The 57,671-nt window shown below is 34.0% G+C and carries 13 protein-coding genes (2 of these 13 running past the window's edge); all 13 read right to left on the minus strand.

Annotated features, from left to right (window positions below; all coding sequences use genetic code 11):
* Positions 1 to 1,012, minus strand: the 5' portion of a protein-coding gene (locus tag AB674_RS02050) for a cyclic peptide export ABC transporter (RefSeq protein WP_047773439.1). It extends 626 nt beyond the left edge of the window; 1,012 of the gene's 1,638 nt are visible here — the first part of the coding sequence; the start codon lies at positions 1,010 to 1,012; its stop codon lies off the left edge, out of view.
* Positions 1,013 to 1,038: 26 nt separating this feature from the next.
* Complete coding sequence (locus AB674_RS02055; protein WP_047773441.1) at positions 1,039 to 1,764, minus strand: thioesterase II family protein; 726 nt, start codon at positions 1,762 to 1,764, stop codon at positions 1,039 to 1,041.
* Between the two features lie 54 nt (positions 1,765 to 1,818).
* Positions 1,819 to 4,209 (minus strand): outer membrane beta-barrel family protein, encoded by a 2,391-nt coding sequence (locus tag AB674_RS02060; protein ID WP_053004176.1) that lies wholly within the window; start codon positions 4,207 to 4,209, stop codon positions 1,819 to 1,821.
* Positions 4,210 to 4,267: 58 nt separating this feature from the next.
* Complete coding sequence (locus AB674_RS02065; RefSeq protein ID WP_047773443.1) at positions 4,268 to 7,894, minus strand: beta-ketoacyl synthase N-terminal-like domain-containing protein; 3,627 nt, start codon at positions 7,892 to 7,894, stop codon at positions 4,268 to 4,270.
* A 39-nt stretch (positions 7,895 to 7,933) separates the two neighbouring features.
* Positions 7,934 to 19,036, minus strand: a complete 11,103-nt coding sequence (locus tag AB674_RS02070) for a non-ribosomal peptide synthetase (RefSeq protein WP_047773445.1) — start codon at positions 19,034 to 19,036, stop codon at positions 7,934 to 7,936.
* Positions 19,037 to 19,300: 264 nt separating this feature from the next.
* On the minus strand, positions 19,301 to 25,762 hold the full coding sequence (locus tag AB674_RS02075) for a non-ribosomal peptide synthetase (protein ID WP_047773447.1): 6,462 nt from the start codon (positions 25,760 to 25,762) through the stop codon (positions 19,301 to 19,303).
* A gap of 3 nt (positions 25,763 to 25,765) precedes the next feature.
* A complete protein-coding gene (locus AB674_RS02080; RefSeq protein ID WP_047773448.1) occupies positions 25,766 to 30,136 on the minus strand; it encodes a type I polyketide synthase in 4,371 nt (1,456 codons plus the stop codon).
* A gap of 98 nt (positions 30,137 to 30,234) precedes the next feature.
* Positions 30,235 to 33,627 carry a non-ribosomal peptide synthetase gene (locus AB674_RS02085; RefSeq protein ID WP_047773450.1) on the minus strand — a complete coding sequence of 1,131 codons (3,393 nt, stop codon included), beginning with the start codon at positions 33,625 to 33,627 and terminating at the stop codon, positions 30,235 to 30,237.
* A 9-nt stretch (positions 33,628 to 33,636) separates the two neighbouring features.
* Positions 33,637 to 38,040 carry a type I polyketide synthase gene (locus AB674_RS02090; protein WP_047773451.1) on the minus strand — a complete coding sequence of 1,468 codons (4,404 nt, stop codon included), beginning with the start codon at positions 38,038 to 38,040 and terminating at the stop codon, positions 33,637 to 33,639.
* A 52-nt stretch (positions 38,041 to 38,092) separates the two neighbouring features.
* Complete coding sequence (locus tag AB674_RS02095) at positions 38,093 to 42,565, minus strand: MupA/Atu3671 family FMN-dependent luciferase-like monooxygenase (RefSeq protein ID WP_053004177.1); 4,473 nt, start codon at positions 42,563 to 42,565, stop codon at positions 38,093 to 38,095.
* 1 nt (position 42,566) lies between these two features.
* Positions 42,567 to 45,962, minus strand: a complete 3,396-nt coding sequence (locus tag AB674_RS02100) for a non-ribosomal peptide synthetase (protein WP_047773453.1) — start codon at positions 45,960 to 45,962, stop codon at positions 42,567 to 42,569.
* Positions 45,963 to 45,970: 8 nt separating this feature from the next.
* On the minus strand, positions 45,971 to 52,354 hold the full coding sequence (locus tag AB674_RS02105) for a non-ribosomal peptide synthetase (RefSeq protein WP_047773454.1): 6,384 nt from the start codon (positions 52,352 to 52,354) through the stop codon (positions 45,971 to 45,973).
* A 797-nt stretch (positions 52,355 to 53,151) separates the two neighbouring features.
* Positions 53,152 to 57,671, minus strand: partial view of a non-ribosomal peptide synthetase gene (locus AB674_RS02110; RefSeq protein ID WP_047773455.1) — the 3' portion only. It continues 4,180 nt past the right edge of the window; the window shows 4,520 of its 8,700 coding nt (coding positions 4,181-8,700); its start codon lies beyond the right edge, outside the window — the gene reads right to left on this strand; the stop codon is at positions 53,152 to 53,154.

The following is a 57,671-nucleotide window of genomic DNA, read 5'->3' on the forward strand; positions in this document are numbered from 1 at the left end:
ATGCCGATTCTTCATTTTCATTATGATAAGAAAATGTAATGTCTTTAAAACTTAACGATTGAAAATCCTGTTTTTCCTTGGAATTGGAATTATAGGTATCATCTACAATTTCAAAATCATTAATAAACTTTTTTATTCTTGCGTTGGCTACCATAAATCGGGTATACATTTGTTGCAAGTTGATGATGTTATTGATTGGTCCTGATATGAATAATATGATCACCACATAAGAAATCACGTCTGCTCTTGACAGCAGTCCCATTTCCGGAAGGATAAACAGAATTACGGCTACAACAAAATACAATCCGTATTGGCTTATCAGATTGATGGACAAAAAGATATAATTAATTTTAAAATCCAAGTCCATAGATTGGTTTCTGTTTGGAATCAGAAAATTATTCATAAGGCTTTCTCTTCTGAAAAAACTTAGTTTTAATTCTTTAAATCCTTTCATTACATCGTCTACAAATTTGTAATAATTCTCATTATACCCTCTTAATTGCGCTACTTGTTTTGACATGGATTTCATGACCATAAAATAGCATCCGGCAACCAGCACAATAAGGGCGATCACAATTAAGGCAGAAAGTGTGGAGAGCGTAAACATGTACACCAAACACAACACCAGCATTAATAACGAATTTACCGTATGGGTTACCGTATAAGGCAGAAACGAAAAAGTACGCAAATCTTCAACTGCCGTAAAAAAACGCTGGGAACCCAGTTTTTCAAGCCTTTGCAATGGTGCTTTTAGTATCTGCGAAAAAATATGTTTTTCGTTGTCATAAAGCAGTTTAAAGGAAAATTTATTGAGTTTTTTTTGAAAAATAACATTCAATAAATAACTGTAGACTATTATGGAGACAAAAACGATTCCCATATAATTTTTAAGGAAACGCTCATTTCCAGCCAATATGTTATTAATAATATAGACTATACCAAAGCTTAAAACGGTATTTGGAATGGCATACAGTAGAAGATAAACTATTTCTTTAGGTTTTAATTTTAACATTTTTAAAGTTGTTTTAATCTTAATTATTACATTTTTAACTGCTCACTATTGGCACATTTTAATAGTATGCTTGCTATTTCATCGGGATACTCGTGTATAAAAAAATGGTTTCCCGCTACTATTTGACTTTTAAAGTCGGCATTGGTGTAATTTTTCCAATTGTCAATGAGATGAGCCTTTTTTTCGCTATCCCCCATTATGGCATGTATCGGGCAATCTATTTTAATGTTTTGTTCTATAAATCCACCTTTTTCCAACACTTGAAAGTCTGCTCTGATAATAGGGCCAAAGAAATCGAACAACTCTTTGTTTTCCAGCACTTCCTCAGGAATGCCGCCCAATTCTCTAAGCACCGATTTAAATTCGTCATCCGGCAAGCTGTAGCGGTCTCTTTTTATTTCGACTCCCTCTTCATCAAATACTTTTAATCCCGGTCCGGCATTACCAGTGGCCACAAATTGTAATGGAGCATCATTTTCCTGTTCCATTTCTTTTACGACTGAGAATCCCAATGTGGCTCCCATACTGTGTCCGTAAATGATGTAAGGTTCGTTATTTCTTAATTTTTTTATTTGCTTTACGTAATCCTGTATCGCTTCTTTTTTATTTAATAACAAATCCTCATTATGTCTTTTGCCCCTGCCCGGGAGTTCTAAGGCGTAAACACGGATCTCTTTATCCTTTAATTTTCTTTTCAAAAAATCATAGGAGTAACAATTTCCTCCGGCAAAATGGAGTAAAAATAATTGCATATCGTTATTTTATATAGTTTAAGGAAACAGCTTCCTTGTTTCTAAAAATTAAAATTATCTGGCTCTGTCACTCTCAGACTCTCCTGTTGCTGTATTTTTGTACGTTACTTTTTTAAGTTTTCCAAAATTATAAGACAAGGCAACTCTAACATAACTTGTATTGTACTCTCGATTGTAATAGATCTGAGTTTCACCTACATTATAATCCCCGGAAGCTATGATGGAATGAAATATATCATTGGCAATTAATCGACATCTCAATGCTTTATCAAAAAAGCTTTTTTCTAAACCAATCGTTACATTATATCTGCTTTTATCATAATACAGTCCATAATATTTTTCACCCAAATACCAAGCTAGGACCTCAATATTAAATAAGTTTTGAACTTTAATTGTGTTGTTGCTATATAAATAGATTTGTGGCCTTGGAGACATTATTTGAAAATTAAACTGATCATCGATTAAATTCGTGTAACGAACACTTACATTGTTTGTAGAAGTTAACCATTTGTTACTGATACTTTTAGAAACTGTTAAAAAGTAATTATGTCTTTCTTTTAAATTAATTCCTTTTAAAACATAACTATTAGCGTCGCTACCTCTTAAGGCAGCAGCATCGATTGGATCGGTCGTATAGTCATAACCTATTTTGAAACCGTAACTATTATAATTCGTGCTCATTTCTAAGGAATGAGATTTTTCAGGTACTAAATCCGGATTACCCTGAATAGATGTAAATTGATCTTGGTAAACTATGTTTGGATTAAGTGATCTGTAGGGTACTCTGTTTATTCTTGAAGAATAAGAAGTATTTAAACTGATTTTATCTGATAGTTTTACAGTTAATGAAGCATTTGGGAACACATTCCAATACTTATCTTTTATTAGCTGCTGGCCTTGTTCAGAATCTACTGTTAATGAAAAATCCGTAAATTCTGTTCTTGCTCCTATTCCATAAGAAAATTTATCATTAAACTTCCCTCTATAATTCAAATACGCCGCCGAAATATTTTCTACATATTTGAAGTCATTTGAAAGCGAAGTTTCTGGCGTAAAATCCTGACCGTTATCAGAACTAAAAAAATCTAAAACAGATTTGTTATCCACATAACTGATTTTAGCACCCGCTTCCCATATGCTACCGCTACTGAGTACTTTTGTATAATCTATTTGAGAACTTGAAATGAATATTTTATGATCTATTAAATTTTTAAGAACATTTGACGAATTCGCGTTCCCTTCGCTTTTCGCAAATATAAGATCATCAATGTTGTATTTATAAGCAGAAGATTGTGTACCAATAAAAAGTGAAGATCCTAATGTGTCCAGAACTGAATTATAATTTAGGGATATCGAATTATTATAAGTTGAATTGTTTTTTCTAATATCACTCGTATATAACCCTACACCGGAATTATTTGTAATCTCATTAACACTTTCCTGATTTCCGCCTAATTTTTCAAGATAGCCGCTATACTCTGCAGAAATGTAGTTTTTATCATCAATATCATATTGCATTCCTAATCCATAATTAGAATAGTTGTCGAAGTTCCTGTTCCATTCTGTTGTTAAATCAGAGATCAAAAAGTCTGCCTGAGCATCTCTTTTTCTTGTAGTCTTTAATATTTCACGATCCTTCCCCAACTGGATAGAATAGTTCCCTAATAGAGAAAGTTTACCTGTTTTATAATTTAAGTTAGTGCTTGTAAAAGTGTTGAATCCAGCAAAGTCGGAATAACTAACATTTTGATTAATTAAGCCTTTATAACCAGCATCGGTATTTCTTTTCGTTTTAATATTCACAACAGCATTTCCCTCAGCATCGTATCTGGCAGAAGGATTGGATATAATTTCTATTTTATCTATTTGAGAGACTGCGATAGCAGAAAATTGCTCACTGGTGATTTTTACACCATTTAAATAAATTACGGCCTGACCTCTACCAAAAACGGAAACCCCATTTGTATCTACGATTAGACTTGGAGATTTACTTAATATTTCGTTCAGAGAGTTACTGGCCGCAAGCACCGTATTGGCAACCTTAACTTCCAGTGTTCCGTCAGCTTTTTGTCTCACCAAAGGAACTTTTGAACTTACGGTTACCTCATTTAGCGTAAGAGCGCCGTCTTTTACCTTAATGTTTCCCAATTGAACATTAGCCTTACCTTGATCTTTGACAGTTATAAAAGTATCGACAAACTCAATTGAAGTTAGTTTAATAATTACCTCATCTCTGTTTATGTCCGTTAGTAACAATTTCCCATCTAAGAAACTCCCTCCTTTGATTAAGGTTGAATCAATTGTGGAAAGTACTGCTACATTTCCAAAAACCGGTTCATTTTTTGAATTAACAACTGTACCTGATATCGATTTGATTGCTTGCGAATTTGCGCTTAGTGATAAGAAAAAGAATAGTGTGATTATTGTTCCTTTAAATAAATTCATTTTAAATTTTGCGTTTTATTGTTTATAGTATTGAAATGCTTATTTTTCTATATAATTTTTATAAAATTTTGACTTCAGATACCTGATTTTTGTTTTCATTTTTAAGAGCTCCCCTTAGATAGAATTTAACAATGTTGTCTAAATAATGAGAACGATCATAATTGTTTACAAAAGCGATATTTAGCTTATCAATTAGCTTCATCGTAGCTTTATTTTGAAAATTAAAATTATTCTCCTCTTCCGATTCGTTTTGTCCTATTCTGTATAAATTTAACCCAACGTTCATAGAGTTTTTCTTTATTTGCTCTAGCTTTTGAACCAATTCATGATCTTCAATTTTCTCCAGATACAGGTCATTTTTCAGAAAAGAGGCTATAATATCACCAAATGAAAAACCTTTCTCTAAATTGAGATGATATGTTTTAAGTGAATTGACATTCGTTAGCCCAATCTCTACAATTAAGCCTGCTAAATGATCGACAGGCGTAAAAATAATTCCCGGATACCATTTCAAAATTTCATTGGAGTAATAGCCCATTTCATAAAAATATTTTAGCTTAAGGCTCATTAAATTTTTACTTAAATCAGAAGAGATGAACCCATCTTCATATCGTCCTCCGACGTTTGGAATACGGAACACCTTTGCATTATTTTTAAAATGATCTTTTAGATACTCTTCTGCCAATACTTTTGAAGAAGCGTGAATTAAGCCACTGGTCTCTTGACCGACATTTAAATCCGTTTCATAAAAATTCTTAATTTCTTTTGGCATTGTTTGACCTACTATTCCTATCGTTGAGACCAAATTGAAGTTTTGAACGTTATTAGCATTAGCCCAATCGATACAATTCTTAGTTCCTATGAAATTGATATGATCTTCAGCTTTGTATTGACTTACAAAAGAGGGTGAACCCGCCACATGAAAAACAGTATCAACATTTGTAAGTAACTCCTTTTGCTCAACCCCAAAATTGCTTAACGATAAATCCGCTTTCACAATCTGAATTCTTGCACTTTCTTGAATTTTAAAATTCTGATTCAATAGTGTCCAAAATCTATCCTGCGCTGAATTGTTATCGTCTCCTCTCACTAAGCATACAATTTGTGCATCTGTATTCTTAATTAAATATTCTACCATAAAGGAGCCGACTAAACCTGTAGCACCTGTGACTACTATTTTTTTTGGTATGATTTTGCTGTATTCTTCAGTTTCAATCTTATTAATCAGCAGTTCGTAATCGTTCTTCCTAATTTCATCATTGGCTACATTAACTACCTCTTTCTCTACCGTTTTAGTTAAATCCTCTGCATTTAGTTGATCGAAAACAACTTGAGACAATTCTTTGATGGTGGTGTGATTGTACATATCTTCATAAGAAATCTTACTTCCATTGATTTTACTTTCAACTTCACTCATCATATCTAATGCTGTAAGAGAGCTTCCTCCTAAATCAAAAAAATTATCCTCAACTTCAATTTCTGTGGTTTCCAATACTTCACACCAGACCTCTTTGATAATCTTCGTAATTTGCAATAGGTCGTATTTTGTTATGTCTGCAACAGTATTAGAAATCGTTTTTTCCTGAACTATTTGTTTGGTCTCCGGCCAAAATCTTTTTAAATCAAAATAAGGGAGCTCTGAATCATGAAACAATGGATTAATTTTACTTTTCAGCGCACTAACTCCAGCTAGTACAATTTCACTGTAAAGTTTAAAACGATTCAAATCTGTTAGTGTTCCCTTTATATTTAATACCTCTAACTTTAAATCATCGAATCGGTCAGGATTTTTATTTGAAAAATCCACAACTATTACTTTATCAGAAGAATTGCTTGTTTCTAAATACTTTTTAAATGCTTCTTCATCAAAAAAATGATCACTAGTAATGCATCGTTCAGGGTTATTAATAAGTTCAAGAGGCGTTATTTCTTTATTTATTAACTGTCCGATACTACCTTCTCCTTTCTTGGTAATGAAATTTACTTTTTTATTCAGATTAGCGATCAGATATTTATACAACACAAATTGAAAAAGTACATTAAGCACTTTCTTATTCTCTATCGAATCTATTGAGTAAGGAATATTTTTATCCCACTGCAGACGAATCAATTCATTCTCCTCGAGTATTGAAGTAATTATGTCCTTGTTATATTCCAAGATATCCAAATCAAGAATATAAAAAACAGTCTTTTTATCCGTACTCTTTTCAGCTGCTTTCAAATCGTTCTTCAGTGTATCCAATGAGGAGAAAACATATCCCTGATTGTTATTTTTTAACTGAAACAAACGATTTGTTTTATGGCAAAATGGACCTATTTCTTCTAAATTTAAATTTTCGATCTTTCTTAAAATCTGCTTTTTTAAATTATCGAATCTTTCCTTATTGTCTTCACTGATTTGCAGATAGAAAAATTCTTGCTTATCGGGGTTTCTTGTAATTTCTTTTTGGGAAACAACGAGGTGTACATTGGTTCCTGTCAATCCGAAGCTACTAACACCTCCAATTCGTTCTCCATTTGTACTTTCCCAAATACCAATACTATCCTGAATTTTAACCGGACTATTTTCGGTATTCAAATGCTTGTTTAATTTTCTGAAGTTAGCCTGTATAGGTAAAACCATATTATTTAAGGCGGCTATTAAACGAACTAAACCCGCTAACCCACTTAAGTAATCCAAATGCCCTACCTGTCCTTTAAATGAGCTTATGGAGCAAAGTGCATTGTCTTGATTATCTTCTAAAAAAGCAGCTTTCAATCCTTCAAATTCTATAGGATCGCCCAGAATTGTTCCTGTTCCATGCGCTTCAATAAATTTAATTTGATTGGAAGAAACTTGGGCATTTCGCCATGCTTTTAGAATCACATCTTTCTGTGCATCTGAACTTGGAGCTGTCAAACTTGAAATTCTGGCTCCTCCATGATTGATACCATTTCCTTTAATGATCCCGTAAATTGGGTCTTTATCTCTTTCTGCGTCTGTTAGACGTTTCAGCACGATACAAACTGCTCCCTCCCCGTTCATTAATCCATCTGCCTCTTCATCAAAGGGTTTACAATGTTGTTTTTTGGAAACCACAGTTGATTCATCAGCAGCTTCTTTAGTAATGGCGCTAAATTTTACACCTCCAACTAAAGCCTTGTCACATTCCTTAAAATTTAAACTATGAATCGCATTGTTTACCGCAACCAAAGAAGAAGAACAAGTGGTGTCAATCGCTATAACCGGTCCGCGCAGGTCCAGAAAGTTGGCTAATCGGGTTCCTTCAATTCCAAATAAGGCATCAAATTCATTAAAAGATAATTCGGAATAATTAGAATAGGCAGATCTGGATGCTGTGTAAAAAATCCCTGTATTGGAACTTTTTAAATCTTCTTCTACATATCCGGCATCATAAAATGCTCTTAGCGCATGCAATAGAAATAACCGATGCTCCGGAAACATTTTTACGGCTTCTCGTTCGGTGGTTCCAAAATATTTATTATCAAACTGATCTATATTGGGCAGATACCCCCCTTTTGACATTTCTAAATTCCCAAATCTATTGTGAATATCTTCTAAACGATTAGAGGACAAATGATCTATATATGTTTTACTATCTGTAAGAGACGCTGTTAAATCTTTCCAGGTTTTAATCCCGGGAAATTCAAAAGATACTCCGATTATTGCTACTGGTTCTTGCATAATTTATTGAATTAATAATTTAATATTAGCTGATAAAATCTAAAAACTCATTGTTTTTAGAACTTCCTCTTCCTGATCTGTTTTTAAGGTTTTTTGGAGTATGAACGCTTGTTTTTTAATAGTCACATTATTAAATAATTCAACTATATTAATTAAAGTTTCAAACTCTTTTTGCAACTCATTTTGAAGTTTAACTACCATAATAGAGTTACCACCTATTTCAAAAAAATTATTGTTTATTCCTATTTTGTTAACATGCAGTAAATTTTTCCATATTTCAACCAATTTCTCCTCCACATCATTGCTCGGCGGTTGATAAGTATCGGCAAACAAATCATCTGTATCCGGCAATTTCAATGCGTCCTTATCCAACTTTCCATTAATGGTTAAGGGTAAAGTTTCCGTGCTAAGTAGCAAACTTGGCAACATATATTCCGGAAGATGAGCAGATAAATAATCCATTGTACTTTCCTTACTATATCCTTCTAATGGAACAACAAACGCTACAATTCGTTTATTTTCTTCATCACCAATTGTCAGTACAGCAGCATTTTTAACATACCCGGAATTAAGGATCGCTAATTCAATCTCTTCCAGTTCTATTCTAAATCCTCTTATTTTAACCTGAGAATCACTTCTTCCTAAAAATTCGATGCTACCATCCGGTAACCAACGTCCCAAATCACCGGTTCTGTATAATTTGGTTTCCGGATTATAGGGGTTATCAACAAATTTTTCTGCAGTTAAATCTGCTCTCTTTAAATATCCTAACGACACTCCTTCTCCCCCAATACAAATTTCACCGAATAAACCAATAGGTGTCAAATGGGTAGATTCGGGATAAAAAATATAAATTTGACGATTATCAATTGGTTTCCCAATAGAAATAAAAGTGTTTAAGTCTTTTATTTCATGATAGGTAGCGCAGACGGTAGTTTCGGTAGGACCATACGTATTGTATGTTTTAATTTTGTCCCATATTCTGTCAATATATTTTGGTTTTAAAACATCACCACCACTAATCAAAGCCCTGAATTTGAAATTATAATTATCATATACTTCATTAATGTACTGGATGATAAAAGGGTTTGTACTTAATACGGTGACGTTATGTTTTTCGCATAAATCCAACAGATGATTAATATCTTTCCTTGATTCATTCATTACCAATGAACCTCCACTAATAAGTATTGGAAAAATCTCTTCAATTGAAGTATCAAATGATGTACTTGACTGCTGAACGATACAATCGTCAGAATTAATGTTAAAATAATTTTTAAATGTCAGCACATAATCCGCTAACGATCGGTGTAAAATAGGCACCCCCTTAGGTTTTCCTGTTGAACCGGATGTATAGATAATATAAGCCGTATCATTTGAATCGACGTTGATTTCAAACTCATCCTTATAGTCTGCTTTAAAATCTCTAAAATCCTGAAGAATTTGATCCTGAATAACTACTTTACAATTGCTATCTGCATAAATTAATTCTTTTCTCGAAACAGAATAATCAATGTCTATTGGCAAATAGACACCTCCTGTTTTTAGAATTGCCAGAAAAGAGATAAGCATTGCGCAATCATTATTCAATTCAACTCCTACTACATCTCCATTAGAAATTTCAAATTTATTCTTTAAGAAATTTGCAAATTGATTGCTCTCTTTATCAAGTTGAGCATAGGTAAATGTGGCCTTGCTATCTATAATTGCCTGATTTGATTGGTGCTTGCGGACACTTTCACCGAACAATTCCAATATGGTGTGCTGCGTATATTCTATTGATGGTTTATTAAAAACAGCTAAAATTTCATGTTCTTCTGCACTGGAAATGAGAGCGGTTTTGCTGACTATTTTTTCAGAAGCATCGATATAATTTAAAATAATGCTATCCATAAATTTATGGATTCTTTCTAATGTGAGATCATTCTTAAATTCTCTCTGTAAGGTATAATTTAACACAAACCTGTTTCCTGAGGCATTTACATCTACGTCAAAATAGGTGTTGGTTGATTCATGTGACTTAATATTCAAATAATTTTGAACCTTTTTTGAGTCTTTTTTATCAACTACTTTCGTTTCCAATTCTTCGTAAATGTGAAAATCAACATAATTAAAGAGCACATTAATTAATTGTGATTGATTTCCTGCTGCATTAGCCAGTTTATTAATTTCTAAAAAAGTCAAATCTTCATAACTTTTTAAACTAATTAATTTGTCATCAATACTTCTAAAATATTCTTTCCAACTAATGTGATCACTATCAGCTGCTAGTATGTTTCTAACCGGTATTGTATTCAAAAAGCATCCTAATAACTTATCTCCGTCTTCAAGTGAAGGGCGATTATTACCTACTAAACCAATCATAAAATCGTTTTCTGTAGATAGCAATTTTATAGTGTATACCAATGCACCATAAATTAGCGTTTTTAGTGTAATATTATCTTCCTTGCATTTCTTTTGCAATTTTTCTTTAATATCCAGATCGTAACTCTTTGAAAATTGTTGGTAAGTACTTTTAGTATTAAAAATGTTAAGATTTTGAACACTTTTAATTTCATTCCCCCAAAATTCAATATTTTTTTGACTTTTCTTTTTAAACAACTCGTCAATAACAGCTTCTTTATTAGATATTTTCAGATAATTTATTTCATACTTAAGGTTGTTTGATAATTGCTTATAAATCTGAAACAACTCCGTATAAAGAGAAGCAACACTCCATCCATCTAAAATAGCATGATGGAATTGAAATACCAGCACTTCATTGAACGGTGAAACGGTAAATAAATTAATTCGCCAAAGTGGAGCCGTATTAACATCAAAAGGAACTTTACGTTCTGAGACCATAAAAGCATTAATAAATTCTTCTTGCTCTTTTGAATTTAAAGTTTGAATATCTAATGGCGTGATTTCAAAATCTATTTCTTTTCGGACAATTTGAATTTCTTCACTATAATTGACCAAATCAAAAGAAGTTCTCAAAACGGCATGTTTATCTACTAATTTTGATAGGGATTGCTCCAATAACTGCACATTAACTTTTGGAATTTGGAATACAAACTGATCATGATAAATTCCATTCGTTGGATTAATTGACGACAACAAAACCATCCCTTTTTGAATATCATGCATCGGATAGATGTCTTCAATTAAAGCACTGTTTTCAATTACATTTAGTACCTCGTATTTTAATTTCTCAACTTTCTCAATTATTTGCTCGCTTAAACGATCATCTTCATTCGAAATTCCTTTCGTTTTAGCGATTAAGTTACTTAAAGCTTCTATTGTATTGTTTTCATATAAATCCCCGATTGTAATTTTATGCTTAATCGCTTTATTGATCTTGCTAATCAAGCGTATAGAAACGATAGAATCGCCACCTATACGAAAAAAGTTATCGTGAATACTTACTTTATCTAATTTTAAAACTTCTTCCCAAATAGCAGCCAATTCTGATTCCATCTGATTTCTTGGCGCCTGAAATGATTCTGAAAACAAACCACCTTCGTTGGATTCAGGCAGCAATTTTCTATCCAGTTTACCACTCGATGTTAATGGAAAACTATCCATCTCTATTACCAATCCCGGTAACATGTACTCTGGTAATCGACTTTTTAAATACGTATATAAATCTTCTTGTTGGTATCCTTCTTTTGGGATCACATAAGCAACGAGATACTTCCTTGCAAGCTCTTCTCCCTTTACCAAAACAGCAACGTTATCAACATAACCTGATTCTAATATTCTGGTTTCGATTTCTCCAAGCTCTATTCGATTACCACGAATCTTTACTTGATTGTCGATCCTGCCTATATAGACTATTTCACCATTTGGCAGCCATTTAGCCAAATCTCCTGTGCGATATATTCGTTCTCCTTCATTAAAAGGACTCGCCATAAATTTTTCAGCATTCAACTCAGGTCTGTTCAGATAACCTTGAGAAACCTGCACTCCTTCTATTAGCAATTCACCGGGAACTCCTATCGGTTGCAGTGACATCTGCCTGTCAACGATATATAATTTAGTGTTGGCCACGGGTTTACCTATAGTAACTCCTAGCTCATTTGTGTCTACATCTGTTAAATCAATTGAAGTAACATCAATAGCTGCTTCAGTTGGGCCGTATAGATTATGAATACGAACCCATGGCAATTTCTGTTTAAACTCCTCCACCATAATACTCGGTAAGGCTTCTCCGCTGCAAACCACATGTTTTAAGCTCCTACATTTTTCTGCGTCTAACTCTTCAAGGAAAATCCCTAACATCGAAGGAACAAAGTGCATGATATTTATTTGTGAACGCGCTATCAAATCCTGAAGATAGGAAGGATCTTTATGCCCTTCCGGTTCTGCAAATACCAAGCAGGATCCTGTAATAGCCGGCATCAAAAGTTCCCAGACCGACACGTCGAAAGTATAAGGTGTCTTTTGTAAAATTACATCTTCAGAGCTAATATTAAGGTCATCACGCATCCATAATAATCTGTTGTAAAGCCCGGCGTGATTATTCAGTACCCCTTTTGGATTACCTGTCGAACCTGAGGTGTAAATGGCATAGGCCATATTGCTACCGGAAACACTTATACCCTCAATTGTTTTTTGATAGTTGTCTTTTTCAATTTCAAAAGTTTTCAGGAAATTCTCATCTATGCAGAGTTTATAACCACTGTCTGATTTGATGTACTCCAATCGCTCCTCAGGGTAACTTGTATCTACAGGAACATAAGCCCCGCCTGATTTTAAAATCCCTAATATTGCAACAAGCATATTGGAACTACGCTCCAATTTTATCCCTACTAAATCATTTGATCGAACACCATAAAATGTTCGAAGATAATTTGCTAATTGACTGGTAAGTGTATCTAGTTCATTGTAACTTAATACCGATTTGCTACAAGAAACAGCCGTTTTATTTGGAAATTTAGAAACTGTAACCTTGTACAGGTCTAATAAAGTCATTTCTTTCTCCTCCGGGAAAGTATTTAATTCCCCTCTTTCGTTAGAAAAGTTTTCCTCATTTGTATTCGAAAAAAAGCCCTTTTGGTTTCTTCTAAAATCAGTTTGGGTTGCATTAAATGTATTAAAAACGATTTCTTTTTCATCATCGGTTATGCACGCAATAGCACTTATTGCTTTAGTACCGGAAGCAACAAAATAGTTCATAACATTATAATAATGCGATGACAGTCTTTGCATTAACTCTTCATCAAATTTATTACCATTAAATTTAAATTGAATTTGTAAAGACTCTTTTGACGGTACTATTATAATATTAAAATCATAATTTGTTTGCTCAAATACGCCAACAGATTCAATCGTTATTTTTTCTTCCGTCCCAATATCTGATTTTGAAGCCGATACTGCTGCTTCTAAAGGAAAATTTTCAAAAACCATAATATGATTGATCAAGCTTGAATCTAATTCACTTTGTGACTGAATTTTAGCTAAGCTCACATAATGGTGTGAATTACTATCTATTGCCTTTTTTTGTATTTCCTCCAAAAGTTGAATAGGCGTACTTTCATTTTCATATTTAATCCTGACAGGTATTGTATTAATAAACAATCCTATTATATTTTCAACTCCATTTAAATGTGCAGGACGACCAGAAACTACAGATCCAAAAACAACATCATTATCATTGTTGTATTTTGATAAAAGTACGCCCCAGGCGGTTTGTAAGAATACATTCTGTGTAACCGATATTTTTTTACACAATTCATCTATTTGCTTAAATAGTTTACCGTCTATTTTTAGTGATACTATAGAATCGCTATACTCCTTATTCGTTTTTTGCTTAACGAAAGGAATTGTCGCACTATTACTATAATCTTGAAGCTGGTTTTTCCAGTATGCAAAAGAATCGTTTGTATTTACCTTTCTTAACCACTTAATATAATCAGAATAGGGCTTAGGTTTCGGGATATTAGCTGGAATACCTTGATTTACTGCTTTTAGTATCAGGTTAAAATCGCTGATTAATTTGCTCATACACCATCCATCCATAAGAATATGGTGATGGCTCCATACAAATTCGAATTGGTTATTTCCTAAGCTAAGAACTTTTAGGCGCATCAATGAATCATCCGACAAATTAAACCCCTCTTCTCTATCTTCAACCTTATATTTTTCGATATAATCTTCAAGACTCTCTCCTTTTAAATTAGGATCAACCTCATCAAATTTAAAATTTGCTTTTACTTCTTTACGAACAATTTGCAAAGGAATATCCGCCAAATCATTATTAAAATGAGTTCTCAATACGGAATGACAATCTACTAATTTTTGATAGGCACTGGCAATAGCGTCAATCCCAATCTGACTGATTTTTAGTTTATAAGAAATTTGCTCAAAATACAATGATTTAGAGCTATTTGTTAACCAATGAAAATATATTCCTGTTTGTAAAGGAGATAATTCATATACATCTTCAATAGAACCATCCCAATTTATCAGTTCTAATTCTTTGCTTGTCAAATCAGAAAACGTTAAATCAGAAGGAGTCTTAAAACTATTTTTTTTACTTGAAACGTTTTGGATAAGATCCGTAAGATAGCTTTTATAAGCGGCCATTAAGGATACTATTTCTTCTCTAGAAAAACTGGCAGTATCAAAAGTAACACTCATATATAATTTGCCGGATACAATTGAACCTGATACATCAAGAAGAACGTTATCTGTATTTTCTTTTGAAATATTTTGACCCATTGATTCCGTCGAATAAACAAACTCAGCGTCATTATTATTTGATTTAAAAGAAGTATCAAAATCTCCCAGAAAATTAAACAGAACGGAAGGAGAAAAGGATAAATGGTTGTAGGACTCATTTAGATATTTTAAAATCCCAAAACCAATTCCCTTATTAGGTATTTTTCTTAAATCTTCTTTAACCTTTGTTAAAACGGTAACGGCGTCATCGGTATCTGTCAAATCTAATACTACCGGGTAAAAAGTACTGAACCATCCAACTGTTCTGCTAATATCTATTTTGTCAATGATTTCTTCTCTGCCGTGCCCTTCCATTTTTAAGATGGTTTGACTACAATTGAAGATCTCTTTTATTGCCAAGCCAAGCCCGGTCAACAAAACATCATTAATTTCGGTATTATAAATTTGATGGAAATTGGTTTGCAAGAGTTGAGTGCTTGTTTCGTCTAAACTAAAGTCTATCTTTTCTTTAATTTGCTCTTTTCGATTATCAAAAATCTTTATTGTAGGTATGTTTTTCTCGCAAATTGTTTCCCAATACTTTGCTTCAATCAATAATCTGTCGCTATAAGCATATTCTTTCTGAAGTAGTGCCCAGCGCTGAAAAGAGTCCGTTTTTAAAGGCAACTTAAATGTTTCATTTGCCAGTCCTTGTTTATATAAGGTAAAAAGATCTTCAATTAATATTCTCCATGAAACACCATCTACAATTAAATGATGTATTATAATTGCTATTCGGTCTCCATCGTTTAATTTAAAATGCGCTACTCTAATTAAAGATCCGTTATTAAGATTAAACGAGGATTGGAATTCTTCAGCTATTGTTTTTAATTCATTCAATGCATCATCCGAAGTAGTTAAATCGTATGTAGGAATTTGAAAGTCTATATCTTCGAAGGAACCATTAATTTGCTCCCAATTGTCACTGTTTTTATTAAAAGTCATTCGCAATGCGTCATGCTTTTCTAACATCAGAATCAGACTTTGATGCAACAACGCTACATTGACAGGTTTTTTACTTTTGAGTAAAATGGATTGGTTGAAATGGTGTGGTAACTCAAAAGTTTTAAACAAATAATGTTGGATAGGCGTTAAATCTACTTTTCCAAGAACCTCTGACTGATCAATCTTTAGCACATCAATTTTCAAAAGTGCTGCTAATTCTTTAAAAATTGGTGTCCTTAAAACATCTTCAACTTTTAGCGCATATCCCATTTGTTTTAAACGTGATACGATTTGTATTGACTTTATAGAATCTCCTCCAACATTATAGAAACTATCATTGATACTAATTTTTTCCTTATTTAAAATATCTTTACAGACTTCTATAAGCGCTTTCTCTTCAACACTTTCAGCTCCCACATAAGGAATATTGTTCGTTAACTCTGCTTGATCTAATGCTAATAATTCTTTTTTATTGGCCTTTCCACTAGCGCTCAACGGAATTTGCTCAATTTGTACAAATTGAGAGGGAATCATATAATTAGGCAACTTATCCATCAAAAAGTTTCTTAAATCAGATACGTTTTGATCTTTTTGGGAAACGATGTAGGCCACTAAACTTTTCTCTCCATCTGTGGATTCTTTAGCCAAAACCACAGCTGTATCAATATCTTTTTTAGATTTTAAATGGTATTCTATCTCCCCTAGTTCAATTCTAAAACCTCTTATTTTAACTTGATCGTCAATTCTACCCAGAAAATTAATATTTCCATCCTCTAACCATTCGGCTATGTCTCCGGTATCGTAAATTAGTTCGTTATTTTTAAAAGGATTGTTTACAAATTTTTCTTTAGTTAATTTTTCATTATTCAGATAACCTCTTGCTAAACCGACTCCTGCAATATATAATTTGCCTTTAACTCCTTTTGGAACCATATTCCCATAAGGGTCTAAAATAAAGATTTGTGTGTTATCAATAGGTTTTCCTATTGGTATGATCTGATCGTATTGTTTACTTCCACAATCGTAGTAGGTCACATCTATACTTGCTTCTGTCGGGCCATACAAATTCATTAATGAAACTTCCGGCAGCAAATCAAAAAACAAATCGCTGTCTGTTTTAGAAAGAGCTTCTCCACTTGTAAAAACCTGTTTTAATGATTTTAGTTTGATTATTTCATCAGGAAAATGAACTAAATACTCTAAAAAAGAAGAGAGCATAGAAGGAACAAAGTGCATCACTGTGACTTTATCAGATTCGATAGTGTCAATGATTGCGCTTGGTTCTTTTTCTTTATCCGGCGCTAACAAACACACTTTAGAGCCAAAAATACTCCACCAAAATAATTCCCATACCGAAACATCAAAAGTAAAAGTTGTTTTTTGCAATATCACGTCTGATTCATCCAGACTATAGGCTTTTTGCATCCAAAACAATCTGTTTATTAACGAATGATTTTCTATCATTACCCCTTTAGGATTACCTGTTGTCCCCGAGGTATAAATAGTATATAGCAAAGAATTAGGATTGCACTTTAATTCTAAATTATCTGTAGAATAGCGGTCTGATTCAGTTTCATATTTATTTATAAAACTATCATCAATAACTAGTTTACATTTTGAATTTTCTTCTATATATGATCTTCTTTCAGTTGGATACTTTGGATCTATTGGTACATAGGCCGCCCCTGCTTTTAAGATCCCATATATTGCCAGAATAAGAGTTTCTGATCTTTGTAACGCAACGCCTATAATATCATCCGGAACTACATTATAATTTTCCCTCAAATAAGCACCTAACTGGTTTGATTTTGCATTTAACTCCTCATAGGTAAGGAAAGTGTCTTTTGCAATTACAGCGGTCCCTTTTGGATTTTTTCTAACCTGTTCTTCAAACAATTCAACAACTGTTTTATCTTTTGGGTATGTTACGGTAGTGCTATTAAATTCGTTTAACAATTGAATCTGCTCTGATTCAGACAAAAAAGTAATGTTTTTTAGTTCTATTTTTGGGTTTTCAATTACAACTTCACTTATCTTGATAAAGTGATGCATCAAAGAAGTGATGACTTCTCTGTTATATAAATCAGTATTGTAATTGATATTTAAACTTAAGCTTCCTTGCTCTTCAATGAAAACAATTTCTAAATCCAGTTTTGACTTTGACTCCCCTAAATTTTGTACGCCTTCCTTTTTAACTGTTTCTTTCTTTGTATTATTCTCACTAAAATTCTGATAAACCAATAGTATATCAAATAGCAAACTCCTGCTAGGATCTGATTTAATCTTTAAATCTTCAACCAAACAGTCAAAAGGATAATTTTCATGCTCAAAAACAGACTGCACATTTGCTTTAATACTTTTGTAATTATCTATAAATGCAGCTTCTGGATCTAATTTGGTTCTTAAAACCATCGTATTTATAAAACATCCAATCTGATTTTGTACTTGATGATGACTTCTGCCCGCAATAGGAGTCCCAATTACAATATCCGTTTCATAGGTATATTTATACAATAAAACATTAAAAAGAGCATAGTAGAAATTAAATGGAGTACTGTCATTTTCTTTGCAAAACAGTTGAACTTTATCAGTCAATTCACGAGGCAATAAAACGCTTAAAATAGCACCATTGTACGATTTTATTTTTGGTCTGATTGTAGTACTCGGTAGTTGTATTCTTGGTAAATCTCCTTGCAGATAGGTTTCAAAAAAAGAAATATGCCTGGATTGGTTTTTCTTCAACTCTTCTATTTGCCATAGGGTAAAGTCTTTATATTGAATATCCAATTCAGAAATTTCCAGCAGATTTTCGTTGTTGTATGATTCATAAAATGCCAAGGTATCTTTTATGATGATGCCCTGAGACCATCCATCAGATATTATATGATGCATATTGCAATAAAATATATACTTCGCATCTGAAAGTTTAAATAAAATAGCTTTAAGCAAAGGTCCATTTTCCAAATCGAAAATTATCGAATTTTCAAATTGTACCTTCTTTTTAAATTCCTCTTCAGCATCTTTAGTACTGCTTAAATCAATTAATCCCAATTTAAAGTTACTACTCTCATAAGGCATTACTTTCTGAAAAACTTCCAGGTCATTCTGTATAAAAACGGTTCGTAGTATTTCATGTTTTCTAATAACCGAATCTATGGCTCTCTCAAACTTTTCTATATCTATTTCATTATTCAGATTAAAAGTCATCGGCATAGAATAGGCTAAAGAAGCTTCACTTTGTTGACTTAAAATCCACATCCTTTTCTGAGCATAAGATACCGGATACAAGTCGGCTATATCGGCTTTATAGATTTCAGAGTTCGTTTTTTGACTTTTCGCATTTAAATAATCAATTAAAAATTGTTTGTTCTCACGAATTTTATTTAGCAATTGCTCATTTATAGTAGGATTAGCAGAGAACATTTTTAATTTCCCATCCTTAACTTCAAGCAATATGCCGGCCTCGATAAGTTCATTTACTAGATTATTCATTGCTTTTGAAATTTTTATATATTGTTTTTAGATAAATCATTATTTGAGTCTTTTGTGTTTGGACTTATTCCTTACGCCCAAATTGACTTACAAAGTTTCTTGTGAATTAATTCGTATGATTCTCCACTGCATAACCTTATTCATTTTTAAAGATTTACTTAAATCTTTCGTTGAGGATTAGTCTTTATAGTAGCTATCATGGTGGTCCATAATTATCAATAGTAATTCTTATACTACTATCGCTTTAAGATTTCATAAGTCAGATTATAATTCCATTTCCATTAAATTATTTTTATTGGCTCGTAATTCATTTTCTTTGAGCGCATTCTCAACGACCATGCTTAACTTCTGAATAGTAAGGTTATTAAACAGATCTCCTAAATTGATATTAGTTTCAAAATGTTTGTTTATTTCAGACAGTAATTTGATTGCTTTGATACTGTTCCCTCCCAATTCTAAAAAGTTATCTTTTATACTTATTTGTTCCCGGTTTAATACTTTTATCCAATAGTCCAGCAAACATTCTTCTGTTTTGTTAGTTGGTTTAACTATTTCCGTTTCCTTAGTAAGAAGTAATGATCCTAATAGTTTTGCTTTATCAATTTTACCATTGGGAGTTAATGGTACTTTTTCTATGTTTTGGATTTTAGTTGGAATCATATAGTTGGGAATTTTTTTGGATATAAATTCCTTTAATTCCTCGATATCGATTTGAATAGGAGAATTTACCCATGCCACAATCTGATTATCGTCAGCTGTACTTCCTTCTTTAATTAATACTATCGCTTGATTGACATCCTGATGTAATTCAATTTGCTTTTGAATTTCCTCTAATTCAATTCTATAACCATTAATTTTAACCTGGTCGTCTTTTCTACCCAAAAACTCTAAATCGCCATTTGTCAACCATTTAGCTATATCTCCGGTTTTGTATAAAACTTCTTCTTTATTAAGAGGATTTTTTACAAACTTTTCTGAGGTCAATATTTCTCGGTTGTGGTATCCTTTTGCTACTCCGACTCCTCCTATATACATTTCTCCAAAATGACCATTAGGAGATAATCTCATTTCTTCATCAAAAATGTAAATTTTGCTTCCAATAATTGGTTTTCCTATTGTAGAAAATGCTTTTTCGTTTCTGTCATATTGATGCACTGTACTCCACACACTACACTCAGTTGGTCCATATTCATTAAATAAATTACATTTTTCAAGCGTTTGAGTATCATGAAAATGATCTATTAAGGAAAGCGGACAGGTTTCGCCTGCAACAATAACCGCTTCTAAACTATTCGTTTTATCTGCTAATTCATCCAGTACTAATTTAAAATAAGACGGAATTGACAAAAGGTGAGAAATTTTATTTTGTATGATATAATTTGTGATCCCGACAACACTATCCAGTAAGTTTTTATCGCTTAAATGCAAAGTTCCTCCGCTGCACAAAGTTCCAAATATACCTGCTACAGAACTATCAAAAGCAATTGGTGATGTCAGTAAAAAAGAATTTAAATTACCATACGTTAGAAATCTGGCACTGTTAGAATGTGCCAAATTAGAATGGGTAATCATGACCCCTTTAGGTGCTCCGGTTGATCCCGACGTATAAATCACATAAGCAAGACTTTCAAAATCAATTTGCGTTTCTAATGATTTTTTAGAATAATTATCTACATTATTTTTAAAATCCTCTAATTCTTGCTGACTTATAAGAACTTTACAATTAGCGTCTGATTCAATAAAAGCAATTCTATCTTTTGGATATTCAATATCAATAGGCACATAGGCTGCACCTGCTTTTAATATTCCGAGAATCGTTATAATGGTCCATTCATTTCGCTCCAATTTAATGCCTACAAGATCATTAGACTTAATAGCATGTTTCTGAATTAAAAAATAGGCCAGTTGGTTTGAAATTTCATCTAAATCACTATAAGATAACTTACTATCATTATATACTAAGGCAATTTTAGTTGGATTTAGAATGAGTTGTTCTCTAAATTTATCAACAACAGTTACAATTTTATTCTTATCACGATTGTCCTTAACAATAAATTCATTTATAAGTTTGTATTTTTCATCTTCCAAAAGAAAATCAACTTCTTGTATTTTTTGTTTAGGATTATCACCAATGACTTCCGTCAATTTTATAAAGTGCAACATAAGGCGATCAATCATATTTCTATCATAAATGTCCTTATTGTATTTTATTCTAAACATTAAACGTTCATTCATCTCAAAAAAACCAAGCTCAACATCATATCTGGCATATCGATCTCCCAAACTCATAATTTGATTTTTCCCATTAGAATCCAGATTAATATCTTTTTGATTTTCATTCATTCTTTGATGAACTAGAATAAAATCAAAAACCGGGCTTCGGCTCAAATTCCTTTTAAGATCAAGGTCTTCCACGATCTTATCAAAAGAATACATTTGATTCTCAAAATCATTTAATACTGATTTTTTGATTTTTTGATAGCACTCCATAATTGTGTCAGTAGGGCAAATCTCATTGCGGACGGCAAGATTATTTACAAAACACCCGATCATATTTTCAAATTGTGGGTGATCTCTCCCAGCCAAAGCAGTACCTACTATAATATCATTTTTATTATTGTATCGGTGTATTAACAGGTTCCAAGCTGTCATTAAGGATATAAAAACGCTCCCTCCCATTTTTTTGCTAAAATCCCTTAATTTTTCCGTTTGAACTTTGTCAAAATAGGTATTCAGATATTCGCCATTGTATGTTTTTATACCAGGTCTAACTTTTGAGGCGGGCAATTCCAAAAGGGTTAATTCTCCCGATAATTTGTTCGACCAATATTCTTTCTGCAATTCTAATTTACTGTTTTCTGATTGCTGCCAAACCGAAAAGTCTTTATATTGGATCGAAAGATTTGGTAATCTTTCGCCACTTTTGTTTAGTAATGATTGATAAATGCTAAAGGCATCATTAAATATAATATTCATAGAAAGTCCATCCGTAATGATGTGATGAATGATCATATAAATCAGGTATTTATTTTCTTCAATTTGAAACACACCTACTTTAAAAAGAGGTCCGTTTTCCAGATCAAAGTGAACAAAAAGCTCCTCTTTAAAAATAATCTCGCGCGCTTTTTCTTCAGCATTTTCTACACCTCTAAAATCGTTATACTTTACTTTAACTTTTAAATCGTCTGAAATCCATTGTTTGATTTCGTCATTTTCATCATTTTTAAAAGTTGTCTTTAGTATGTGGTGCCTGTCAATTAGCTGCTGCAAAACTTCTTCTATCAAATCATATTTTTCAATTTCAAAATTTAGAGCAATAGGAATATGATAGGACAATGCACCTTCCGGACGTTGACACATCAGCCAAATAGACTTCTGAGCATCAGACAAAGGATAATATGCTGCCTCTGCTGCCAAAGGAATTTCAGCATATTTTTTATTACTCCCTTTATTGATAAGATTTACGTGTGAAATAGCTGTTGTATTTGTAAAAAGGTCAAGTAAACTAAGCTCTTTCCCAAATTCTTTTTGGTATTCTGAAATAAGCTTAGTTGCTTTTAAACTATGTCCGCCTAAATCAAAAAAGTCATCATTCATGCTAATTTCAGCACCCCCTAAGATTTTTGTCCAAATAGCAATTATTGTTTCTTCCATCTTATTTGATGGCTTTACTTTTATGCTTTCTGAAGCATTCCCATAATTTTCGCGCTGCTTCAAAAGAACCTTATCGATCTTACCACTTGCCTGCAAAGGCATTGAATCCAGAAAAATGAATTTTGAAGGTATCATATACTGAGGCAGATAATTTTTCAAAATGCTTCTTAACTCCTTAATTGTCGTATTTTTTTCTGAAGTGATGTAGGCTACCAATTCTTTCTCGCCTTGTATCTCTTTTAACAATACTACTGCTTGACTAATATTTGGTATTTGTTGGATATGATATTCTATTTCACTTAGCTCTATTCTATACCCTCTAAGTTTTATCTGATCATCTTTACGCCCGAAATAATTAATTGTTCCGTCTTGCTTCCAACTTCCTAAATCGCCGGTTTTGTATATTATTTCACTTTTATTTAATGGATTTTGAATGAATTTTTGATTAGACAAATTTAAGTCTCCTATATATCCCCTTGCTAATCCGGATCCAGCAATATGTATTTCTCCAACTATCCCAATCGGTTGAATTGCGCCATAATCGTTAAGAATATAGACTTTTTCATTTTCTAAGGGGCTGCCGATATTTAGTTTACTACTTGAACCTATCTCCAAAGAAGTACTCCATATAGTGGTTTCTGTAGGCCCATATACATTCACTACGGACAAGTCTTTATTTTCTTTAAAACTCTGGTAATATTCTGCAGGAAATGGTTCGCCTCCTACTATTAGAGAGCGTAATGATTCCGGTTTATTTTCAATTAAATCACTATACAATTGCTTTACTCTTGAAGGTGTCAACTGTAATACTTCAATTTTAGATGCTCTAACTCTCTCCATAAAAAGTTTTACATCTACTATTTCTTTATCATCAAATACAATCAACTGTTTTCCCAGACAGAGCGTTCCTAAAAGCTCAAGAATTGAAATATCAAAAGAGATATTGGTTGTTGCTCCGACAACATCGTACTTATTGTATCCTAACTGAGTGTCTATTTTATCAAAAAAAGAAGCAACATTTCGGTGTTCGATCATCACTCCTTTAGGGTTGCCCGTTGATCCAGAGGTATAAATTACATAGGCTAAATCTTTAGGTGTCGGGTTCTTTCCATTAAAAACAGTATCAAAATTATCGATAGATTTACAAAATTCTTCTAATACTCCTTGATCGATAATAGTCTCACAATTAGAGTTCTCCTGAATATATGCTTTTCTTTGAACTGGAGCATTAAGGTCAAAAGGCAAGTAAGCACAACCGGACTTTAGAACACCCAGAATACAAACCACCAGCCATTCGGTTCTATCAAGCATAATCCCCAGTAATTGTTCAGGATTCACCTTGTATGTTTGATGTAAGAAATTTGCAAACTGATTGGATACTTTATCTAACTCTGAATAGGATAAATAATTTGACTGATAACCAAGAGCAATTTTAGAAGGATGATTTGCCACTTGATCCAAAAATAAATCCACTACCGTTTTATCAGAATGAAAACCTGCATTTCGCAGGCCTAAATTGCTATAGAAGTTTTCTTCTTCATCAGTTAAAAAATTCACTTTTCCAATTGCAGTTTTAGACTCCAACAATGCATCGGATAATAGGATAAAATGAGTCATTAACTTAGTGATCATTTCTTTCTCATAGACATCCGAATTATAAATTAATTGAAAAGACAGGTAATCTCCTTGTTCAAAAAAGTTTATTTCTAAATCTACTTTTGCCATGGCCTTCCCCTTATGCTCAATCGCGTTGACCAAATCTTCTAAATCTAATTTAGCTTCAGATGTTGATTGATTTTGTACGGCAAAAAGTATATCAAAAATGGCATTTCTACTGATATCCCTCTTTAATTTTAATTCTTCTAATAAGAAATCAAATGGACATTGATTGCTTAAAGTTTCAATTGTATTGGACTTAAAATCATTATAATGAGTATCAAAATCGATTTCCGGATTAATTTGATTTCTAAATACGATCGTATTTACATATAGCCCTATTTGATTTTCAAGATCAGCGTTGTCTCTTCCGGCCGTAGGAGTTCCAATTGTTATGTCTTTAAGATTTGTATATCGATAAATCAATATGTTCCAAACTCCTAACAAAGTGGTAAATAAGCTCCCTTTATGTTGGTTTGAAAATTGTTTTAAGCGTTCTGTAAGTGCTTTAGAAATAACCGTTTCAACTAGTTGTCCATTATAGGTTTGAATATTTGGTCTTGTCAAATTAGAAGGCAAATTAATTGTAGGTACCTCATTTGACACTATATCTTTCCAATGACCAATAAGTTTATCCTTTTCTGTGTCATCGAATTTATTTGTTTGCCAATTTGCAAAGTCTTTATATTGAAAAGGTAATTCATCCAGTTCAAGGCTTATACCTGTTTCAGCGCTATTGTAATACTTCAGAACATCCTCACTAAGAACTCTCATAGACCACCCATCACTTATGATATGATGCATATTATAATAGAACGTAAATTCTGTATCCGAAGTTTGTAGTAAAGTGGCTCTTAACAAAGGACCATTTACCAAATCAAAAGGTCTGAAAGAATCTTTTTCAATGTAACTTTTTATGTTCTCTTCCTTATCTTCAATTGATCTGTAATCATGATAATCAACTTTAAAAACAAACTTTTCAGCTGGTATAATCCACTGTCTAATTTCTTCGTCGCTGTCTTTTCTAAACACAGTACGAAGTATTTCATGCCTTTTTATTACCGAAAGTATCGCTTTACTAAAATTTTCGACATTATAATTCCCTTTTAATTCTACAGAGGAAGGCATATTATAAGCAATTGAACCCTTATCTATCTGACTTAAAACCCAAAGCCTCTTTTGAGAATGCGATAAGGCATAACTTTCCTGAGCTTCAATTTTTTTGATTTCTTCAAATTTTTTAGCTGAAGCATATTTTTTAAAGTAAGCTACTAACTCTGCTTTGTGTTCTTTTAATTTTGAAATGATATTCGGGTCCAATTGATCCCCGTCAAAACTGATTTGCAAATCATCACCATCTAAGGTTAAGCTTATTTGATGATCGGTAATTTCTTTTATTAATTCAATTATTTCCATAATTTATATCTTAATCATATTAGTTTTTGCTGTTTGAACATTCAAAATCTTGGTCGCCAAATCGATTTCCATTGCAATCATTTTTACCGTTGCTTTCTGATAAAAATCCTGTAAGTCTAATAGAATACTGTATTGTTTTTCAATTCGTTTTATAAAAATCATGGCCTTTAGGGAATCTCCTCCTAACTCAAAGAAATCATCTGTGATTCCGACTTTTTCATAATTAAAAAAATCTTGTACCATCTCGCACAATTCTGCTTCCAATTTGGTCTCAGGGGCGGTATAGGCAGTCACTACGATTGGACGTTCAATAGTATTTTTAGTAGTTAATACTGGATCTTCGGTTTTCTTAGATTCTGCTATAATATGATTCAGATCACGGTGAGACAGCATTAAACTCGAAATATTTTTAGTCAAAAATGAGTTTTTAAACACCGTAATAATTTCTTCATCGGTTAATTTTCTACCGGTTAAATCATCCAAATAAACCGTGATCCAATGACTCAGTTCATCGCTCTTATGTTCTTTGAATAAGGTGGTATAAATTTCAGATAAAACACCTTGTCTGTATTTTGAGCCTTCTATTATGGAAGAAAGTCTTAGAGGAAACCAAACAAAATCTATATTTATATTTTTAATAGCCGCGTAAAGATTGTCAATAAAACTAGTTTTAGCCCTAACTTCAGTCGCCAAATCAGCTACATGTAATGGCTCCAACTCTACTTGATCGTTCCATAGTTCAGGATTGCATATTATTCCGGAAATACTCCCATGTTCTTTAAGAATGAACTCAATGGTTTCTTTAAATTGTTTTGGACATTCTAAATTGGTCTGATATTTTACTACATTTTCAGCTATTGAGTCCTCATTAGCGGTCGTATTACCGCAAAGCAATAAAACGTTACTATTATTTGATAAAGAGGAGAGATGATCCACAATCGGTTTCACAATACCGGCTGTAGAATGAATTACCAAATAATTTTTCTCTCCTTCAAATTCCGTACTTTTTTTAGTACTGTTTAATTTTATATTTTCAAAAAAGGGTACCCAACGATTGTTGTTTCTATAGGCTACAGTGCTATCTTTTTCGTTAAATATTAGATCATTAACAATATTTTCGATCAGTACCGGATCATCCTGATCCTGGTCTGCGTCTAGTATATAATTCGTAAACAGCCTTTCTTTTCTGTCAAATAAATCCGCCATTTTTATTGCGAAGTCCATTGAAATACTACTTACTTCATTTCCTAAAACTCTAGTATTGAACTTAGATAAGAAAGTTACTTTTATTGAAAATTGATTTACTGATTCATACAAGAACTTTATAGGATTGTAGTTTACATCCTCTTCCTTTGGAGCATCAATCAACCAGTTATATATGACATTTATAACTTTAATTTTCTTTGCTTTTAAATCAGCAAACAGCTCCTGAAAATTAGTACTGTTATTAGGGTCAATGCTATAAATACCTGAATCTGACTTTACAAACGAAGATCCTTTAGTAACCATAACAAGCTCATTACCCAGCGATAGCATTTGATTTTCTATAGCTGTTATGGTTTTTCCACTATTTGAAAAGATCAGATAAACTCCTTTTTCTTCGGATTTTTTTTCTGAGCTCTCGATTAACGATTTTTTCCAATTGTTTATATAATAGGAATTGAAAATGCTTCTTTCTGCATTTTTAAAAGCGCCTCCATTATTCATCAATTGGGTAATCGGACTTACTTTAACCGGTAATGTTGTTTTGTCAAATACGTAAGTAGGAGCCGGTATTTTATAGTGCTTTTGATAATCATAATAGGCTTCCCAGTCTACCTCAATTCCGTGTTCCCAAATACGACCTAGAGACTCGTTAAAAAACTGATAATCATTGACATCATTTTTTATATGCCTAATCGAATGAATAGCTGTTTGATCCGAATTATAATACTGATTTTGTTTCAGAAAAGAAGTCAAAGTATGACCAGGGCCAATTTCTATATAGATTCCATCTCCCTTTTGTAATAAATAATTTATACCGTCAAAGAAGTTCACTGTTCCTCTTAAATGAGCCACCCAATATTTTGCTGAAGTGGCGTCCTCTTTGGTTATTTCTTCACCTGTCAGATTAGATACAAATGGATATTTAGGGGAAGAAAGTGTGACTTTTTTAATAATTTCTTCATACTCTTCCAAAATACTATCCATCATCTCGGAATGAAAAGCATGAGAGGTTTTTAAAGGCACATAACTTATGTTATTTTCACCCAGTATTTCCGTAAACTCTGAAATAGCCTTTTTTGTTCCGGATGCCACAAATGAATTTGCCGTATTTATGGCAGCAATAGACACATTTTTTGGAAGTAAAGGTTTAATCTCAGCTAGATTTACCCCAATACCAATCATATCACCTTCTTCAATTTTTGCCATTAACTCGGCTCTTTTTGTCACTACATACAGAGCGTCTTCAAATGAAAAAACCTCGCTGATACAAGCCGCTACGTATTCTCCTAAACTATGCCCTATCATACTGTCAGGTGTAACACCTAATCTTATATAGAGTTTTGCAAAAGCGTATTCTACTAAAAATAATAATGGCTGTGTATAAAAAGTATTATTAATTAGTTCTTTATTAACGGTTTCACTATCGGTATATCCTAAGATTATACTATAGTCTATTCCGGTTAATTTGGTTATTATTTTAAATCCTTCGTCAATTATTGATTGAAAGAAAGGGTTATTTAAATACACTTCTTTAGCCATCAGAAAATACTGGCTGCCTTGACCGGAAAACATGAAAACAATCTTTTTCTTCCTGTTATTGCTAAGCTCCTTCTCCGGAACTGTATCGAGCTGAATCAATTGATTTATAGCTTCTTCTTTATTTTTACAAACAATATAATTTCTGTATCTGAAATCTTTACGCCCCGTGTTTAGCGTATAGGCCAGAGCAGGAATCTTAATCTCTTCATTCTTTTCTAAAAAATTTCTGAGCGTTTTTTCATAATTTTTAAGAGCTGTTTTTGTTTTAGCAGAAAAAGTAATCAACTGGTACAAGTTTGAATCGAAATTCTCTTTAAACTCCGGAGCTTCTTCCAGAACAACATGGGCATTTGTGCCTCCAATACCGAAACTACTTACTCCGGCATTTAATAATTGGTCCTGATTAGACACCCACTTTTGCAGTTTATCATTTACATAAAAAGGCCCGGATTCAAAGTTAATTTCAGGGTTTGCTTCTTTATAATTTATAGAAGGAGGCAGCATCTTATTTTTAAGTGACAAAGCCGTTTTTATAACCCCGACAATTCCTGCAACCGCATCAAGATGGCCCAGATTTGATTTAACAGAACCAATGGCGCAAGAATGGTTTTTATTATAATTAAATGCTTTGTTTAAAGCTTCTATTTCAACAGGATCTCCTAATTTAGTAGCTGTTCCATGTGCTTCTATATAACTGACATCTTCAGGGGCTATTCCGGCAAAACTATGGGCTAATTTGATACAATCGGCTTGACCAGTAACACTTGGCGCTGTATATCCTACCTTTCTTTTACCATCATTATTTACCGCAGTTGCTCTGATAACGGCATAAATATGGTCCTTATCATTTAGAGCATCTTCCAGTCTTTTTAAAACGACAACACCCACACCCTCTCCAAAAGTAGTACCGGAGGAATCTTTGTCGAATGTTCTACAGTGACCGTCATTTGAAAATATTAAATCATCTTCATACAAGTACCCATACTCCGTTGTCGTATTAATGCTCACCGCGCCAGCCAAAGCAGTTGAACATTCTTTTAATAATAAACTTCTACAAGCAATATGCAATGCTGTTAAGGCACTTGAACATGCTGTATTTATATAAAAACTAGGCCCTTTAAAATTTAGGCTATATGAAATTAAAGTACTGATGAAATTCTTATCTGCGAGTCTCGCTGTCATAAAAGAACCTACAGCATTATTTGGATTTAATAGCGTTTCAGCTCTCCAGTTTAAGTTATCTGATGCAGATAAATACAACCCTATTTTTTCTTTATATTGATCCAGATTATAGCTTGCATCTTCTAATGCCAACCAAACATGTTCGTGCATGATTCTTATTTGGGGATCCATAAGTTCTGCTTCTTCTTTTGTGTATCCAAAAAAAGAATAATCAAAGCTTTCAGAATTGTCAATAAAGGCGCTTGATTTGATATAATTAGGGTTTTTTAACAACTCTTTGCCTATACCCAATTTTTCTAATTCTTCATCGTCATAAAAATGAATCAGTTCCTGCCCCTTTACAAGATTATTCCAAAAAGCTTCAATGTTTTCTGATTTATGAAACTTACCGGACATTCCAATAATTGCAATATCTTTTTTTCTTACACTATTTAATTTACTTTCCATTATTAGAAGAAGGTCTTTATAAAAATTAATTTATCAACAGATAAAATCTACGATGCACGTTTACTATTATTGGTTTGCTTTGACTCGCAAAATTGCTCCTATAGAAAATCTATAATTTCATCTATTTCATCAGAAAAAGAAGCTTTCTCATTCTCCGTTTCATCCTCTGATTGATGGAATACATTCTCCATTAAGTCACTTATATTAGAATATTGAAATAGTAAAACAGGTTTAATAGTGGTATTAAACTGTGTATTAATCTCATTCAAAATCTTTATAAGTTTGATAGAATTTGCTCCGAGGTCAAAGAAGTTATCGTGAATTCCTATTTCCTGATGGCTTCTTTCTAGTTCCTTCGCTAAAATCTGAACTAATTTTTGTTCTGTTTCATTTCTGGCCGCTACATAATTTTCATTTGTAACAACCTTATATTCCTTAGGATCCGGAAGATCTTTATGGCTTATTTTTCCATTTGTAGTTAGAGGAAAACCATCTAATTGAACAAAATAGGAAGGGATCGCATAATCCGGTATTCTGCTGGCAAGGTATTTTCTAAGGTCCGAAGCATTTTGTACTTTACTCGAAACGAAATAGGCAATCAATTCATTTTCAGATTCATTATTTTTATTCACAACGACAGAAACCTCTTCGATATCCTCTTTATCAATTAAATAATGCTCTATTTCTTCTAATTCTATTCGATGCCCTCTAATTTTAACCTGGTTATCTTTTCTACCTAAATAAATTAAATCTCCCGTTTCTACCCATTTAACTAAATCTCCTGTTTTATATAATCTAATGTTACCAATTGATTCTATTTCCTGTGTCACAAACTTTGTATCGGTAAGCGCTTTATTATTAAGATAGGCTCTTGCCAATCCTTCGCCATAAACATGTAATTCTCCAACTACTCCAAAAGGGACTATTTGCTGAAATTTATCTAATACCAAACAGCCTAACGTAGGTATCGGTCGCCCGATATTACTTTCGATTGAAGCAATTTCTTTTTTAGTTATTTCCTTATAAGTGACATGGACGGTTGTTTCTGTGATACCGTACATATTGATTATTTTACAATCAGGGAAATGGTTTTTCCATGTTTTTAAAGAGGATGTTATCAAAGCTTCCCCTCCGAAAATAAGATATCGGGTACTAAAAGATTTATCTGAGCCTAAAACTATTTTTTGAAGATGTTTAAAAGCTGTTGGCGTTTGATTCAATACGGTTACACCTTGCTCAGCCAAAAAGTTAGAAAAAGCATTAAAATCTTTTGTATCCTCTTTTGTCACAACTGCCAGCTTACCACCGAACAATAAGGCTCCAAAAATTTCCCAAACTGAAAAATCAAAATAATAGGAATGAAAAAGACACCAAACGTCATTTTCGTTGAAATCGAACTGAAAGTCTTTGTTGTAAAATAATCGAACTACATTGCGGTGTTCTATTAAAGTACCTTTAGGATTACCTGTTGTTCCTGAGGTGTAAATAACATAGGCTAAGTTATTTGGATTGATTTTTCTACTAAAACCAGTCTTGGTATAGTGGTCTTTCTTGTTTTCGAATTCGGTAACTACGGCAGCATCGATACATAATTTTATACCGCTGTCTTTTTTAATATAATCCAATCGCTCCGTTGGATAATCGATTCCTAAAGGCAGATAGGCAGCACCGGTTTTTAATATCGCCAGTATTGCTATAACCACCCATTGGCTTCGCTCCAGTAACAGACCTACTAAATCTTCTTGCTGAATAGTATTATTGTCAACTAAATACTGCGCAAACTGATTTGATATTTCGTCTAATTCTTTATACGTATAAGAGAAATTCTCATACGTTAAAGCAATTCTCTGCGGATGTTTTAAAGCTTGCTCATTGAATAAATCAATTATTGTTTTTTCATTAGGGAAAGGGGTATCTGTTTTGTCAAAAAGAGTAACTAACAGATTCTTTTCAGATTTGCTCAAATAATTCAATGCCTTTATTGAAACATTTGGTGTCAGGATAGTGTTTTCAGCCAATTGAATAAAATGCATCATTATTCCGGACATAGTGGCTTTACTATAAACATCAGTATTGTAGTTTAGTTTAAAAAGTAACTTATCGCCAATTTCAGCAAAGTTTATTTCCAAATCCATTTTAGATAACTCTTCTCCTTTATCTACAATAACATTAGCCTCAATAGTACGTCCCCCTTTAATTTTATCACCGGTATTCTGAAGCGCCATCATCATATCAAAAATGGCACTTCTACTGATATCTCTTTTAGTATTCAAATCATTTAAAATCTGATCGAATGGGTATTCCTGATGTGAGAAAGCACTTAATACTTGCTCTTTGGTTTTCTTGTAATGGGTTAAGAAATCATCTTCGGGATTAATTTTGTTTCTCAACACCAACGTGTTAACATAAAATCCTATTTGATTTTCCAGATCTATGTGGTTTCTACCAGCCACCGGAGTACCAATAAGAAGGTCCTCATGTCCCGTATATCTGTAAACCAAAGCATTCCAAAGTGCTAACAGACTTATAAATAAACTGCCTTCCTGATCTTTCGTAAAAAGCTTTAGAGAATTAGTTAACTCACTTGATAAATAGACCTCTAAAGTATTTCCTTTTTGAGTTTTTAATGGCGGTCTTGTTTTGCTACTTGGTAAATCTATTATCGGTAACTCTCCCGACAACACCTCTGACCAATATTTTTTATGTCCTTCCTTTTCCGGTTTATTCAATCCTTCCAGTTGACTGGCTGCATAGTCTTTGTACTGAATTGACAGTGGCGATAATTGTACTTTTTCTTTGGTCGTAAATGCTTTATAAAATGACATTACATCGTTTGCTAATACGCCCATAGACCAACCATCACCAATAATATGATGCATATTGTAATGAAAAACGTATTGATCTACGGCAGTCTTAAGTATTGCGGCTCTTAATAAAGGCCCTTTTTCCAGATTAAATAGTTTCAATTTATCTTCTTGGATATAAGAGGACACAGCATTCATTGGCTGTTCTTTACCTGAAAAGTCTTCATACCCAATAAAAAAATCAACCTCATCCCTATTCAAGACCCATTGCGATATTTGCCCTTTACTGTTCTTTTTAAAAACGGTTCTTAAAATTTCATGCCGTTCTATAACTGCAAATACGGCCTCTTGAAAAAGCTTTATGTCATAGTCTCCTTTTAATTCTACCTGCTGCGTTATATTATAAGAGGACAAGCCTTCTTCGAATTGATCTAATACCCAAAGACGCTGTTGTGATGAAGATAACGGATACCCATCAATTGATACCGATACCGGAGCAATTGCCAATGCTACATCACTAGTTGTTTTTTGTTCTTTTAAGTATTGAACTAAAGCTTCTTTATCTTTTTTGATTCTGGAAATAAGCTCTTGCGGTATTTCCTGATGGTTAAATTTTAGTTTTAAATCCTCCCCGTCTAATGAAATATAAATTTCATTTTCTCTTAATTCTTTTAATAAATTTTTCATTGCTTAGCCTCAAATTATCAATTGATTAACCTGTATTTTATCTTCTTGTAACCATTTCTTTTCTTCTATTAACAAGGAAAGGTCGTATACCGTTTTATTTGAAAAGATCTCCGCAATTGTAATTGCGATACCTGTTTCTTTCTTCAAAATATTAATCAGCACCATCGCCTTCAATGAATCCCCTCCTAATGAAAAAAAGTCATCTTGTGTTCCAACTCCTTTTAAACCAAATAAATCCTCAAAGACTTTAACCATTTGAGATTCCTTTTCCGTTTTGGGTTCGGCATAACTGGTTTTAAGCGTTTTCCTGTTTATTTCAGCATTCAGTATCGACTTAACTTCCTTTTTAATGGCACTTACTGGATTATGAATATCTCTTTTGGAGACTATAATTTGTTTTATATCCTCATAAATAAATGAGTTATGAAAAGTTGTCACTACTTCTTTTTGATTGATCCAGGGTTCTTCTTCTTGTACTCTATCCAGATTTATAATAGACCAGTTGGCTTTTGCTTTTTGCAGTACTATACTATCCATTAATGCAGAGGCAGAAGCATATGCGCCATAAGAAATTCCACCTAAAAAAGAAGACAAGCTTGATATCACTTTTACAAAATCTACTTTTCTGTCTCTGGTAATTCTTTCAATATTTAAAAATCCGTTTACTCTTGGTGAAAAATGCTTTTCTATACTATTATCTGTAATCGTATGTACTAATGCAATTTCTGTGATATCAATATTCCTTGCCATATGAACAATCCCATCAATAGTTCCATGTTCACTTTCGATACTTTCAAATGCCAGTAAAAAACTTTCATAATCCGCTATATCAACATGCAGGGAAGTGATGGTCCCTGAATACTCTTTTAGTTTTTCATACAATTGTTTCTGCTTTTTATTCCATTGTTGGGGAAATGCATTAGACAAGATTATTACATTAGCTTGGTACTCTTTTAAGAGGTGAGAGGCCAAAGCATATTCAATATCATCTAACATTCCGATGATCAAATAATTCCCCTTTTCTTTTATGATTGGGGCTCTGTATTTATCCTTTTGCCCTATCTCTAAAGATTCGTAATTCGGTATCCATCTGCGCCCATTTCTAAAGGCTACCTTATAATATTTGGTTTCCATTTCCAACTCGCCGGATACTTCGAAGACTGATTTTTCGAGTTCATCATTTACATCAATATCAATAGAAGTGGCATATATATTGACAAACTCCTGAGTTAAAACGTTTAACATAGTCTCCGTGTGCTGATTGATGTTAGTACTGTCTTCTGCTCCGGTAACTGTATTATTTTTATCATTAATTACAGCTATTTTTTTAGGTTCCGTTATTTCGTCTAACTTAAAAGCTTTAATTATTGTTTGAATAGTATTAAACGTAAGGTTATAGTCCTGATACTTTCTATGTACTTCAGTAGCATTCTTATGAGACAGCTCCCAAGCATAAATAATAAAATCGAACTTGAAATTTGCTGTTCTTAAATGCGAATTAAGTTCCTCATAATCTCCTAACACCTCAGGATTTACAATTATCTTATTAGGATTTTCCGCTTCAAATCCTTCTCCTTTGACAATTTCAATTATGTGTTTGCCATCTGTCTTTAATTTTTTGATCAATTCATTGTTAAATAATGATCCGTCATTAAAAAAAAGATATTTTTCGGCTTTAGAAAATAGAGTTCCTTTGTTTTTACTTCTTGGAATATATTTCCATGAAAGTATGTACACGGATTCTGAAATTTCTTTTTTTCTGGGTTCCAAAGCATCTCTCTTTAGAAAATTTTCATCTATAGTTACTTTAGACGGAACATCATAACGATCAAAATCATAGGTAGGAATTGAGAGTCTGTTCGGTTTTCCTCCCTCATAATAAACTTCCCAATTAATGTCTATTCCATTGCTCCATAACTGCCCTAAAAAATCTGCAAAATACTTGTCGTCCTCTACTGTTTCTTTGTGATGTTTTACGGTAGTTATTACATCGTTTTCCAAATTTGTATTCTGGCTCTTTTTATAAAATGTTGCCAATGTTCTGCCAGGCCCTACTTCTATAAATAAAGAATTATTGAGTGCTATAAGCTCTTTTATTCCTTTTTCAAATTCTACTTTTTCTAATATGTGATTAGACCAATATTTTATTGAAGTGCTTTCTTCATCAGTTATAAATTTTCCGGTTATGTTAGAAATAAATGGTATTTCAGACTTTTGGAGTGTTATGCTTTCTAATTCTTTTTCAAAATCTTCCTGTATTTCGTTCATCATTGTTGAATGAAAAGCATGTGATGTTTTTAATAGTACAAATGGAATTTCTTCCTCCTCTAATTGTTTTTTAACTAAAGCGATACTTGTTTCTGTACCGGAAACAACAAAAGAATCATGAGCATTTATTGCAGCAACAGAAACACCTTCAATTATTTCTTTTTTGATCTGGTTAATTGATATTCCAATGCTTAACATCTCTCCTTTTGGGACTTTTGACATTAACTCAGCTCTTTTAGCGACAATTTTCAAAGCGTCTTTAAAAGTAAAAACCCCACCAATTGTAGCTGCGACATATTCTCCCAGACTATGACCAATCATATAATTGGGTTTAACACCAAAAGAAATCAGCAATTGAGCAAGTGTGTATTCAAACAAAAAGAGAATCGGTTGGGTAAACAACGTTTCGTTTATTCTCGTATCGGCTACTCCATCCGCATTAAATAAGATATTTTTATAATCAAAATCGTTAAATTCCTTTAAATACAGTAACCCTTGGTCTAATGTTTCTTTGAATAAAGGGTAGGTTTGATAAAGATCCTTACCCATATTCACATATTGGCTTCCTTGACCGGAAAACATAAAGATTATATTATTTTTAGGAGAAAGAGCGGTTGCGAACGTATTCTTATCCTTGAGAGCTTGTATCAAATCATCGCCTTCTTTTACGATCAGGTATTTTCTAAAATCAAATTGTTTTCTTCCTATTTGTAAGGTATAGGATAAGTCTTCTATACTTACCTCTTTTTTATGCTCAATAAATTTTAAAAGCTTCTCTTCATAACGCTCCAGAGCACTTTCTGTTTGAGCAGAATATCGAACTAATTTATATTTAGATTTTACTTTTGTATTTTCGTTTAGGGGTGCTTCCTGAAGAATTACATGAATATTTGTTCCGCCAATTCCCAACGAACTAACGCCGGCCGTACGAGCCTTTCCATCCACATTTTCCCATTTTTTAGAAGAATGATTGACATAGAATGGACCTTCATTAAAATTGATCGTTGGATTAGGGCTTTCATAATGTAGACTTGCCGGAATAGTTTTGTGATTTAGTGACAAAGCTGTTTTTATTAATCCTGCAATTCCTGCTGCCTCGTCGGCATGCCCCATATTTGATTTTACCGTACCAATAGCACACTTATGGCTGGTGCTATTATTAAATGCAATATTTAGGGATTCTATTTCGATAGGATCTCCAATTTTAGTACCTGTCCCATGAGCTTCTATATAAGAAATATCTTCCGGCTCAACTCCTGCTATTTTATGAGCCAACTTTATACATTCTATTTGTCCCGCAACGCTGGGCATTGTATATCCGGCTTTGGCATTTCCGTCATTATTCATGGCAGAACCTTTTATAACGGCATAAATATTATCATTGTCCTTAATTGCTTCTTCCAGTCTTTTTAAAACAACTACACCGGCTCCATCAGAACCAATTGTCCCCGATGATTGACTATCAAAACTTCGATTATGTCCGTCGATTGACATGATCGATCCTTCCTGATATTTATAACCGTAATCATTTTCTGAAAGTAATCTTATACCACCTACTACGGCAGTTCCGCATTCACTTAAAAGCAAACTGCGGCAGGCCAGATGCACCGTACTTAAGGATGTTGAGCAAGCGGTATCAATAAAATAACAAGGTCCTTTAAAATTTAATTTATGAGCTATCAGAGAGGCCATAAAATTGGGGTTAGACATCTTACTCTTCGTCAATTCATCAACATTAACATCATTTGTCAAAGACGTATATAAACTCCAATTTAAATCCTTGTTAGCACCTAAAAAGACTCCGATTTTTTTAGTATATCGCTCTATATCACATGCAGCATCTTCTATAGCTTCCCAAACCAAATGATGCATCATCCTTGTTTGAGGATTCATTATTCTTGCTTCGTCCAGTGTATATTTAAAAAAGGGGTAGTCAAAGAAATTTGTATTGGCTACAAATGAGGCCGCTTTTATGTAATTTTTACGGTTCAACACTTTTTTTTCAATACCTTTTTCTTTCAGCTCATCGTCCGTAAAAAAATGGATCAATTCTTTTTCTTCCACCAGATTTTTCCAAAACTCCTCTATATTATCTGATTTTGGAAACCTTCCCGACAATCCAATTATAGCTATATCTTTTTTCATTTCGTACGTAACATTAGATTCTTCAATTAATTCACCACTTCTTTTATTAATCTTACAAATCGTTCATAAAATCCATTAATTCCTCCACATCTTCCATTTCATTTTCTTCTATTTTTACTGTATTGGATAACTTATCCTGATTCAGGTTTTCTCCTAAAGTTCGTATCGTCGGATATTGAAAAAAGGATATGATTTTTAAATCTGTATGCAAAGCGGTGTTCAATATGGCTAGTAGCTGAAAGGCTTTCATTGAATTACCTCCAATTTCAAAAAAGTTATCATCGATACTAATTTGCTCCAGTTTTAAATAGTCACCCCATAATGTTGACAGCTTTTCTTCCATTTCGTTCCTTGGAGCTACATAGTTTTTAGTTGCACTAATTTCTTCGTTCGGAGCAGGCAGTTTTTTATAATCAATTTTGCCGTTTGGTGTTTGCGGAAAGTCATCAAGTGTTATTACATATTGAGGTATCATGTAATGTGGCAAACGCAATCTTAAGAATTCTTTGATGCTGTTTTCTTCTGTATAACTTGCCGTTTTGATATAAGCTACAAGGAACGTTTGTCCTTTGTTTTCAAAAGTTGAGATAGCACTTTGCGTGACCGTTTCGTGCTCAAGAATTACATTTTCTATTTCTTTTAATTCAATTCTGTGCCCTTTAATTTTTACCTGGCTGTCTATTCTTCCTTGATATTCTAACTCTCCATTAGAAATCCAACGAGCTAAATCACCTGTCTTATATATTTTTTGGTTGTATTCAAAAGGGTTGTCTATAAATTGTGACGATGTTAGTTCATCATTGTGTAAATACCCTAAAGATACCCCATCTCCACCTATGCATAATTCTCCTGAAACCCCTACCGGACATAACTGGTTATAGGCATCCAGAATATAAATTTTTGTATTTGCAATAGGCTTTCCTAACGTTACATCGTTGCTTGTTGCTACCGTTTTTACAGAAGACCAAATCGTTGTTTCTGTAGGCCCATACATATTATAAATATCATTCTTGACTTCACTAAGCAGCTTTTCTGCGAGTGCTTTTTTTAATGCTTCTCCACCAACTAAAAGTGTTTTTATTTGCTGTAGTGCTTCTTTTCCTTTGGCATTCAACAAAAACTCTTCGTAGAACGATGGCGTAGATTGCATGTGAGTAACCTTATGCTGCTGAATAAGTGTTGTCACTTCTTCATCCGATGTTAGTTTATTCATGCGATTTACAATAAAGTCATACTGAACTTTAGATCTTCTTACCAACTCTTTTAAGCTAAATAAATGATCCAGATTTTCCAGTACCTTTTTTTCCTCTACTCCAAAATCAATCAAACATGCTATTTCATTAACATTAATATTGTAGGCGCGGTTTATTATTTCCAAACAGGTTTCCGGAGTTCCAAACAAACTACTGCTTTTATAAAATCTTAAAAAACCCATATCTAATAAGGCTTCTTCGTCACTTTTTAAGTCCAGCCCTTGCTCTTCTGCAAGAGGTTTTAGAAGATCCAACGAGTTTCTTAAATAATTTTTAAAGGGCTCTTCGACAATATTCTTTACCTCTTCCGCATTATTTCCAACATAAGTATGTAACATCAACGCTACTTTTCCTTTCTGCGGATCAAATCCGTTCTCTTTAAGTGTTTGTCGGTATACTTCTATTTTTTCTCCTAAATCTTCAATACTCTGGCCTAACAAATGGGTCAGAACATTGGCTCCAATACTTCCCGCATATCTAAACGTCTCTACACTTCCTGCGGCCGTCACCCAAATTGGAAGTTCTTTTTGCACGGGTGTAGGATGTATTTTAAATTCAAAGTCTTTCCCTATTCCGTTTTTACGGGTTAAGGTTTCTCCTCTCCATAACTTTTTTAGCAAGTCTATTTTTTCATGCATCAATTGATGACGATTCTGATAATCATTGGGTGCTAAAACAAAATCGTTTGGATGCCATCCGGAAGCAATAGATAATTCCACTCTCCCTTCAGATAAATTATCGATCATTGACCATTCTTCGGCAACTCTTACAGGATCATGTAGCGGCAATACCACACTTCCTGAGCGAAGTTTTATATTTTTTGTAATGGTTGAAACTGCGGCGGCGGCAATTGACGGATTGGGAAATTGATCTCCAAAATCATGAAAATGTCTTTCCGGAACCCAGATCGCTTCAAATCCGTTTTTATCGGCATATCCGGCTCCTTCGATAAGTAGTTTGTATTTATTGGTTTCCGAACTTGTTCCGGTAGGAAAATAAAACAAACTGAAATCCATTTTAGGTTTAGGCAGAATAGGAACCGGTCTTTCTAAATGAATTACAACCTTGCTTCCGCGAGTTAATGTCCATAACAATTCCAGAATTGAAATATCAAAACTTATACTGGTCATGGCTAACCACACTTCATGCTGAGTTGTCTGATCAAACTTCAGATTCATTCCCTCCATGAAGTTCACTAAATTCCTGTGGGATACTTTTACCCCTTTTGGTTTACCGGTAGAGCCTGAAGTATAAATAACATATGCCAATGACGAACTTTCAATTTCTGGCAGGTAAGACGCTTCTAATGACTCCGCATCCAAGGTAGCTACGGAAATGGTTTTAACGCTTTTAGAAATTATGTCTTGGGTCTCTTGGTCTGTTAAAACAATTTTTGTTTTACTGTGTTCTACGATATAGTCAATACGATCCAATGGGTAAAATGGATCTAATGGCAAATAGGAAGCTCCTGACTTTAGTATTCCAAGAATCGCAATCATCATTTCCATAGAACGTCCCAAGCAAACACCTACTGTAGTATTGGATTGTACATCCTGTTTGTGAAGATAGGACGCCAATCGTGTAGATTTTTCGTCCAGTTCTTTATAAGTCATCTCTTTTCCATCGCATACCAGAGCAATTTTTTCAGGAAACAGCATGGCTTGTTTTTGAAATAAAGAAACAGTTGTTGCTTTCGTATCGTACTGATGCGTCGTAGCATTGAATTTATTTAAGAGCTCTTCTATTTGTTTACTATCCAAATACTTTGTGCTTTTAATATCCAATTGTGGTTCTTTGACACTTTGTGCTATGAAGTTTTCATAATTAACCGCCAGGTCTTCAATGAATTTTTTCTGAAAGAGATCTGTATTGTACTCTATAGATAAGCTCAGATTGCTTTCGTCTTCAAAAAAAGTAAATGTTAAGTCATACTTGCTGACTGTGCTCTCATAATTGGTATAAAAGGAACATTTTAATCCTTCAAAAAACAAATCAGAACTAATTGATTCGTCGTTTTTTTGTTGATGTGCCACCAGAATATCAAACAAAGGAGAGCGGCTTACATCTCTGCTTAAATTAAGTTTATCTACCAAGTCTCCAAATGAATAACCTGAATTTGAATACGCTTCTTCTAAGGTTTGCTTTTGCAGGTTGAATAAATCTAAAAAAGAACTATCTCCCTGAAATTGCATGCGTATTGGCAACGTATTAATATACAAGCCAATTTGGTTTTGAAGTTCCGCATGATTCCTTCCGGAAACTGGAGTCCCTAAAATAATATCCGTTTGAGAAGTATATCGATACAATAATCCATTTACAGCTGCCATCAATGACATAAAAAGAGTTCCTTTGTTTTCGCTTGAAAACACTCTTAAGCTTTTTAAATTTTTCTGACTTATTGTATGTGTGTAACTGGATCCTTTATAGGTTTTTAAAGCTGGTCGGGATTGATAAGTTGGTAAGTTAATTACCGGCAATTCTCCTGAAAATTTTTCTAACCAATATTTTTCTTCACTTTTTACATTTTCTTTATCACTAACCCACTCGGCATAATCTTTAAATTGTATCGGCAGCTCCTGTAAATTAATCGGGTTTTCGGAAACTAAACTATTATAGATTTGTGCTAAGTCAGACATCAAAATTTCTAAAGAGGCCCCGTCAGATATAATATGATGGATATTAATTCCTAAATAATATTCCTTGTCGTTTTTGTGCAATAACAGCGTTTTCAAAAAAGAAGATTCTTTTAGTTCAAACGGTGATTTTATAAAATCGGTTACAATACTTTTAATTTCTTCCTCCGAACAATTATTTCTGACTTCCATTTGAAAATCAGCTTCTTGTGAAACTTTTTGAGCTATTTCGCCATTTTCCTGTAGTACAAAATGTGTTCTTAAAACCTCATGTCGCATCACAAGCGCATTAACCGCTTGTTGTAATTTGGTGGTATTTATATCGCCTTCCAATTTTAAAACAATAGGCAAATTGTAGGCACTATTAATATCCTCCATCTGGCATAAAATCCAAAATCGCAATTGAGAAGAGGTTACCGGGTATAACTCTTTTATAGCTGCTTTAAGAATTTTATTAGAAGAACTAACTAATGTTATTTTCTTTAAGTAATCGAGAATACTTTCTTTATTTTCTTTTACCAGTTCAATGAGCGAGTTATCAATATCTTCTTCCAGAAAAATCAATTCAAGATTTTCCCCGGATAGTTTCACATCTAAACCCTTTAATCTTATTTCTTTTAAAATAGAGGCTGCTTTCATTTTATATAAGAATTTTTTTCTTCTCCGTTAATGTTACTTGATTTTGTAACGACTTTAAATTTTCGATATGTAGCGCTACCGATTCAATAGTCGGATCACTTAAAAACAATTCAAATGTTATTTCAGTAGTTAACTCTGTCTTTATTTGATTTAACATTTTATGCATTCTCAGACTATGCCCGCCTAATTCAAAAAAGTTATCCAGAATTCCTACCTTGTCAATCCCTAATAGTTCTTTCCAGATTTCTGCTAATTGCTTTTCTATCTCCGTTTCAGGGGCTGTATATTGTGTAGTAACTAAAGCACTGTCATCGATCTCAGGCAATGCTTTTTTATTGATTTTCCCGTTAGGTGTAAGCGGGATTTCATCCAAGATAACGATATGAGAAGGTAACATGTAGTCCGGAAGAACCTTGCTTAATTGTTTTTTTAAGTAAAGTCGGTCAATGAGTGCAGTTGGTACAATATAAGCCACTATCAGTTGCTCATTTTCTTTATTCACAACATCAACAAAAGCCTGATTTACATGATCTTGAATCAGAATAACATTTTTAATTTCTTCTAATTCAATTCTATATCCTCTAATTTTTATTTGATTATCATTCCTGCCTAAATAGATGATATTGCCTGTATAATCTTCATAGGCTAAATCTCCTGTTTTGTATAAACGCTCGTCTTTTTCAAACGGATTGGCGATGAATCGCTCGTTAGTCAGGTCAGGTAATTTTAAATAGCCCAGCGCTAAATGTTCCCCTCCAACATAAATCTCACCTATTACTTTTTTAGGTACCGGTTGCTGATCCTTATCTAATAAATATATGGCGGTATTGGCTACAGGTTTTCCTATTGGTACATAAGATACAATCTCGTTTTCCTCCTTACACATTGTATAACTGGTCACTACATGGGTTTCTGAAGGGCCATAATGGTTGTGTAATTTAACTTTTGGGTTTTGTACCAAAAATTCTTGTAAGGTATTATTCGCCATTAATTGCTCCCCGGAAGATATAATGTGTTTAATCTCATGGTTTTTAACAAACGTTTCTTTTGGAAAATCAAAAAAGTTTGTCAAGGCAGAAAATGGAAAACACAACACTTCAATAGCATTGCCAACAATGAAATCTAAAAGTCTCCTGAAATCAATTTTCATTGCTTCGGGAGTTATAAACAGAACCCCTCCACTACTTAACACAAACCAGCAATCCTGTAAGGAGACGTCAAAACTAAAGGAGGTATATTGCAAATGCTTTAATCCTGATTCTATACCCGAGTCATAAATATTCCATTGAATTAAATTGCTGAGCATTCTATGGGTTTGTACCACCCCCTTAGGATGTCCGGTAGAGCCTGAGGTGTAAATAACGAAGGAAGGATCATCTAATTGATTTACGATATTCAGATTACTGTCATCCCATTCAGAAAATGCAAATTGATCTAAATTGATTATAGCTGCCTTTTCTGATAATTCTTCGTCAAATAAATCTATTGTTGAAATTACTGTTTGTATTTCAGCATCTTCCAAGATATACTCTTTACGTTCAATATGATATTTATGATCAATGGGAACATAACATCCACCGGCTTTTATAATGCCTATCATTGCCAGGACATTTAAATGCGAACGTCCCAAAATTACTCCTACATTAGTTTGTGGAGTTACGTTGTATTTTTCTCTTAAGCAATGTGCTAACTGATTGGTGTATTCATTTACTTCTTTATATGTTAATGAAATATCTTCGTATTTAACTGCTACATTTTCCGGCGTGCGTTGTACTTGATTTTCAAAAAATTCTATCACGCATTTTTTTACATATTTTTCCGTTGTAGCTTCTTGTTTAAGTACTCCTTCCTTCTCTGTAAGATAGTTTAGTGCTCCTATTCTTTTTGCAGGTTGCGTCAATAATAGGTGTACTATTTTTTTATAATGCGTTATAAACTGTGTTATGAATTTTTCTTCAAATAAATCGGTATTGTATTCTACTTTAAGGGATAACAGGTCATTTTCAGTCTCTTCTACATACACTAATAAATCAAATTTACTGGTCGTATATTTTTCGACTGTAATTGCTTCTGAAAAAGCCTCATCGTCAAATTGCTCTTCGTTTTTTGCTCCTTCTTTTGGCAAAACCACCAGCATCACATCAAAAAGAGGATTTCTGGAAGCATCCTTTTTTAAATTCAAAGCTTTTACTACTTCTTCAAAAGGATATTGCTGATTGTTATGTGCTTCTAATATGGATTGTTTTACAGCTGTAAAAAAAGTATCAAATGAATCGGATTGTTCTACTTTGTTTCTAATGGCCAAAGTATTGGTATAAAACCCTATTTGATTATGTAAATCTATATGCTCTCTCGCAGCAAAAGGACTTCCTATAATAGTGTCATTATTTCCCGTGTATTTCGCCAACATCACATGCAAAGTGCTTAACATTACCATATACAATGAACCTTCCTGGTTTTTTTGGTAAATGCTCACAGCATTAGAAATGTCGGTATTAAAATAGGTTTTCAGCGTTTGTCCGTTATACGTTTTTACGGGTGGACGTGTACCTGTAATAGGTAATTCTAAAACCGGCGTTTCGGTTGAAAGTTTAGCCAACCAATAATCCTTTTGTTTTAGAAAAGATGCTCCTTCAAGATTATCCAAATTCCATAACGTATAATCTTTATACTGAATTCTTAATTCTTCCAGTGCGGGTACTTTATTCGTCTGTAAAGCCTTATAAGCGGTCAATATTTCGCTCTTTAAAATTGGAATTGACCAGGCGTCACAGATAATATGATGTAAAATACAGGAGAAATAATAGCTGTTGTTGTCATATTTTAATAAAGCAGCTCTTAACAAAGGGCCATTCTCTAAATCAAACGGCACATTTGCTTTTTCCTTGATGTATTCGTTTACTTTGGACAAAGAGTCCGCAGCTTCTGAATAATCCTCGTAATCGAGATTAAAGTTTAATTCCTGTACGGATAGTATCTGTTGTTGTGGTTCTTTTTCTGCATTGAGTCGAAATACGGTACGCAATATTTCATGTCGGTTCAGGATATAAATTATGGCTTCTTCTAAGCTATTTTGATCATAATCACCTTCTAGTTTAACTTCAAAAGGAATGTGATAGGCTATAGAGGCTGTAGTGGACTGTGATTCAAACCAAATTCTAAATTGTGCATTGGAAACAGGATAACTAAGTGCTTCTTTGGCTTTGGGTATTTCTTTAAATTTATTGATCGAAATAGATTGTAAATAACTTATAATCTGTTCTTTATTATTTCTTACTATTTCCACTACCTCATCCTCCACAGTCTCTTTTAACAGAGATACTTCCAGCTGATTCCCGACTAGCTTTACCGCTACTCCTTTTTCTCTTAGTTCTTTAATTAAAAAGATTGTTTCCATGTGTAATTTTATATTAGTATCTTTTTTACAGACCGTTCGTTATCTATTTCTTCCACCCATTTCACATTTTCAATATTCATTGCTAAATTCTGAATGGTAGGACGCAGGAATAATTCCTGAATATTGATCGATACATCAAATTGTTTTTGAAGAACTGATAATAGCTCAGTCGCTTTTAAACTATGTCCGCCCAATTCGAAGAAATCATCTGTTATACCTACCTTTTCCAAACCAAGTATGTCCTGCCATATGGCGGCTATTTTTGCTTCTGTTTCTGAGGTTGGTGCTACATAGTCTGAAGCTTTTATTTTGAAAATTTCCAGTTTTAAAAGTGCCGTTTTATCAACTTTACCATTAGCTGTTAAGGGTATTTCGTCTAACAACAGAGAATAGGTTGGTAACATATAACCCGGCAGTTTTTGTGACAGGCTTTTACGTATTTGCTGCATATCAATATTCTCGCCTTTTAAGTAAGCAACAATTTGTTTTTCTCCGTCATGCTCCTTGGTCAGTACTACTGCATTACTTATGGTTTCTTCTTCTTGTAAAGCATGTTCTATTTCGCCCAGCTCTATACGGTATCCGCGAATTTTTATCTGATCGTCTTTTCGTCCCGCAAAACCTATGTTTTGATCGGGCATCCAATAGCCCAAATCTCCCGTGCGATACATGACAGTTCCGGGATCAAACGGATTTGGTACAAATTTCTCCTTAGTCAGCTCAGGTTGATTCAAATAACCCACCGATAATCCCTTTCCGGAGATACAGATCTCGCCTATTAGTCCTTCTCCTTGTAGTGCTAATTCTTCTGATACGATATAAAAACGGGTGTTAGAAATAGGTTTTCCAATTGGAAGCGAATGTTCCTGCTTTTTCTCAATCCTGTAACAACTGCTATAAGTGGTATCTTCAGACGGACCGTACAGATTTCTTATCTCGATCGGATATTTGATCAGGGCATTGCTCAACGCTATCGGAATAGGTTCTCCCGCCATATTTAATACCGAAACATTTTTTAAAGAAATCTCTCTTTCCAGTAAATTATCCACTACAGAAGGAACTGTGTTTATGAATATTTTTTGGTCGCTGTCTACATAATCGGCAATTGACAATCCGTTGGTAATGATTCTGATTTTTTTTCCGGTGCTCAGTGGATAAAACATTTCAAATACCGATAAATCAAAACAATGTGAAGTTGCTGCATAGAGAATATCAAAATCAGCAGCAGCAAATTCTTCTTTACTCCACTCTAAAAAGGCTACAGCATTATCATGGGTTAACATAACGCCTTTTGGCTTTCCGGTAGACCCTGAAGTATAGATGATATACGCTAATGAATCGGATGTTATTTTAATTTCCGGCAGTTCTGCAACCGGTATGTTTGCCTGTTCAAAATCATGCAATACTTTTTCGGTTATTGTAATTTTACAAGAACTGTCCTGTTCGATATAAGCGATTCGTTCTTCGGGATAATTTAAATCGATAGGAACGTAAGTCGCTCCGGTTTTTAAGACCGCTAGCAGGGCTATAACCAACCATTCATCTCTTTTTACTTTTATACCTACAAAATCTCCCGGACGTACAGCGCATTGCTCCAACAGGTAGTGTGCCAATTGATTTGATTTTTCCGATAACGCTTTGTACGTAATCGTTTTATCTTCACACACAAGCGCAATTGCCTCGGGCGTTTTACACATTTGAGCGTTAACCAAATCTACTATAGTTCTGTTTTCTTGATAGGCTCTATTTGTCGCGTTATAAGTGTGCAGCAAACGTTGTTTTTCTTCACTGGGAACAAAGTCAATTTTGGCAATGCTATCGTTCGGTTTTTCTATCCCTTCAGAAATAAATCTTTCTAAATAATGGATCAGTTTTTGAACAAAACCCTTGGTATATATATCAGTATTGTAATTCAACGTCAGGTTCAGGCTCTCTTTTCCTTCCGCAAAAGAAAAACTCAAATCAAACTGACTTGTGTTCTTTTGTATTTTTTTATAGGGCGCTATTGTTATTTCTTCGAAAGTTTCTTCTTTAGAAAATAAATCTTGCTGATTGTGTAAAACAACCATAACATCAAAAAGTGCCGATCTTGAAAGATCACGTTTTAACCCCAATTCTTCTACCAGTACATCAAAAGGATAAGATTGATTCTCATACCCTTCCAGCAATACCTTCTTTTGTTTTTTTACTAAACTGCCATACGTATCAGTTACTTCAAAACGAGTTCGAATTGCCAGTGTGTTCAGGTATAATCCTATTTGCTCTTCTAAATCCGGATAATCTCGTCCTGCCACCGGAGTCCCGAGAATGACATCGGTTTGTCCGCTGTATCTGTAAAATAAGCCGTTTAATCCTGCCATTACTGCCATGAACAAAGTAGCTTGATGCTGTTGGCAAAAACCTTTTAATTTGGTAATAAAATCTATTGAGAAAGCATGTGAAATACTATCGCCATTATACGTTTTTACTTTTGGACGTGTGGCTGTGGTCAACAATTCCAATACCGGAAGATTACCTGCAAATTGCTCGCGCCAGTAACTTCCTGATTCGGCTAATTTTTCCTGATTTGGCGCACTGTTGTACCAATGCGCGTAATCTTTATATTGAATCGGTAAATCCGGTAACGCAATTCCTGTAGCCTGCTTTAGATGGTTGTATTGGGCTACTATTTCTCTGGATAAAATTTCCATTGACCAGCCATCCCCTACAATATGATGCAGATTAAACAAGAGTAAATGATGCGCATCGTTAAAGCTTATAATTTCTACTTTTAGCAGTGGCGCCTCACCCAAATTAAAAGGATGGTTGACATGACTGGTTATTTTTGCTGATAACGCTTCTTCATTTAATCCATGATGCACGTCTATCGGACAAACAACCGATGCTGCAGGCAGTACATATTGGCTCAACACTCCCGATTCATCTGCTTTAAAAACCGTGCGAAGACTCTCGTGTCGGTCAATGAGTTTATCTACTGATTGTTGAAATAAGGACAGGTCTAATTTGCCTTTCAATTCTAATACATTCGCAATGTTGTAAGCCGCACTGCCTCCCTCAAATTGACTTAGCGTCCATAAACGTCTTTGTGAAGAAGTCACCGGATAGTATTCCTGCTCCGGTATTTTGGTAAATTGTGCGCTCGCAGACAGTTGCAATTTTGCTATAATTCCCAGTATGGTCGGGGATTCAAAAACATCTTTGACTTTTAATTTGTATCCTAATTTTTCTAATTTGTTGATGAGTCTTATCACTTTCAGACTGTGTCCTCCCAAATCAAAAAAACTGGTGGTAATGCCGATCTTGGATATTCCTAAAATCTCTTCCCATAACAAAACCATTTGAGATTCCAGATCGTTTCCGGGGGCAACATATTCGTTATTTTTTACGCCAAGATCTTCAATGGCCAATAACGCTTGTTTGTTTATTTTTCCATTAGAAGTTAAAGGAATTGTTTCCAGTTCTACATAAAACCCGGGAATCATATAATCCGGTAAACTTGTTCTTAAGCCGTTTTTTAAAGCTTCAATATTGATATTTGCACCGACTACGTAGGCCACAAGGACTTGTTCTCCGGCACGTTCTTTGGCTAGTACTACTGCCGTGGTTACGGTTTTATCTTCTTGTAGTGCCTGTTCGATCTCGCCAAGTTCTACACGGTATCCTCTAATTTTTATCTGCTGGTCTTTTCGGCCTATAAAACCGATGTTTCCGTCGGGCATCCAATAACCTAAATCTCCTGTACGGTAGAGCAACGAATCAGAATTAAACGGATTGAAGACAAATTTCTCTCTCGTCAATTCAGGCTGATTCAAGTATCCGGCCGCTATTCCTTTTCCTGAAATACAAAGTTCACCAACAATTCCAACAGGAGTTAATTGAGTAGCACCCGACTCCATAATATATACTTGTCTGTTCACTATTGGTTTACCAATTGGAATGACTGTTTCTTTATTTGTTAGCGGATAATAGGTCGCACAAACAGTACTTTCTGTGGGGCCATAAGTATTAAATACGGCAAGTTTGTCCCATAAATTACTTACATGATCGGCTTGTAAAGTATCTCCGCCACTAATCAGTGTTCTGATCCCAAGATTGTACTGATCGTATGTATCATTCAGGTATTGCAATGCATAAGGATTCGTACTTAAAACCGTTATTTTGTGTTGTTCGCAAAGCTTGAATAACGCATCAAAATCCCCTTTCTCGTCATGAAAAAACAAGGTTCCTCCGCTACTAAGAATCGGAAATATTTCTTCTATAGAGGTGTCAAAAGAAATGCTGGCTTGCTGCACTACACTATCCTGAGCTGTTAATCGAAAATGATTTTTAAACGTTAACACATAATCTACAAAAGATTCATGTGTAATCTGAACCCCTTTCGGATTTCCGGTCGATCCCGAAGTGTAGATCACATAAGCTAAATCTTCTTGAGCAATCGTAGCAACAGGCGTCTCAGCATATTGCTCTACATTATTTTTAAACTCGTCTATGATTTGCGTATTGACAATCAGCTTACATCCGCTGTCTTCTTGTATGTACTTTTTTCGTGCTTCCGGATAGGCAGGATCTATGGGTACGTAGACCGCGCCTGCTTTTAATACGCCCAGAATCGCAATAATCATCCATGGATTTCTTTCCAGTTCAATTCCAACAAAATCACCTTTTTTTATGTTGAATTGTTGTCCAAGACAATTGGCCAGTTTAGTACTGTAGGTTTCTAATTGCGCATAGCTGATTTTCTCTCCCCGATGTACAAGTGCGGTTTGATTTGGGTCGTCCTTAACCTTTGATTGTATAAGATTTACTACCGTTAAAGAAGAATCGTAAGGCGTTAGTGTCGTATTGAACTCGTTAAGAAGTTTATTTTTTTCTACCGGAGATACAATTTCAATAGCATTTATTGCTTGTTCGGGCTTTCTCAAACCCGAACTTACAAAAGCTTCAAAGTGCTGTAACAAATTAGCTATAAAATTCTCCTGATAGATATCTGTATTGTATTCTACGTTTAATGTCAGTCCTTTTTCACTTTCTACAAATACAAAACTAATATCCAGTTGGCTTACACCTCTTTCTATTTCGCTGTATTCAGTAGCTACAATCCCATCTATTTCTTTTTGATCGTTTAGTTCCAAGCCCTGATGATTTTGCAACAACACCATAATATCAAACAATGGTGATCTGCTTTGGTCTTTAGGAAGTGCTAATTGATTGACAAATGCTGTAAAAGGATATTCTTTGTTTTCGTATGCTTTGATAAGCGTCTGCTTTTGTTTCTGCATGAGTTCCAAAAAGCTGTCTTCCTTATCAAATTGTGTTCGAATTGGCAGTGCATTAGAGTATAATCCTATTTGATTCTCAATATCAGAATGTTCTCTTCCTGCCACAGTAGTACCAAGGGTTATGTCGCTCTGACCTGTATATTTGGAAAACAATCCATTAAGACCTCCAACTAAGAGCATAAACAAAGTCATTTGCTGTTCTTTACCAAATGCGTTTAATGCTGCTAAAAACGATTTTGAAAATTCGTGCTGAAGAATATTTCCGTTATACGTTTTCATGACCGGACGTTTTCCCGGAACTAAATTTAATAGAGGGGAATTGGTTTCAAACTGTTGCTTCCAATATTCTAATTTGTTATGATATTCAGGACTTGCAAGTTTCTCATTGAGCCATTCGCTGTAGTCTTTGTATTGTATCGACAGTTCAGCCAATTGTATTTCCTGGTTATGGACTAAACTATTGTAAACCAGCATTACTTCTCTGGTTAGAATTTGCAAGGACCAGCCATCGCCTATGATATGGTGCAACACAAATAACAAAATGTGCTCTTCTTCGTTTCTTTTTAATAAAGTAGCGCTCAGCAAAAGATCTTTTTCCAGATCGAAAGCTTTTTGGTACTCTTTTTTTATTTGATTGTGAAGTTGGACTACAGGGGAATCCTCCGAAATTATGGTTTGAAGCTTAAAATTTGCTTCTTCCTTAGTTCGGATATATTGTTGTATTTCTTCTTTTTGATTTTTTCTAAAAATGGTTCGAAGTGATTCGTGTCGTGCAACTACTTTTTGAAATGCTTGTTCCAGAAGTGTCGCATTGAGTTTTCCACTTAACTTCAATGTCGAAGTGATGTTGTAAGCTTTGTTTCCTCCTAGATATTCATGGGTAAACCACATAAAATATTGCGTGGGAGTCAGCGGGTAACTTTCCATTACCTTAGCTTTAGAAATTGAAATATTCGAAGAGATCAAGCTAATCAAGTAGGCCTTGTGCTCTTTAATCTCTTCCAGCAACTCTTTTGTCAATACTCCCTTTGGAGCATTCACCTTAAGATTTCCGTCAATTATTTTCAACTGAACTCCCAAAGAAAGAAGCTTATTAATCATTTCATTTTTCATAAAAAAAACAGTTTTAATCTAGTCTTGTATTTTATTCTATTTTCCAGATCATTTTCTTTTTTTTTCATTTACCTCATTCTTTAACTACTGCTAAAAAAATAATGGATTAGTTTCTTAATACTTCGCAAGCTTTTTTCTCAACACAAACTTTAACGGATATAAAAACGCCAATCTTTGTAAACTGCACGTGATGCAAAAAATCTAATTTTCAAAAAAAACACACATTTACCATCCTCATTTACAGTTATGTGCCATATAAAAATCCCTTCTAGTATCTACATATAAAATACTTTAATCAAAAATATCAGTAACCAAATAATAAAAATTACGGACTTTTGATATCTAATTTACGGTCTTTTCAGTGAAGCCCCTAAAACATTAAGAATCAAACAAATAAGCGTGTTAATTTTAACTAAAAAAAATTGATTCTTTTGTAAAACATCAAAAACACTGAATTTTTACCTTAGAAAAAACTTACAAAACGCGCAGTACGTTCAATCCATATTGTGTTTTATAAACTATTCTATTTCCTGCAAGGCCTTTTTTTGACCTTGTTAGGTGTAAAGCATAAATTAGGATACCCACAAGGTCAAAAAAAAGACCTTGCAGGAAAACCTCAATAGTAAAAAATCAACAACTTAATATTCAAAATCAGGTTAGTAGGTGTTTTTTAATACGAAGCTTTAGCCAAAACTTTACTCACAAGTTTTTTTCTTAAAGCTTCCAGACTCAAACGCAAATAGCCGCTGGTTAAAACCAACGGCTACTCAAATTTTGATTATTTTTTATTGACGGGTTTACAAAATAATTTCGTCCTGATCCAATTCCTGCAAGACCGTATCATCTTCATTATTCTGAAGTATCGAAAAGTGCAACAAAGCAGATAAATCCTTAATGTTTAAAGTTTCGTAAAGATTAGCGATCGAAAATACCGTATTATAGGTCTTATTTATTTTATTGATTAAAACAACGGCTTGTAAACTGTTGCCTCCTAATTCGAAGAAATTATCTTCGGTTCCTATAATTGGCGCATCAATTTTCAGCACCTCAGCCCAAATCGTGACCAAAGTTTTTTCTATGTCATTTTTCGGCGCTACATAAGGAACGGTTTTTAAATCAGAGACCTCAGGGTTTGGTAATGCTTTTCGTTCTATTTTTCCGGTTCTCGTTAATGGAAATTCTTCCATGGTTATATAGATCGTCGGAATCATATATTTAGGTAATATTTCTCCTAAAAGCATTTTAATTTTTGTTACTTCTAAAGCTTCAGTTACCTTTATATAGGCCGTTATGTGGTTATTTCCATTTAATTCTTTAAGTAAAACCACGGCCTCTTTTATCCACTCAATTTGTTCTAATTGATATTCTATTTCAGACAGCTCTATTCGAAATCCGTTGATTTTTACCTGAGAATCTTTGCGTTGCAGAAACTCAATTTCACCGGTAGGAAGCATCTTTCCGATATCCCCTGATTTATAAATTCTTCCTTCTCCTGTCGCGGGATCTGTTGTAAAAACCTGTGCTGTTAATTCCTCTCTGTTTAGGTAGCCCAATGAAAGGAAGTCGCTTTTGAAAACAATTTCTCCCGTTTGATAAACCCCTCTTCGCTGGTTGTTTTCACCCAATAAAAAGAGCTCCGTTTCCTCAACCGATTTGCCCAGCGGCACATTGCTTCTTGTCAATTGTGAGGCATGTTTTAAGAATTTTTGAGCCACAATAGTAGATTCCGTTGGCCCATAATCGTTTACTAAAAAAGCACCTTCAAGGAAATGTTTTTTAAATAAATCTAAATCGGGCTTATGACATGATTCTCCTCCCAAATCTATTAATCGCACTGTTGGTAAGACTTTGTCCTCTTCCAGTCCCTTTAAAAAATTCCTGTAGATCGTGGGTACCATATGTATAATTGTGATATTCTGCGTAAATAACCAGTCTGAAAGCGGGTCAAGACCATTTTCAACAATATCGTAAATACTCACGGTAGCGCCATTTAAAATCGCACCATAAATATCTTTTACCGAGGCATCAAAAGTATAAGTAGAGAAAACACTTAGGTTGTCTTTTATGGCAATGCGAACATTATTGGTATATACTCTGATAAAATGAAGTACATTTCTTTGCTTTTGCAAAACTCCTTTGGGCATTCCCGTAGAACCGGAAGTATACAAAACATAAGCCTCTGCCGAAGGACTTATACTGTTATTTGGATTTGAAATTTCGGGAAGAGTATAATTTTCAGATATTGTTATAATAGCTAGCTGTGGTACTTCCTGCTCCAACTGTCGGGCTTTCTCTATAGTGGTTGCATTACAGACCAAAAGCGTACAACCTGAATCTTCAATAAGGTACTGAATTCTACTCAAAGGACTGTTCGCATCTATAGGCACATAGGCATAACCAGCTTTTAGCACTCCCAACATTCCTATTACGCAGGTTTCATTATGGTTTAAAAGCAAGGCTACTCGTCGTGTCTGCGGATTGGCTTTTTTATTGATTTCTAATGCCAAATAATTGGCGCAATTATTCAGCGTTTTGTAAGTAAGTACTGTTTGATTCGCAAATACAGCGGAATGATCGGGAAATTTAGCTACCTGTTTTTCAAATCGCTGTGTGATACTTTGTTCAATTTCACTCGCTTCAAAATAATCAAAATCATTGGTCGGTTTTGAATCGTCTTCCTCAAAAATATAGTCTTGAAATATTTCTATCTCATGCAATGTTTTTTTGTCATCGACCACCACCTGATCTATGATTGACAAATAGGCGTCTATCCAATACGTTATGGTTTCTTTTTTAAAGAGTTCCTGATCGTATACGCAGTTGATACTGTATCCGTTTGTAAAACTTTTTATATAACATTCTATATCAAACTTTGGAGTTGCTTCCAATAGTTCGTGATTTGGACTAAAATCGGCTATCCTTTCCAACGGTTTTGTATCAAAATCAACCATATTCAAAAACACGGGACTTAGCGGAAAACCATTGTCATTTTGGGGAGCCTCTATAAGCTCCAATAACTGTTCAAAAGGATAGTTCTGATGTGCCAGAGCGTTTATTAAAGTTTCATTAACGCGTTGCAACCAGGTTTCAAAAGAATCCTTCTCACTTATTTTATCCCGCAACATAAGCGTATTTATAAAACAACCCACTACCTCTTTTAATTGGTAATGATTTCGGTTGGCCACCGGAATCCCCAGTGTAATATCTTCTTCGGAAGTGAGTCTGAACAACAGGATCTTTAGCGTAGCCACAAAAATTGCGAAAACACTCGTCTTTTTTTCTCCCGATAGTTTTTCTATTTTTTTCTTCTGTTCTTCTGAAATGTATACAGTATAAGATGAAGAGGTTCCATCGTTCGTTTTTACTTTTGCCGTGTAGTCTGTTGGCAATTGCAAATACGATAATTGTCCGGCAAACTGTTCTTTCCAGTATTTTTCGGAAACACTAACATCCGACGACTGTAATACCTTATTTTGCCAGTGGGCATATTCTTTATATTGTATAGCCAATTCGGGAAGTTCAGCAGGCTTGTTGCTTATAGTGGCCGTATAAATATCCATTAAATCTCTCGATATAATTCCCATAGACCAGCCGTCGCTTATACTATGATGGATGTTAAAATACAAACGGTGAGCCGGGCCTTCTTTCAAAATAGCAACTTTAAACAAAACATCTGCTTCAAGATCAAACTCCTGTTCGAATACCTCTTTTTTAGCATCCAATTCCGATTCGAAGCACTGGATTTCTACTGATAAATGGGATCGGATTTTTTGTTTTGGAATTCCGGCCTCTTCTGCAAATACACTTCTTAAAATCTCATGACGTTCTAAAAGAAGATCAAAAGCGGTTTTAAAAGCGGTTAGATCAAAGTTATCCGGTAACTGCAGCGTACTGTATATATTAAACTCTCTTGATTTTCCTTTGATTTTATAAAGCAACCAATAGCGCATTTGCGATGGCGATAATTCATAGTATTCCTGAGAAGGCAATTTATCAATCTCATATACGTCTGGAGCTAATTCATTTAAAAGAGCGGCATGGCTTCTCAGACTGGTATTGGCATAAAGCGTTTTTAGCGGAATCGCTATTTTGAATGTCTTTTGATATTCGCTTACTAATTTTGTTAGGAGTAAACTATGTCCACCAAGTTCAAAAAAATCGTCGGTGCTGCCTATGGTTTGATGTCCCAAAAGTTCTTGCCAGATTACGGCTATTTTTGTTTCAGTTTCGTTAATCGGTGCCACATATTCTTTTTTCAGAACATCGGCTTCGGTGATTGCGGGCAGCTTGGCCAGATCTATTTTACCGTTTGCATTTAAGGGCACTGTTTCTAATGCAATATAATACGCCGGCACCATATAATCAGCTAACTGCTCTTTTAAATAGGCTCTAAGTGCTTTTCTGTCTATAGCCACCGTTGTGGTAAAATACGCTATAATGGTTTGTTCATTGTTGATTTCTTTGGCCAGAACCAGGGCAGTAGAAATTGCAGGTTCATAGCTTCTGATCACATGTTCTATTTCTGCCAATTCAACCCTGTTGCCTCGTATTTTTACCTGATTGTCTTTTCTTTCTATAAATTCAAGATTTCCATCGGGTAACCATCGGGCTAAATCTCCGGTTTTGTATAATTTTTCTGTTGCTGCAAATGGGTTTTGAATAAATTTTTCAGCCGTAAGTTCCGGTTGATGCAAATACCCTTTTGAAAGTCCGATTCCTGAAATACACAATTCTCCAATAACTCCAATTGGTTGTAATTTTAAATTTTCAGACAGTATGTAAACCTTTGTATTTGCGATAGGTTTTCCGATCGATACTTTTTCTTTTGTGCTTTCTTTACAATCGTAATAGGTTGTTACGACCGTGTTTTCTGTTGGTCCGTAGTTATTATATACTTGTAAAGAAGTATCCACTGCATAATTTAAACTCTCTCCTCCTGTAAGTATCGTAGTCGATAGAGCCAAACTGTTATCTGCCATGATATCCTGACATATTTTTGAAGGCAAGTACGAATGAGTAATCTCGTTTTCTTTCAAAAAAGAAGTCAACAATTTGGTTTGCAGACGTACTTCTTCGTTTTCAATAGGGTAAAGTGTGGCACCTGATAGCAGATACGGATAGATTTCCCAAACCGATGCATCAAAGGCAACCCCGGAAAACAAAGTTCCTTTACTGGATGCTGTAACGTTGTAGACTTCTTTGTGCCAAAAACACAGATTAACCAATCCCTGATGTGCAATCATCACGCCTTTTGGTTTTCCGGTAGATCCGGAAGTATAGATTACATAGGCCAGATCTGTACTTTCAGTTTTTACAT

This window comes from Flavobacterium sp. ABG (assembly GCF_001027725.1).
In the GTDB taxonomy this organism is placed as follows: Bacteria; Bacteroidota; Bacteroidia; order Flavobacteriales; family Flavobacteriaceae; genus Flavobacterium; species Flavobacterium cupriresistens.

Coding starts and splice junctions, on each gene's coding strand:
- AB674_RS02055 (WP_047773441.1), bottom strand. CDS start 1,764: ATGCAATTATTTTTACTCCATTTTGCCGGAGGAAATTGTTACTCCTAT.
- AB674_RS02060 (WP_053004176.1), bottom strand. CDS start 4,209: ATGAATTTATTTAAAGGAACAATAATCACACTATTCTTTTTCTTATCA.
- AB674_RS02065 (WP_047773443.1), bottom strand. CDS start 7,894: ATGCAAGAACCAGTAGCAATAATCGGAGTATCTTTTGAATTTCCCGGG.
- AB674_RS02070 (WP_047773445.1), bottom strand. CDS start 19,036: ATGAATAATCTAGTAAATGAACTTATCGAGGCCGGCATATTGCTTGAA.
- AB674_RS02075 (WP_047773447.1), bottom strand. CDS start 25,762: ATGGAAATAATTGAATTAATAAAAGAAATTACCGATCATCAAATAAGC.
- AB674_RS02080 (WP_047773448.1), bottom strand. CDS start 30,136: ATGGAAAGTAAATTAAATAGTGTAAGAAAAAAAGATATTGCAATTATT.
- AB674_RS02085 (WP_047773450.1), bottom strand. CDS start 33,627: ATGAAAAATTTATTAAAAGAATTAAGAGAAAATGAAATTTATATTTCA.
- AB674_RS02090 (WP_047773451.1), bottom strand. CDS start 38,040: ATGAAAAAAGATATAGCTATAATTGGATTGTCGGGAAGGTTTCCAAAA.
- AB674_RS02095 (WP_053004177.1), bottom strand. CDS start 42,565: ATGAAAGCAGCCTCTATTTTAAAAGAAATAAGATTAAAGGGTTTAGAT.
- AB674_RS02100 (WP_047773453.1), bottom strand. CDS start 45,962: ATGGAAACAATCTTTTTAATTAAAGAACTAAGAGAAAAAGGAGTAGCG.
- AB674_RS02105 (WP_047773454.1), bottom strand. CDS start 52,354: ATGAAAAATGAAATGATTAATAAGCTTCTTTCTTTGGGAGTTCAGTTG.